Source organism: Bradyrhizobium sp. SEMIA (genome assembly GCF_014844175.1).
GTDB classification, from domain to species: Bacteria; Pseudomonadota; Alphaproteobacteria; order Rhizobiales; family Xanthobacteraceae; genus Bradyrhizobium; species Bradyrhizobium arachidis.
This window is the reverse complement of the sequence record NZ_CP046601.1, coordinates 9,324,374-9,382,044: the sequence shown is the minus strand read 5'-3', so window position 1 is coordinate 9,382,044 and position 57,671 is coordinate 9,324,374. Positions and strand designations below refer to the sequence as shown.

At 62.1% G+C, this 57,671-nt stretch carries 47 protein-coding genes and 2 pseudogenes (2 of these 49 running past the window's edge); 12 read left to right on the top strand and 37 right to left on the bottom strand.

Annotated features, from left to right (window positions below; translation table 11 throughout):
• On the top strand, positions 1-1,469 hold the 3' portion of the coding sequence (gene tnpC / locus FOM02_RS44985) for an IS66 family transposase (RefSeq protein WP_265441234.1). It extends 58 nt beyond the left edge of the window; the window shows 1,469 of its 1,527 coding nt (coding positions 59-1,527); the start codon falls outside the window, past its left edge; it ends in the stop codon at positions 1,467-1,469.
• Positions 1,470-1,872: 403 nt separating this feature from the next.
• On the opposite strand, the gene FOM02_RS44980 is transcribed toward tnpC, so the two are convergent.
• The 4 genes from FOM02_RS44980 to FOM02_RS44965 all read right to left on the bottom strand — a co-directional run bounded on the left by FOM02_RS44980 (position 1,873) and on the right by FOM02_RS44965 (position 5,078).
• Positions 1,873-2,937, bottom strand: coding sequence for an IS110 family transposase (locus FOM02_RS44980; RefSeq protein ID WP_265441233.1), 1,065 nt, complete (start codon positions 2,935-2,937; stop codon positions 1,873-1,875).
• A 334-nt stretch (positions 2,938-3,271) separates the two neighbouring features.
• The gene (locus tag FOM02_RS44975) at positions 3,272-3,952 is read right to left on the bottom strand and encodes a lytic transglycosylase domain-containing protein (RefSeq protein WP_265441232.1); all 681 of its coding nucleotides are present in this window, start codon (positions 3,950-3,952) and stop codon (positions 3,272-3,274) included.
• A gap of 152 nt (positions 3,953-4,104) precedes the next feature.
• On the bottom strand, positions 4,105-4,617 hold the full coding sequence (locus tag FOM02_RS44970; RefSeq protein ID WP_265441231.1) for a S26 family signal peptidase: 513 nt from the start codon (positions 4,615-4,617) through the stop codon (positions 4,105-4,107).
• Positions 4,614-5,078, bottom strand: a complete 465-nt coding sequence (locus FOM02_RS44965; protein WP_265441230.1) for a DUF2840 domain-containing protein — start codon at positions 5,076-5,078, stop codon at positions 4,614-4,616. The genes FOM02_RS44970 and FOM02_RS44965 overlap by 4 nt, the downstream gene beginning before the upstream one ends.
• 278 nt (positions 5,079-5,356) lie before the next feature.
• Between FOM02_RS44965 and FOM02_RS44960 the strand changes: the two genes are divergently transcribed.
• Positions 5,357-6,406, top strand: a complete 1,050-nt coding sequence (locus FOM02_RS44960) for an IS110 family transposase (RefSeq protein WP_265441229.1) — start codon at positions 5,357-5,359, stop codon at positions 6,404-6,406.
• Positions 6,407-6,993: 587 nt separating this feature from the next.
• Here the strand turns inward: FOM02_RS44960 and FOM02_RS44955 are convergent.
• The 5 genes and pseudogenes from FOM02_RS44955 to FOM02_RS44935 all read right to left on the bottom strand — a co-directional run bounded on the left by FOM02_RS44955 (position 6,994) and on the right by FOM02_RS44935 (position 9,516).
• A complete protein-coding gene (locus tag FOM02_RS44955; RefSeq protein WP_265441228.1) occupies positions 6,994-7,875 on the bottom strand; it encodes a replication initiator protein A in 882 nt (293 codons plus the stop codon).
• Positions 7,876-7,897: 22 nt separating this feature from the next.
• On the bottom strand, positions 7,898-8,179 hold the full coding sequence (locus tag FOM02_RS44950; RefSeq protein WP_008561544.1) for a helix-turn-helix transcriptional regulator: 282 nt from the start codon (positions 8,177-8,179) through the stop codon (positions 7,898-7,900).
• A gap of 131 nt (positions 8,180-8,310) precedes the next feature.
• On the bottom strand, positions 8,311-8,808 hold the full coding sequence (locus tag FOM02_RS44945) for a DUF2285 domain-containing protein (RefSeq protein ID WP_265441227.1): 498 nt from the start codon (positions 8,806-8,808) through the stop codon (positions 8,311-8,313).
• Between the two features lie 79 nt (positions 8,809-8,887).
• The gene (locus FOM02_RS44940) at positions 8,888-9,082 is read right to left on the bottom strand and encodes a transcriptional regulator domain-containing protein (protein ID WP_265441226.1); all 195 of its coding nucleotides are present in this window, start codon (positions 9,080-9,082) and stop codon (positions 8,888-8,890) included.
• A gap of 165 nt (positions 9,083-9,247) precedes the next feature.
• Positions 9,248-9,516: pseudogene (locus FOM02_RS44935) on the bottom strand (DUF2285 domain-containing protein).
• 208 nt (positions 9,517-9,724) lie between these two features.
• On the opposite strand from FOM02_RS44935, the gene FOM02_RS44930 reads away from it, so the two are divergent.
• Positions 9,725-9,952 (top strand): helix-turn-helix domain-containing protein, encoded by a 228-nt coding sequence (locus tag FOM02_RS44930; RefSeq protein WP_050385492.1) that lies wholly within the window; start codon positions 9,725-9,727, stop codon positions 9,950-9,952.
• Positions 9,953-10,016: 64 nt separating this feature from the next.
• Here the strand turns inward: FOM02_RS44930 and FOM02_RS44925 are convergent, their stop codons facing one another.
• The 9 genes from FOM02_RS44925 to FOM02_RS44885 form a co-directional block, all read right to left on the bottom strand.
• Positions 10,017-10,337, bottom strand: a complete 321-nt coding sequence (locus tag FOM02_RS44925) for a DUF736 domain-containing protein (RefSeq protein WP_018454792.1) — start codon at positions 10,335-10,337, stop codon at positions 10,017-10,019.
• 545 nt (positions 10,338-10,882) lie between these two features.
• A complete protein-coding gene (locus FOM02_RS44920; RefSeq protein ID WP_265441225.1) occupies positions 10,883-11,365 on the bottom strand; it encodes a hypothetical protein in 483 nt (160 codons plus the stop codon).
• A 139-nt stretch (positions 11,366-11,504) separates the two neighbouring features.
• Positions 11,505-12,428, bottom strand: coding sequence for a DUF2493 domain-containing protein (locus FOM02_RS44915; RefSeq protein ID WP_265441224.1), 924 nt, complete (start codon positions 12,426-12,428; stop codon positions 11,505-11,507).
• 369 nt (positions 12,429-12,797) lie between these two features.
• Positions 12,798-13,859 (bottom strand): toprim domain-containing protein, encoded by a 1,062-nt coding sequence (locus tag FOM02_RS44910; RefSeq protein WP_265441223.1) that lies wholly within the window; start codon positions 13,857-13,859, stop codon positions 12,798-12,800.
• Positions 13,859-18,184: a strawberry notch-like NTP hydrolase domain-containing protein gene (locus tag FOM02_RS44905; protein ID WP_265441222.1), complete on the bottom strand. Its 4,326-nt coding sequence runs from the start codon at positions 18,182-18,184 to the stop codon at positions 13,859-13,861. The genes FOM02_RS44910 and FOM02_RS44905 overlap by 1 nt, the downstream gene beginning before the upstream one ends.
• A gap of 183 nt (positions 18,185-18,367) precedes the next feature.
• The gene (locus FOM02_RS44900; protein ID WP_027564005.1) at positions 18,368-20,485 is read right to left on the bottom strand and encodes a ParB/RepB/Spo0J family partition protein; all 2,118 of its coding nucleotides are present in this window, start codon (positions 20,483-20,485) and stop codon (positions 18,368-18,370) included.
• 128 nt (positions 20,486-20,613) lie between these two features.
• On the bottom strand, positions 20,614-21,564 hold the full coding sequence (locus FOM02_RS44895; RefSeq protein WP_027564004.1) for an ArdC family protein: 951 nt from the start codon (positions 21,562-21,564) through the stop codon (positions 20,614-20,616).
• Between the two features lie 657 nt (positions 21,565-22,221).
• Positions 22,222-23,253: an IS110 family transposase gene (locus FOM02_RS44890; RefSeq protein WP_265441221.1), complete on the bottom strand. Its 1,032-nt coding sequence runs from the start codon at positions 23,251-23,253 to the stop codon at positions 22,222-22,224.
• A gap of 338 nt (positions 23,254-23,591) precedes the next feature.
• Positions 23,592-24,632, bottom strand: coding sequence for an IS110 family transposase (locus FOM02_RS44885; protein ID WP_265441220.1), 1,041 nt, complete (start codon positions 24,630-24,632; stop codon positions 23,592-23,594).
• Between the two features lie 323 nt (positions 24,633-24,955).
• On the opposite strand from FOM02_RS44885, the gene FOM02_RS44880 reads away from it, so the two are divergent.
• On the top strand, positions 24,956-25,186 hold the full coding sequence (locus FOM02_RS44880; RefSeq protein ID WP_035730814.1) for a hypothetical protein: 231 nt from the start codon (positions 24,956-24,958) through the stop codon (positions 25,184-25,186).
• A gap of 129 nt (positions 25,187-25,315) precedes the next feature.
• Here the strand turns inward: FOM02_RS44880 and FOM02_RS44875 are convergent, their stop codons facing one another.
• From FOM02_RS44875 to FOM02_RS44835, 9 genes are all read right to left on the bottom strand, one after another.
• Entirely contained in the window at positions 25,316-26,374 is a 1,059-nt protein-coding gene (locus FOM02_RS44875) for a hypothetical protein (RefSeq protein ID WP_265441219.1), read from the bottom strand.
• 295 nt (positions 26,375-26,669) lie between these two features.
• A complete protein-coding gene (locus tag FOM02_RS44870) occupies positions 26,670-28,886 on the bottom strand; it encodes a hypothetical protein (RefSeq protein WP_265441218.1) in 2,217 nt (738 codons plus the stop codon).
• Positions 28,887-28,906: 20 nt separating this feature from the next.
• Positions 28,907-29,410, bottom strand: coding sequence for an AAA family ATPase (locus FOM02_RS44865; RefSeq protein ID WP_265441217.1), 504 nt, complete (start codon positions 29,408-29,410; stop codon positions 28,907-28,909).
• Between the two features lie 179 nt (positions 29,411-29,589).
• Positions 29,590-31,218, bottom strand: coding sequence for a hypothetical protein (locus FOM02_RS44860; RefSeq protein WP_265441216.1), 1,629 nt, complete (start codon positions 31,216-31,218; stop codon positions 29,590-29,592).
• Positions 31,219-31,500: 282 nt separating this feature from the next.
• Complete coding sequence (locus FOM02_RS44855; protein WP_199820248.1) at positions 31,501-32,481, bottom strand: hypothetical protein; 981 nt, start codon at positions 32,479-32,481, stop codon at positions 31,501-31,503.
• A gap of 531 nt (positions 32,482-33,012) precedes the next feature.
• Entirely contained in the window at positions 33,013-36,555 is a 3,543-nt protein-coding gene (locus FOM02_RS44850) for an ATP-binding protein (RefSeq protein ID WP_265441215.1), read from the bottom strand.
• Positions 36,556-36,558: 3 nt separating this feature from the next.
• Positions 36,559-37,830 carry a metallophosphoesterase family protein gene (locus FOM02_RS44845; protein ID WP_265441214.1) on the bottom strand — a complete coding sequence of 424 codons (1,272 nt, stop codon included), beginning with the start codon at positions 37,828-37,830 and terminating at the stop codon, positions 36,559-36,561.
• A gap of 303 nt (positions 37,831-38,133) precedes the next feature.
• On the bottom strand, positions 38,134-39,441 hold the full coding sequence (locus FOM02_RS44840; protein WP_063617214.1) for a hypothetical protein: 1,308 nt from the start codon (positions 39,439-39,441) through the stop codon (positions 38,134-38,136).
• Between the two features lie 17 nt (positions 39,442-39,458).
• The gene (locus FOM02_RS44835; RefSeq protein ID WP_265441213.1) at positions 39,459-40,013 is read right to left on the bottom strand and encodes a hypothetical protein; all 555 of its coding nucleotides are present in this window, start codon (positions 40,011-40,013) and stop codon (positions 39,459-39,461) included.
• A gap of 369 nt (positions 40,014-40,382) precedes the next feature.
• Between FOM02_RS44835 and FOM02_RS44830 the strand changes: the two genes are divergently transcribed.
• Positions 40,383-40,643 (top strand): pyocin activator PrtN family protein, encoded by a 261-nt coding sequence (locus tag FOM02_RS44830; protein WP_027562690.1) that lies wholly within the window; start codon positions 40,383-40,385, stop codon positions 40,641-40,643.
• A gap of 552 nt (positions 40,644-41,195) precedes the next feature.
• On the opposite strand, the gene FOM02_RS44825 is transcribed toward FOM02_RS44830, so the two are convergent.
• Positions 41,196-42,398 (bottom strand): aspartate kinase, encoded by a 1,203-nt coding sequence (locus FOM02_RS44825; RefSeq protein WP_027562632.1) that lies wholly within the window; start codon positions 42,396-42,398, stop codon positions 41,196-41,198.
• Positions 42,399-43,577: an N-acetylglucosamine-6-phosphate deacetylase gene (gene nagA / locus FOM02_RS44820; RefSeq protein WP_027562631.1), complete on the bottom strand. Its 1,179-nt coding sequence runs from the start codon at positions 43,575-43,577 to the stop codon at positions 42,399-42,401.
• A gap of 117 nt (positions 43,578-43,694) precedes the next feature.
• Between nagA and FOM02_RS44815 the strand changes: the two genes are divergently transcribed.
• From FOM02_RS44815 to FOM02_RS44795, 5 genes and pseudogenes are all read left to right on the top strand, one after another.
• Positions 43,695-44,633 carry a BadF/BadG/BcrA/BcrD ATPase family protein gene (locus FOM02_RS44815; RefSeq protein WP_027562630.1) on the top strand — a complete coding sequence of 313 codons (939 nt, stop codon included), beginning with the start codon at positions 43,695-43,697 and terminating at the stop codon, positions 44,631-44,633.
• A 19-nt stretch (positions 44,634-44,652) separates the two neighbouring features.
• Complete coding sequence (locus tag FOM02_RS44810; RefSeq protein ID WP_027562629.1) at positions 44,653-45,609, top strand: N-acetylmuramic acid 6-phosphate etherase; 957 nt, start codon at positions 44,653-44,655, stop codon at positions 45,607-45,609.
• Positions 45,606-46,619, top strand: a complete 1,014-nt coding sequence (locus FOM02_RS44805) for an SIS domain-containing protein (protein ID WP_027562628.1) — start codon at positions 45,606-45,608, stop codon at positions 46,617-46,619. Before FOM02_RS44810 ends, FOM02_RS44805 begins: the two co-directional genes overlap by 4 nt.
• Before the next feature lie 166 nt (positions 46,620-46,785).
• Positions 46,786-48,255, top strand: a pseudogene (locus FOM02_RS44800) (ATP-dependent helicase C-terminal domain-containing protein); the annotation flags it as partial.
• A gap of 317 nt (positions 48,256-48,572) precedes the next feature.
• Positions 48,573-49,085, top strand: a complete 513-nt coding sequence (locus tag FOM02_RS44795; RefSeq protein WP_027561575.1) for a TIGR02281 family clan AA aspartic protease — start codon at positions 48,573-48,575, stop codon at positions 49,083-49,085.
• Between the two features lie 41 nt (positions 49,086-49,126).
• Here FOM02_RS44795 and FOM02_RS44790 read toward each other — a convergent pair whose 3' ends face one another.
• Positions 49,127-49,753 (bottom strand): transglutaminase-like cysteine peptidase, encoded by a 627-nt coding sequence (locus tag FOM02_RS44790; RefSeq protein ID WP_027561574.1) that lies wholly within the window; start codon positions 49,751-49,753, stop codon positions 49,127-49,129.
• A gap of 135 nt (positions 49,754-49,888) precedes the next feature.
• On the opposite strand from FOM02_RS44790, the gene FOM02_RS44785 reads away from it, so the two are divergent.
• Positions 49,889-50,044, top strand: a complete 156-nt coding sequence (locus tag FOM02_RS44785) for a hypothetical protein (protein ID WP_156950901.1) — start codon at positions 49,889-49,891, stop codon at positions 50,042-50,044.
• A 118-nt stretch (positions 50,045-50,162) separates the two neighbouring features.
• Positions 50,163-51,662, top strand: coding sequence for a phosphomannomutase/phosphoglucomutase (locus FOM02_RS44780; RefSeq protein WP_027561573.1), 1,500 nt, complete (start codon positions 50,163-50,165; stop codon positions 51,660-51,662).
• Between the two features lie 166 nt (positions 51,663-51,828).
• Here the strand turns inward: FOM02_RS44780 and FOM02_RS44775 are convergent, their stop codons facing one another.
• The 7 genes from FOM02_RS44775 to FOM02_RS44745 form a co-directional block, all read right to left on the bottom strand.
• Positions 51,829-52,338 (bottom strand): Lrp/AsnC family transcriptional regulator, encoded by a 510-nt coding sequence (locus FOM02_RS44775; protein ID WP_027547489.1) that lies wholly within the window; start codon positions 52,336-52,338, stop codon positions 51,829-51,831.
• A 97-nt stretch (positions 52,339-52,435) separates the two neighbouring features.
• Positions 52,436-53,359 (bottom strand): PfkB family carbohydrate kinase, encoded by a 924-nt coding sequence (locus FOM02_RS44770; protein ID WP_027561572.1) that lies wholly within the window; start codon positions 53,357-53,359, stop codon positions 52,436-52,438.
• Between the two features lie 6 nt (positions 53,360-53,365).
• Positions 53,366-54,304, bottom strand: a complete 939-nt coding sequence (gene nudC, locus FOM02_RS44765) for an NAD(+) diphosphatase (RefSeq protein ID WP_027561571.1) — start codon at positions 54,302-54,304, stop codon at positions 53,366-53,368.
• 10 nt (positions 54,305-54,314) lie between these two features.
• On the bottom strand, positions 54,315-54,734 hold the full coding sequence (locus FOM02_RS44760; RefSeq protein ID WP_027561570.1) for an HIT domain-containing protein: 420 nt from the start codon (positions 54,732-54,734) through the stop codon (positions 54,315-54,317).
• 284 nt (positions 54,735-55,018) lie between these two features.
• On the bottom strand, positions 55,019-56,146 hold the full coding sequence (locus tag FOM02_RS44755; RefSeq protein WP_027561569.1) for a muconate cycloisomerase family protein: 1,128 nt from the start codon (positions 56,144-56,146) through the stop codon (positions 55,019-55,021).
• Complete coding sequence (locus FOM02_RS44750; protein ID WP_027561568.1) at positions 56,143-56,898, bottom strand: SDR family NAD(P)-dependent oxidoreductase; 756 nt, start codon at positions 56,896-56,898, stop codon at positions 56,143-56,145. The genes FOM02_RS44755 and FOM02_RS44750 overlap by 4 nt, the downstream gene beginning before the upstream one ends.
• Positions 56,898-57,671, bottom strand: the 3' portion of a protein-coding gene (locus FOM02_RS44745; protein ID WP_027561567.1) for an amino acid ABC transporter ATP-binding protein. It continues 33 nt past the right edge of the window; the window shows 774 of its 807 coding nt (coding positions 34-807); its start codon lies off the right edge, out of view; the stop codon is at positions 56,898-56,900. The genes FOM02_RS44750 and FOM02_RS44745 overlap by 1 nt, the downstream gene beginning before the upstream one ends.

The following is a 57,671-nucleotide window of genomic DNA, read 5'->3' as shown; positions in this document are numbered from 1 at the left end:
GCGACATCGCTGCTGCGATCGACCATCGCGACACCGAGATCGAGCGTCTCAAGTCCATCATAAAACAGCTGCAGCGAATGCAGTTCGGCCGCAGCTCCGAGCGCATCGATCCCGACCAGCTTGCACTCGGTCTGGAGGATCTCGACAGCGACATTGGCCGCGTCGAAGAAGCGCAACCGAAGGTCACACCGGACGCCAAACCTCCGCCGCGACGTCGTGCGCTGCCCGATCATCTGCAACGCGAAGACGTTCTGCTTGACGTCCAGGACCGGGTCTGCAGCTGCTGTGGCGGTGCTCTTCATCTGATCGGCGAGAGCGTCAGTGAGATGCTGGATTGGATGCCCGCCCAGCTTCGCGTTGTGCGTACGACCCATCCTAAATACGCCTGCCGAGCCTGCAACACCGTGGTGCAAGCCGGCGCGCCGGAACGATCGATCGCCGGTGGCCTGGCGACGCCGGCGCTGCTCGCGCACGTATTGATCGGCAAATACTGCGATCACCTTCCGCTCTATCGGCAGTCGCAGATCTTCGACCGTCATGGCGTCAATCTCTGCCGCTCGACGCTCGCGGACTGGGTTGGAGGCGCATGCTGGTGGCTCGAGGCTTTGCACGAACGGCTGTGCAAGAACGTGTTCGCCTTCAACCATCTCTTTGCCGATGACACGCCGATCCCGGTACTCGATCCTGGCCGCGGACGAACCAAGACGGGACGGCTCTGGGTGTACGCCCGCGAGCAACGGCCCTGGAGCGGACCCGAACCTCCGGCCGCCATCTACCTGTTCGCGCCCGACTGCAAGGCCGAGCGACCGGTCGCACATCCTGCTGCCTTCAAGGGCATCCTTCATGTCGACGGATATGCTGGCTTCGAGCAGCTGGCCGACAAGGAGGGCATCACGCTCGCAGCTTGCTGGAGCCACTCGCGACGCAAGTTCTACGATGTGGCCGAAGCCACGGCGTCTCCTGTGGCGACAGAAGCCCTGCGCCGGATCGGCGAACTCTATGCCATCGAGGCGCGCATCCGCGGCCAATCGCCTGACTACCGTCTTGCCGAACGCAGGACGTTCTCCAAGCCAATCGTCGACGGGCTGAACGTCTGGCTCGATACACAGCTCCGCCTGGTCTCCGGCTGCAGCACGCTTGCCAAGGCGATCCGCTATGCGCTCTCGCGGTGGCATGGCTTGACACGATTCCTGAACGACGGCCGCGTCGAGCTCGACACCAATCCGGTCGAGCGCGCGATCCGTCCCGTCACGCTCGGCCGCAAGAACCACCTGTTCGCCGGCAGCGACGGTGGCGGACATCGCTGGGCAGTGGTCAGCTCGCTCATCACGACCTGCAAGCTGAACGACGTCGAGCCTTACGCCTATCTGCGGGACGTCCTGCAGCGGATGATCGAGGGACATCCCGTCAATCGCCTCGACGAATTGCTGCCGTGGAGCTGGACGCTGACTGATCATGTCAAGACCTGAGGCATGTGCAGCGGCCGGACGCTTACTCGGGCGGGCAAAGTCAACTCATTCCTACGCTTTTCTTCGACTCTTCGAACTTCAGCCATTACCGACTCCCTGCATCGACAACGCACACGCGTCACCGCAACGCTTGCGATCAGCATTCACCAGGCGGGGTCCATGCGTTCCTTCGCGTTCAGCACTTCGGCCGTCGCATGCTCTTCATCAGGTTCGTAAACAGGGCTGTCCAAGCAGTCCGGCGCTCTCGTTCCCGAAGGACGGCAGCAGGCAAGAGATAGCGGACATTCCCCGTTTCGCGGCCCCGCCAGGGGACGCTCACCGCGCGCGCGGATCTCTAAATTCGTTCCCTCCTCAGCATGCTGGGAGCGGTCCCAGCCTCTTCCTATGCTCGTCTACGTAGCTGCTACTGCGCTGGCTTTAGGCGCAGCCGTTGCGTGACCTTGGCGCCGAATCCGACGTGGAAGTCGGTCTCGCTGACCCACATCCGGTGGAGAATACCCGCGAGCTTTCGCGCGACCGCGGCAATCGCACACAGCATGCTCGACCGCTTGGCTATCCGCAGGCCCCACGCCCGCAAGGCCGACCATTTTCTGACCCGTAGCAGCAGACTTGCAGCCGCCTCACACAGCGCCTCCCGCACGGAGATATCGCCCTGTTTGCTGATCCGACCCTCAAAATCGATCGATGTACCGGATTGGTGGCGCTTCGGCGTCAGGCCAAAATGGGCGCCCACGGTGCGGGATCGGGCAAAGCGATGAGGGTCATGAACGCCAACCTTGAATGACAAAGCGACGACCGGACCGACGCCTGGAACCGTCATCAGACGCCGGCAAACAGGATCATGCTGGACCACCTGCAGGAGCACGCGATGCAGCCGATCGTAGCCCTCGAGGAGTGCGCGGCGCACGTCCAGCATGACCTGGATCGACATCACAAAAATCGGGTCGCTGTGCTCGATCAGCTCGCGGACACGGGCCTCAAAGGCACCTCGGGCAACCGCTCCGACGAGCAATCCATAGGCCCGCAGTGCACCCCGAACATGGTTCTCGAGGTCGATCAATTTGCGCTTGAGCAGCTTCCGGTTGGTCAACAACGTACGCATTTTCTGCATGTCGATATTCTTGACATGCACAGCGCGGTACCAACCCAGCCGCATCATCTGCGCGGTGCCGCGCGCATCGTTTCGGTCGGTTTTGTTGCGCATTGTCGACAGCGAAACGCGCATATGGCGCGCTTCCACGACAATGATTGGAAGCCCGACTGGCTGCAATTCGCGATACAGCCAGATGCCAAGCGATGACGCCTCGACCCCGACCCTATCGAGGCGATCCGCGGAGCCCTCTACAGCGGAGCGGATCGCCTCTGGCTCCGTGCTGACCTTAATTTCGCGGACCGTGAGACCCTCGCTATCGACGATGCAAACGCTGGTTTCTTCAAAGCCGACGTCCAATCCAACATAGAGTTTCATCGGAGCTCTCCCTTGTGGCAACGACCTTCCAAGTCGTTGCACCAGGCTCCGGATTCGGCCACGACCGTCTTATCCCCGTGCACCGGTATCTCGAAGCCCGATTTGAAGAGCCGTCCTGCCGTCGTGGTCTCCCGGTCGCCAGTTCCCGAAATCGCCGCCGCGACTTGGCAGCCAACTCGCGAAGCCCCCACTGCTTCCGAGCGCTTGCGATAGCGATCGTTACCCGAAGGGCCGAGACACCCGAAGGGTGGCTCGGTGAGGAGCGAAGCGACGAGTAGAGCGCGGGCCGAAGGCATCGCCCATACGCCATCAGCTTGCGAACCCGCACACTTGGTCATTGCGATACTCCCGAATCTGATCGAGAGACGAAGACGCCAACAGGCCGGGGGACCATGGGCGAAACATCGGGCGCCGAAATTGCGGTCGTGACACCGCTCGACGGCATGAACGACGGCAACCGATCGCGCATTTTCATGGGATCGGATCGCGTGACGAATAGCGTCGAAGTTGCTGATGGCTGTCCGCTCGACCCCCACCTCGGCGGCAGTTCGATGGCAAGCAGGTTTGCAAGCTTTGCGACGTATGCTCGCGTCTCGCCTGGCAGAGAGCCGCCTGCGAGATGCTCTTCATAGCGAGATGGTCCCGCGTTGTACGCGGCAAAAACGCCAGGCGAGCCATACCGATCGAGCAGTTCGCGCAAGTAAGCCGTGCCGGCCAGAATGTTGTCGTGCGGGTCGTAAGGGTCGTTCCCGAGATTGTAGCGCTCGCGAAGTTCCTTCCAAGTCGCCGGCATGATTTGCATCAGGCCCATTGCGCCTTTTGGCGATCTGGCGTGCACGTCACCAGCACTCTCGATGCTTTGGACTGAACGGATCCAGTCAGGCGCAATCGCGAAGCGTTGTGAGGCTTCATTGATGAAGCCGTTAAATAAGTGAGCGTCCTGACTGATGGCCGGCTGGGCGGCTGATCCGCTCTGGGTCAAAGCAGCACTGTCGAACGCGGTCAGAAAGAGCATCAGGGGCACAACAGCACAAACGCGCGTACCCAACCGACCCAAGCACGTGGTCGGGCTCGCGCCAGCCTTGCAGACATCGGCCGAGACAGAGGAATGATCCCGCAGTCGATCTAACAAGGGAATGGCGAGGAGAATACGTCGAATGCGCACGATCACTCCTCCCACGTCCACACCGGCATCGCACGGCCGATCACGCTAGATGCCGGAAGAAATCCAAAGTACCGGCCATCAAGAGAGTCGTCCGACTGCCAGTTCATCAGAAACAGCTCGCCGTCGCCGGCGACGCGGCAGCCCTGCCATTTCGGCAGCGGCCGCCCGCGTCCGTCGCGATCCCTCGCCTCGCCCACCGCGATATCGTCGACCGAAATCGTGAGGCCGGTTCTGCAAACGCGCTGCCCCGGAAGGGCGAGCACGCGCTTCAGCATGGGGACGCCAATGGGCAAATAGCCGTTAAGGTCGAGGAAGGTCGCGAGCGGCTCCGGCGGTTGCACGGCGACCAGCTCGGTAACGTGGAAGCGTTCAGCCGGTCGCAGGCGATAGAGACCGATCGGCACGCTTGCCGATGCATTCCAGATGTACAGCGGCAGCGGCTCCAGGACGAGTGTCACGACGAGCGCGGTAGCGGCTCCAAGTGTCACCGCCAGCGTCTTCAAGCGGCCCGTCATCGCGTTACCCTCTGCCGATGAAGCCAGGCCTGGTGGCGCGCTTTCGTGTAGGGACGCGGGTTTTCGTTGACGGACAGGCGGTTATGGACGTGATGCCAATGATCAGGCGCGACATCAGCGGGATCGATGCCGAGTGCCTCGACGCCCTCGATCATCTGCAGCACGCGCTCCACCTTCGGCCAGCCGGACAGACAGAGCAGGATCTCCCCGCCCGGCTTCACATAAGGAACAGTCGAGCAGCGCTGTCCCGGCGCGACCGCGCGCAGGATATCGATCCGCGAAATGACCGTGCCAAAGTCGTTGGAGGTCCAGCGAACGAAGGCAAAGATGCTGCCTGCCGCAAATGACAGGACACGTCGATGGCGATCAATCTTCCGTTCCTTGACGATGCGGCCGAACCGAATGCGGTTTTCGATCCGCTTCTCGAGCCACAGCACTTCGACTTCGGTGAGGTCATTCATGCTGCTGCTCCCGGAACGGCGAATGTGGAGCCGTAAGCATCGGGGCCGGTGAAGCACCTGTGCGGCTCATGCCGGAAAGGAGGATTGACAGCCCGCGGGCGCCGGTCGCGAGCGATGCGGTTTCCGGTCTGCTCCGTTAGAAGAAATCCGAAGGATTTCTGGTTAGCCGGGGTACTGACTCGTGTCCCCTCGCCGGCCGCGCTGCGGCGAGAATGCCTCACAACGATTCGCGAACGGGATGCGCGGTGCGTCCCGGCGATCGGCAGTGGAGGCGAACGATGGACTTCTATGCAGGGCTCGACGTGTCGCTGGAGGCGACGAACATTTGCATGGTGGATGGCGACGGCAACATCGTCCGGGAGGCCAAACTCGACACCGATACGGACGCGATCGAGCTGTTCCTGGCGGAATGGGGCATCCACCTCAAGCGCGTCGGGCTGGAAGCGTTCTCCTACTCGGCCTGGCTGTTCACGGCGCTCGCCGAAAAGGGCCTGCCCGTGATCTGCATCGAGACCCGGCATGCCAAGGCGGCGCTGAACGCGATGCTGAACAAGACCGACCGCAACGACGCCAAGGGCATTGCGCAGATGATGCGGACCGGCTGGTTCCGGGCGGTCCATGTCAAGTCGGAAGGCGCGCAAACGCTTCGGGCGCTGCTGATCGGGCGCAAGGCGCTGCTTGACAAGGTGCTCGACATGGAGAACATGATCCGCGGCCTGCTCAAGCCATTCGGCCTGAAGGTCGGCGAGATCTCGGTCGGCCGTTTTGCAACTCGGGTGCACGAGATCGTGGCCGGGAAGAAGGAATTGGAAGCCATCGTCACGCCGTTGCTGGACGCCCGCAATGCGATGCGGCTGCAGCTGGCAAAACTGCACCGCCTTGTCCTTGTGGCGGCGCGAAGCGACAGCGCGGTGCAGCGGATGATGACCGTGCCCGGAGTCGGCGCGCTGGTGGCGCTGACGTTCCGCGCCACCGTCGACGACCCGGCGCGATTCAGGAAGTCGACCAATGTCGGCGCGCATTTCGGCCTGACGCCACGGCGCTACCAATCCGGACAAACCGACCGCATCGGCGGCATCTCCAAATGCGGCGACGAGCTGACGCGGGCGATGCTGTACGAGGCTGCGATCGCGATCCTGACGCGCATTCCGAAGAATTTTAAGCTGCGGCTGTGGGGCCTGCGGCTGGCCAGGAAGAAGGGTCTGAAGCGCGCGGCGACGGCCGTTGCGCGTGCGCTCGCCGTGCTGCTGCACAAGATCTGGATCGATGGCACCACGTTCCGGTTTGGCGCCGGCGGCAAACGCGGCCGGGTCGCTGCGGCGATGTAAGAGCCTCCGCGACCCGGCCACTTCCACGCGCGCCTTTTCCTTCCGCCACGGCGGAGCAGCGTCTCCCGAGGAGACGGGGATTTGGGTGAGATCGCAACTTTTCTTGCCGGCGGCTTCATGATGAATTTTGAAGCCATCAAGCACGGCGCTGGTTAGCCTGCCCGCCCTTTCCTCAAATTCCGGCTTGTGGTGGCCATCGTGCCAACCACGGATGTTAGCGAGTTCTCCTCGACGAGCGAGTGGCTGCAAAAGGACGTGACGCGCACCAGGCGATGATGTCGACGTCAGCGATCGCGCAGATTTGCGCGTGATCGCGTTGACGCGCGTGCATTGGCGACAACAATCGTATTGCAGCGAAGCTTTGCGCGTGAGAGAGTGGATGCATGAGGCATCCTCGTTGCACGCGCGGCCGACTTGTTCACAACGTACTGATTCACAACAAGAAGTTAGTGTCAGTATGTTAGTAAAGTTAGAGCGGCCGGAAGGCGCGGAGAAACAAGCTCTTAAGCTCGATTCCGGTCCCCGATAGCACGAGGATCGGGTCCCCGATAGCACGAGGGTTGCGGTCCCCGATAGCACGAGCTGATTCACAGGTTGTCCTCCGAATTTGGAATGAGACCGCGGCAGCGCAAGCGTGCCGTTAAGGGATCAACAGGCTGAGGGGCGAAGTTCAGTCGCTCGCTGCCGTTCCGGTCTCGCGTGAGCACGAGCTGATAGCCGGGCAATGTCTGGCGCTGAACGATCTGACGGACGTCGTACGCAAAGTGCTTGAGCGGCGAGATGATGCCGGATTTGGCGTGGAGATGCACAAGGTCAAAGCTCCAGCCGCCTTCCTGGTGGCCGCCGTGCTTGCGCACGAGGCGGTAGAGCCACCGCTCAAGCCCGCCCGTGAGCTCGAAATAGGCACGATCGATCGTCAGCACGAGCGCGTCATCGATGACGCCCGCATAGAACCAGTCCGGCAGGATCAGCTCGAGCCCGAATGGACGGCCATTTGCATCCGCTGTCTCCTTCCACTCGTTGATCCAGGAGAAACGATGCCGTCGTCGTTCTGTCGCTTGGCGGATCGACGTCAGCACGGTCGTCGACTGTAGTCTGTCGAGACCCGCCTTCAGCCGGTCGTAGTCGCGCGCGCTGGTGCCGCGGCCGACAAACGTCAAAATCTCGTAAGGCGTTGCAGCCATCAGACGCGACGTCTTCAGACCTGCATCACGCGCTTCGACGATCTGGGAAGCAGCCCAGATCAGAACGTCGGCATCCCAAATGGTCGCCATGCCGTGTTCCGGCACGGCTTCGACACGAATTGCGATCGCGCCAGCACGGAAATCAATCGGCACGATCCGCTTGGTTTTTGCGAGCGAGAAGAACGGATAGGCCATCAGATCCTGCGCGTCGCGAGGCGCAAGATCGCCGGGTAGCGCCCGAAAGAGTTCAAGCTGGTCGCGCTCGGAATGTTGTTTGCGCCGCATGGTCATTGCTCTCACGCGGCAATCAGCGACGTTCCTGGCCTGCATAAGGTCGCAACGCCGGGTGCTTCTTAGCGGGCAGTACAGTCCCCTTGCCGGGGTCGGACGTCGACGTCTTGGCGCCCCGGTCGGCCCACGCTTTCAGGTCATCGACGGCGTAGACGACACGTCCGCCAATTTTCCGATATGTCGGTCCAGTACCGTATGTGCGGTGCTTCTCCAGCGTGCGACCGGACAGACCAAGATAACGCGCGGCCTCCGGTGTACGCAGGAATCGCGGGGGAAGACCGGCCATCGGATCGGGCATTTGAGAACTCCAGGAGGACAGCGCACTACGCTTGGCTAGGCCAGCGTGTGTGCGGTCATCATGGAGAAGCGCGGTATCCGAGGGGGATGCCGAACATCGAGAGGACGATTTTCGGCACCCCGGGGGCTGCGCTACCCGCCCCTGCGCCCGGGCCGCAGAAGTTTGCGGTAACCACCGCGCATCAAGGCGAGCCCGCTTTGCAGCAGGCGGATCGTTCGATTGCGCAGATCGTGGGTCTTCCACGCGCGATCGGGGACGCGTTTCTTGCCGAACAACGTTTCGGCAATAACGCGATAGCTAGCGCCCGCGCTGTGCGCGTCGAGCGCACGGATCGCAGCACTCAAGCGCTCGCGTCGCTGTTTGGATAATTGATGAAATGCAGGACCTGGCGCGCGTCCATTCATCGCGCGCCACAGCCGGCGGGCTGCATACGCACGTGCGTCGAAATCGCCGTCAAACGGCAATTCGGCCGCATATGTCGCGCCGAGCGCTGGCGCGTCTTTGGACCAAAGGCGGTGATCCGCTGAACCGATACGCAGCACGGCATGCCAGCCGTCGACAGCGCGGCGCACCTGGCCAGCTGTGAGGTCAAGCAGTGGCTGAGACTCCGAGACGAGTTCGGCCGTCAAGGCAATCGTGACCGGAACGACCGCCGCCAGAACCTCCGGCGCCCAAAAGTTCGTCTGCTCGTCGAACGATCTCTGCGGGTCATGGGCGAAAGCAGAGGCCCCATTTCCTCCTGAATTCTGGTGTCACTTCGCCATCAGGACTGTTGGCAATCATCACCTCGTACTCACGCCGATAGTCGGCGTTGCGACGGAGACATTCCCAGGCAATGTCGGTGACTTCCGCGTCTTGTAGGCTCTTGTAGGAATCCGGCGACCGCCAGTCGAATTCAGGCATTGCTTCCGCCCCATTGCACGCTGCTAACAACGATTGCGGCGCAATAGGTATGAACGAGGCGGTTGTAGGAAGACCCTAGTTTGGCACCACGTGGTGCACCGGAATGACCACCGACTAGCAAAAGCAAACAATTCTGCCTGCAAGAGACCAGCCGGTAGTTTTGTTCTATTTCGAGCCGGTGTCGCGTAACAGGCGCCCTTGCTCGGTCACCCATTTGGCACGCGCAAGGTGGCTCTGATATGCGCTCCACGCACGGTCCGGCTCTCGCTCGGGGTCCATATGCAAGACCACTCGAGCCACTTCGCGCCAGTCCGCACCCTCACCTTCGGCGTGCAGAACGCGCACGTGACAACATGCTGTTCGTCATAGGCCGTCAACGTCGGCTCGTTCGGCGCACTGTCAGCTACGTCTGGATCTAGGGATGGCTTCTGCATCATACCCGCTTTTAGAACGCCTATAAGCTACGCCATGGTTTGGTCGCAATCCAGACCTCCGTTGCCCCGCTGGAATCCTGGATATTCGTTCGGTATCAGCGACGGAGCGTGGCCGCGCACGTAGCGTCGCCACAGTCGATAGCATGTTGAACACGAATAGGAACGATCGTTCCTAGAACGATCGTTCCGGCTCAGTTCCCATATCGCCATGGATCTCAAAGAGATCATGGCTGTGAACCTGCGTCGGAAACGCCACGATCTACAAATGACGCAGGAGGAGCTGGCCGAGCGCGCGGGTTTAAGCGCCCGTTACGTCGGCGCCATCGAGCGCGGCGACGTATCAGCAAGCGTTACAGTGCTCGGGCAAATTGCTGAAGCATTAGGGGTCGAACCGGGGGACCTGCTCAAAAAAGCTGCGCGGCTTAGCAAATCGTAAGCCCGCTCAGGCCAGCCGCGAAGCGCCCCGCCCGGCGAACCGGACGGGGCTTGGTGGGGCGCTCTTACTCGCCGTTCTTGCGCGGCCGCGACCACAGAAGGGTGTAGCCCTCACCGCCTTCGTCATCGAACAGGTTCGCGTAGATCGGCGCGTTGAAGGAGGGGTCGTCGAGCTTGAGCGAGAGGTAGTCGCGGCCTTCCTCGGAACGCTTCGACCAGGCTGCGCCGATCTCCGCGCGACCTACATAGATGCGGTGGCTGGGAGCGTTGTCGTTGGAGCGGTTGGTCTCGGCGACGATGCGGACGCCCTTGGCTTGCAGGCTCAGGGTGACGATTTCGCCCTGGAAATCGTTGCCGACCTTCTTGAAAGAACCGATGTTAGCCATGTCATTTCTCCTGTTGTGTTTCGAGCCCGCGACCACCGCGGCCTCGATGGCGATCTGCAGGCCGAAGACGATCGGCGACGCACCCGCCCGCGGGCCGGAGCGCAGCGGAGGACGCCGTTGTGGCGACTTTCTTGCCTCGCGAGGAATGGGCGAAGCCCAGGGGAAGAAAGTCGCATCAACGGCGTTGCGGCTCAGACGATCGAGGCGAAGCCGGTCTTCGGCCAGATCAAGCCATCAATGAGGCCACGTGCGTCGCGTGCTGAACCGCAATCTCGGGAGAAGACGTGGCGTATCTCGGTTGTGCTGAACAAGAGATGGAAACGATTCGGCGCAGAAAGAGAAACAATCTGCTGCAAAGGGTGGTATCGTCTCCGAAGAAACGATCGAGACATCGCTGCTCCGCCGCAGGCTTAGTGGGGCCGGCCGAAATGGGGCGCTTGCTCAAGGCCCCGAGGGGGACTGCCCCTCCCCGCTCAGGTCCCGATCATCCCTCGTTCAATGCTTCGATCTATGCGAGCCTGCTCGACGACGAAGGCGGTGAACGGTCATCCCTCGCGCGTAGCGGTTGGAAGAACTGGGTGTGATGGATTCTCCACCAGCCCAGCCAGTTCGAGCGGGCGTGGCTCTGCAAAAGCAGTCAAGCGTGCCCACGTTGTGCCCCCAATACAGACCGCGCCCAGGCAAGCGAGGATCTCTCGCCAAGCCAGCGAGGGCATACCGATCTGGGACAGAGCGAACGCCACATGATAGCCGGCGACGGTGGCGGGAATAGCGAATGCTGTCGCGATTGCGATGCGCAAGGCCAAGGACCGAGCAACGGCAACCGCGATCCGGCCGAGGACGAGCGTCAACGCGCCGCCGGCCGTTCCGAGAAGCAGCGCGCCGATGAGACCGGCACCGCTCTGAAACGCCGTCATTCCGATACTCAGTGCGACAAAAAACGGAAGGGCATACACTGCGAGCGCGAAAATCGCCCAGCAGAATAGGCCGATGCCGAGTGTGTTGAGAACAAGCCCAATGGCGAGCATGGTGGTGGCTCCATGTGCATAGATTTGAGTGTCGCGCCTTCCACCACCACCACGGCGCGACCTGGACGTAAGATCGAAACGAGGCGGAGTTGCGGCGTGAGCAATTTCGCCTCGAAGTCTTCAATCGAGAAGACGGCGCTCACGCGCTGCCGAACCTCCAGACGGGAATGCCGAGCCGCTTCGCCTTGTCGGCGAGGTTGTCCTGAATGCCCGTGCCCGGGAAGTGCATAACGCCGATCGGCAGCAGTTCGAGCATGGCATCGTTGCGCTTGAAGGGTGCTGCCTTGGCATGTCTCGTCCAATCAGGCTTAAAGGCGATCTGAGGCACCTTGCGGATCGTCGCCCATTTGGATGCGATCAGTTCGGCCCCCTTCGGGGAGCTGCCATGGAGCAGGACCATGTCGGGATGCTTGGCATGAACCTTGTCGAGACGATCCCAGATAAGGTGGTGGTCGTTGAAGTCGAGCCCTCCGGTGAGCGCGATCTTCGGCCCAGCCGGCAGCATAACCTCGGTCTCGGCGCGGCGCTTGGCCGCGATGAAGTCGCGAGAGTCGATCATCGCTGCCGTCAGCGTACGATGGTTCACCAGCGATCCCGATCGGGGGCGCCAGAATGAGCCGGTGTGAGTCTCGAAGCGCTCTATGGCCTGATCACGGAAGAGCTCCAGGCAGTTGCGGCGCTCAATCAGCGTGATGCCTTCCGCCGTGATGCGTTCGAGTTCGACGGATCGAACTTCGGAACCGTCCTGCTCGCGCTGACTCTTCTGTTGCGCCTGTTCGTTGTCGTCGAGTTGGCGACCGATGCGGTCGACGGCACGATGGAACAGGTTGACAGTCGACCAGAGCAGATCGTCGAGGTCGGGCTCGAGCCGCGTGTCGCTCAACGTGGCGACCAGGGCATCGAAGATGTCAGCGACGGCACCGGTAATGATCCTGCCCTCGGGAAGCGGCCGTGGATCGGGCTGCTCGTCGAAGGGGCGGTAACCGAAGAGCTGCAATTCGGTAAGAACGTGTTCGGTCGCAGATGCGGCGTGCGGCGGTTCGATGTCATCGTGGTCGGTCATAGAGGCGATCCTTTGCCGGATCGGCCGCGACCATCGCGGCCTTCGTGGCGATCACTTAGACGGCAGGCGGAACGGGCCAGAACCCGGAGCAGCTTGTCCGCCGAAGCCCGCAGGGCGTAGGCGGAAGCGGAGGGCCGAAGCGCAGCGGAGGATGGCGGAGGCCGGCTATTTTGCTTCGCGATGCAAAGCGCGCTCGCCAAATGGCTAATGTATCTTCTCGTCGCCGGCGCGCGGCGGAAAATAGCCGGACGCAGCCATTGCCGGCCCGAGCCGCTTGCCGTCCGATCGCCCTCTAGAAGGCCGTGGTCGCGTGCTCTTCCGGCATTGGCATCGGCGCGATCGATCTCAACGCCGATTGAAGTGCGCCGGTTATTCCGCGGCTACCGCCGGAGAATGGAGGAAACGGACGACGTCCTCCGGTACGAGTTGAAGTAGCAACGCTGCTCGGAGGGCCTTGAGGCCGAAGATGTGCAGATCCTCGTTGAAGTCGCCCAGCCGGGGCGACAATGCGATCGCTTTAATGCCGGCGGCTTCGGCGCGCTGGGTGAGAATAGCCTGTACGGCATCCCCGGCGGCATCTGCGTCACGAGCGATATAGAGTCGGCGTAGGCCAGACGGCAGCAACATGGCTGAGAGGTGATTGGCCGAGAGAGCAGCGGTCATGGGCAAAGTCGGCAGTACATAACGCAACGACAGCATGGTCTCGATCCCCTCGCCCGCAGCGAGCACGTCGTCGACCACGCCGAAGCGAACGGCGTTACCAAGCAGGTCGCCCATGGCGCGTCGTGGTGTGTCGATCGGGGCCTTGCCGAGCCGCACGCGATCAAAGCCGTGTGGATCTAGCCAGGTGCGATGCACGCCGGTGATCCGTCCCTCGAGGTCCGTGACAGAGCCTATCATCGCCGGCCAGGTCTCATTCGGCAAATGCTCGTCCGGTCGGTAGTAGCAACGTGGGTGGAAGCGCAGGCTACTTCCATGGTGGATTTGGCTTATTCCACGACGTTGCAAATACGTCTCCACCAACGTCCCTTCGATCGGTCTGGATATCGCAAAAAGTCGACGGGCGGCTTCCCGCGATCCGGCCAGCACACCTTGACGAATAGGTTTCTGAACGGGTTGCTGTTCAGAACGGGGCAGCTTCAGAAAGCGCCTCGCCTCCTCAGCGACCTGGCGAAAGTCTCGCAACGCCATAGTTTCGCGGATGATATCGAGGAGATCGCCATGCTCCCCGGTCGCGCCATCGGTCCATTTGCCGGCGGGGCCCTTCGGGCAGTCCTGGAGCCGCACAAATAGTGAGCGGCCCGGGGTGTTGTGGACGTCGCCAACCACCCAGTACCGCCCCGCCCGCTTACCATTGGAGAGATAGTGTCGGCACACCGCCTCGGCCTCGCGCGCGAGGCGGCGTGCCAGTTCGGAGCCAGCGCCGGACATCACGCGGCCTCCCGCTCACTGGCGCCCGTAACCGGATAGGTGTCGAGCACCCTCGACAGAACCTCGATGCCGCTCGCGTCCGTGGGTACGAACATGCGCAGCTTCCAGGAGATAATCTCCCCAAAGAGGCCGTAAGCACGGAGGCGATCGCGCATCGTATCGTTGAATCCCGACAGCTCGATGCGATATGCGCCCATCACCCGGACGCGGCGAAGCTGGAGCCCGTCCGTTAGATCGAGGACGGTCCGTCCTTCCACCAGCGCGGCAAAGGCAGCGTCCGGCGTCAGCGCGGGCGCGTCCGCCGCAAGGACGCTTGCGACCCAGACAGCAGAGACCTTGCGTCCGATGATGCGTTCGCCCGTATCGGTCTGAAGGCGATAGACGCGGGTCGATTCGTTCGGCAGCCGCTTCCAGATCGGCAGCAGCAAGCCCGCCACGACGTGGATCGTGCTCTCCTTGAACTCGGGCACCTCCGCAAGCTCCGCCAGCCAGGCCGCGGCAAAACGTTCACGGTCCGCCTCGGCCCAGTGGCTTTCCGCCATCATGTTCAAGGCGACCGTGTGCTGCTCCATCGGCCGGATCAGGCGGACGCGCCGCTCGATCTCGCCGTCGTCGAGCATGATGCTTGACGCAGGGACCTGCACGGCAGCTCGCCCCGAGCGCTCATTGATCAGCAGGACAGCATGGCGATCGGAGAGACGAGCAAAGGCCTCATCCAGACGCACCGGATGATTGCGCTGACGCTGGGTGATCGTGAGCAGCCGGGTCTCGGCGACGGTGCCCGGATGGACATGGATCGTCCGCCGGTCAGTGACGACAAAGCTTTCAGCGCGGAGCGTTTCCAGCCCGACGTCGTAGGTACCCGACGCGACCGCGCCGTCGATCCGAGCGGTCAAGAGCTGCTCGAAGGCGGTGAACAGCACATTCTGTAGGTCGATGGTGAGCGCCAATAATCTGTTCAGAAAAGTCGTGATCGGCGGCAGGTCATCCCTGAGCCCATTGGCATCCATGAGCTTCAGACCGGTCGCATCCTCGAACCTCCCCAGCGAGCAGCCGTCGACCTTGCCTCGCGCGAGCAGCGTGTAGAGTTGACGCAACGCATCACGTCCGTACTGGCTTTCGAGATTGTCCTCGGGCCGGAACAGGCCCTGTCCTCCAGTCTGACGTTGGCCGCGCGTAATGGCTCCCAACGTATCGAGCCGGCGGGCAATGGTGCTGAGAAAGCGCTTTTCGGCCTTCGCGTCTGTCGCAATCGGACGAAACAACGGTGGCTGCGCTTGATTGGTCCGGTTTGTGCGGCCGAGACCCTGGATCGCGGCATCGGCCTTCCAGCCGGGCTCGAGCAGGTAGTGGACCCGCAAACGGCGATTCCGAGCTGACAGTTCGGCATGGTAGCTCCTCCCCGTGCCGCCCGCGTCGGAGAACACGAGGATGCGCTTGACGTCGTCCATGAAAGCCGAGGTCTCGGCGAGGTTGGCTGAACCGGCTCGATTTTCGACCACTAGCCGGTCGCCCTTGCGAACGATGCGGCGCGAGCGGCCCGTCACCTCGGCGACCAATTCGGTGCCGAAGCGCTGGATGACCTGATCCAGTGCCCCAGGTACCGGCGGTAGTGATGCAAGCTTCTCGATGAGGCGGTCGCGGCGTGCGACGGCTTCCCGGCTCTCGACCGGCTGGCCGTCGCGATATACAGGCCGGGAGCAGAGGTTGGCCTCCGAGTCGGTGAAGGGCTCGTAGAGCTGGACCGGAAAGGAGTGGGCGAGATAGTCGAGAACATACTCGCGCGGCGTGATGTCGACCTGGACGTCGCCCCACTCTTCGGTCGGGATCTCGGCGAGCCGGCGCTCCATCAGCGCTTCGCCCGTCGACACGATCTGGATAACAGCGGCGTGGCCAACGTCAAGGTCGCGCTCGATCGATCGCACCAGCGACGGGGTCTTCATCGAAGTCAGGAGGTGGCCGAAGAAGCGCTGCTTCGCGCTTTCGAAAGCGGAGCGTGCGGCGGACTTGGCTTGCCCGTTCAGCGTTCCCGTTGAGCCGGTGATGTTGGCGGCTCGCATCGCCGCATCAAGGTTATTATGGATGACGCTGAACGCATCGGCATAGGCATCGTAGATGCGAACCTGCTCCGGCGTCAGCTGGTGCTCAACGAGATCGTACTCGACGCCCTCGTACGAGAGCGAACGGGCTGCGTAGAGACCGAGCGCCTTGAGGTCGCGCGCCAGCACCTCCATGGCCGCGACCCCTCCTTCCTCGATTGCCTCGACGAACTCGGCACGCGTCGCGAACGGAAAGTCGGCGCCGCCCCAAAGGCCGAGGCGTTGGGCATAAGCCAGGTTGTGCACCGTGGTGGCGCCCGTCGCCGACACATAAACCACGCGAGCATTCGGCAAAGCGTGCTGTAGCCGCAGGCCCGCACGGCCCTGCTGAGATGCCGCCTGGTCGCCGCGCTCTTCCTTGCCCCCGACTGCATTCTGCATGGCGTGGCTCTCGTCGAAGACGATCACTCCGTCGAAGTCGGAGCCCAACCATTCGACGATCTGCCTGACGCGCGAAAGCTTTTCGCCACGCTCGTCGGTCCGTAGCGTGGCGTAGGTGGTAAAAAGGATGCCTTCCGAGAGCCGGACCGGGGTGCCCTGGCGAAACCGAGACAGAGGCGTAACAAGCAGCCGCTCCATGCCCAGCGCGGACCAGTCGCGCTGCGCATCCTCGATCAGCTTGTCGGACTTGCTGACCCAGATCGCCCGACGACGGCCCTTGAACCAGTTGTCGAGCAAAATCCCGGCGACCTGCCGCCCCTTGCCCGCCCCGGTGCCATCGCCCAAAAACCAGCCGCGGCGAAAGCGGACGGCATTTTCGGCGCCGTCGCGCGCGGCGGCCACAACATCAAAGGTCGTGTCGACCGTCCAGGAGCCGCCTGCCAGGAATTCGGAATGCGCCTCGCCGGCATAGATGACGCTCTCGAGCTGAGCATCCGACAGAACTCGGTCGGCCATGACACTGGCCGGCAGGTGCGGACGATAGGATGGCTTCGGTGGCGCAACGGACGCCATCGCGGCAGACTGCACGAGCTTGGTCGGATGTGCGCAAGATCCGGGAATGCAGATCGACTGTAGTCCGTATTCCTCATAAAGCGCATCGGTCAGCCGGGCGCATTCCGGCGGGGACCATTCGACCGTCTCGTAGATCAGTTCTGCGCCTACTGGCGCGGCGTCTCTCGAAGTGGACGATGGTCTTGGTGCAGCGGCGCCTAGCAATCGTGACATAGCCGGCGGCTCGATAGCGACGATCTCCGGTGGCACGACGACGGGCAGCCTTGGAGGCACATGCTGGTTCACCCAGTCAAGCAAGGTAGCGACGTCGACCGCCATGCCCCGCGAGGCGGGAAAAGCCGTCGAATCGGCAGCGGGCAGCTTGTCGATCACAAGCAGCCGTGTGTCGATTTGTGTTCCGTGCTTCGCGTAGACGGCGCCGCCGATCGCCGCAGAAAATACTACTTGCCCGCGTTCCTGGAGCCGCACAAAGGCTTCTCGCCATGCTGGGTTATCCGGTGCGAAGCTGGCGCCAGTGATGGCGACGAGCCGCCCACCGTCGCGAAGACGCGCGAGCGCTGAAGCGATGTGACGGAGAGCCGCATCCGCCATCCGTCGATCGACATTCGCCACCGCGGAGAACGGCGGGTTCATCAGAACGACGCTCGGCGCGACACTCACGTCGAGGTGGTCATCGATCTGAGCAGCATCGAACCGCGTGACGTTAACGCGCGCGAATAGATGGTCGAGCAACCCCGCCCGGGTATCGGCCAACTCGTTCAACACCAAGGCGCCGCCGGCGAGCTCGGCAAAGATGGCGAGCAATCCGGTCCCCGCGGAGGGCTCCAGAACGCGATCGGCCGGCGTAATGCCGGCTGCGGTACACGCAGCCAGCCCGAGCGGGATCGGCGTCGAGAACTGTTGGAGCGCCCGACTGTCCTCGGAACGCCGCGTGTGCGTCGGCAGACGGTTCGCGACTTTCGCCAGCATCGGCAGCATGGCAGCCGTCGAGCCAGCCCTGGCCCGTATGGCCGGTCCGAACTTGCGAAGAAACAGAACGGTTGCCGCCTCGCAAACGTCATAGGCGGTCTTCCAGTTCCAGGCCCCAGTCGTGTCCGAGGCGCCGAAGGCAGCCTCCATGGCGCTACGCAGAACAGCGGCATCGATGCGCCGGCCGCGTTCGAGCTCGGTCAGGAGCTGTCGCGCGGCCCTGACAGCGGCGGAGGTGAAAGTTGCAGCGGCGCGCAACGAGAGCGGCGCGGCGGCAGCGCCGCCGGCGAGAGATTCGGTCATGGCAGGATGTCTCAGGAGAGCAGGAAGGGGTCGAACCGCCAGGCGCTCTCCTCTGACCTCGACGGCTCAAACCCTTCCCGGCCCGGCTCTCCCTCTCAGACCTCGGGCATAAAAATAGGGACCGGCGCTGCACGCCGGTCCCCACACTACTGCGGGACGGCCGTGCCATCCCGCTCCTTAATGTCATTCAGCCGCGTCGAGCTGTTGCGGATCATCGTCGCTGGCGCTCTCCTGATCCTCATCGTCGGCGAGGAATTCGGGCAGCGGGCCAGCTTCGCCCTCCTGCCCCACTGGCGCCGCATCCGGATCGACGAGACGCAGCGGCTCCGGCAACCAGCCCGAGCCATCCAGAAGGCGCTCGGCCTCCTTGGCCATGTCGGCCTTCTTCAGATGGTCGATCAATTGCGCCGACGACTCGCCCTTGGCTTCCCGCACCGCCTCCAGAATTCGCGGCTTGGTGACCCGGCCGAGATAGTTGTCGACGGAGGGCTTCCACCCTGCCTGAACCATATCGAGCCCGACCGCGCGCGCCAGCACATCGGCTTGGTCGAGACGCGTGCGGACACCGTGAGCGGAGACACGGCCCTGATTGTAGCGATTAGCCGGTTCATAGACAGCGTTGACCGCAAATGATGCACAGTGGGCGAACAGCGACGCCTGTGCACCACCATCGAGAGCCGTCAGCGCATCCCAGAGATCGTTCTCGCTCTTCGGCAACCGTGCCTTCCAGGCCTCATGCCGCGCCTCGACGACCTTGGCGGAGACGCTTTCTCTCAGCCCCGGAGCTTGAGTTGGAAAGTTCGGCGTGCGAAGGCCGATCTCGAGACAGCTTCCGGATGACGCGAACCGGTAAAAAGCCGTCAGCACGAAATTATGCAGCACCGCCTGGAACGCGATCGCAGGATTTTCTGCCAGCGCATCGCGCAACGCCAGCGTGCGATGCGCCGTCAGCTCGGTGATCAGCCGATCCGGCAGAGGCTTGGCCGCGTCTTCATCATCATCCTCGGCATCGGGAGCACTACCAGCGACCGCGATGACCGTGCGCGGGACGGAAGGGCCCTCCTCTTGACCTTCGCTCGACGACACGTCGGCGTCCTGCCCGACATCAGGATCACTTGCCTGCACCTCGTCCTCCGGCCGGACGTAACCCCGATCCACGGCGAGGCGCCCTTCGGAATCGATGCTGATGAAAACGCCTGCTCGGGCGATCTCCGTCGGATCGTAAAGCATTGGCCGGTCTTCGAACGCCGCCAGCGCCGCCTCGATTTCGCCGAGACGCTGATCGATCTCGTCGGGCAGCTCGTCGGCATCCTGATATTCGGTTTCGAGCTTGGCTTGCTCGGCGCTCAGAGCATCGATGGTGGCCTGTTCCTCAGGCGAGAGATCGACAGGCTTGCCTTCGATTTCTCGCAGGCCTTGAGTGTGACCGTAGGAGAACTCTACGGCGACGGAGATCCACTTCCAGCCTTCGGTCGCAATCGTCTCAGCTTGGGCTTTGAGCTTTTCGGTTACGAGGCGGTCGAGCAATACGGCGTCCTGCAGCCAACCGCCGTCGTCGTGCTGAAACAGGTCGCGCAGCACGAGGCCACCGGCCTGCTCATACGCATCGAGCCCGACGTATTGGGCCCGTCGGTCGGAGGCGCGGACCGTCTGTTCCGTAAGCATCCGGCGGATCTGGTACGGCTCGTCGTTCTGGGAGCGGCTCACATTATCCCAAACCTGCTCCTGACGCGCATGATCGCCAGTGACTGCAAAGGCCATGAGCTGCTCCAGCGTCATGCCGTCGTCGGCATAGACGTTGTGCAGCTTTGGCGAAACCGACGCCAGGCGCAGGCGCTGCTTGACGATCGCCGGCGCCACGAAATGCCGCGCGGCGATCTCCTCTTCGCCCATACCGCCATCGCGGAGGATTCGGAACGCGCGGAATTGATCGAGTGGATGCAGGCCGATGCGCTCGTCGTTTTCCGCAAGCGAGTCGTCCTCGGCGACACCGCAATCCCTGACCACACAGGGGACCGCTTGGGTCTTCGCCATGCGCTTCTGCTTCACTAACAGTTCAAGGGCGCGGTACCGCCGCCCGCCCGCAGGAACCTCGAACATGCCGGTCTCCGTGCCGTCGGCATCGACGACGGCACGGACGCTGAGGCTTTGTAGCAAGGTACGCTGCGCAATGCTCTCGGCCAGTTGCTCGATCGAGACGCCAGCCTTGACCCGGCGAACATTGGACTGGCTCAAGACCAGCTTGTTGAAGGGAATGTCCCGGGATGGACTGAGTTTGATCTTCTGAATGGCGCTAGCCATGTCGGATTCTCCGCGACGGGCGGCCGAAAGACTCTCTCTCGACCTCCAACCCGTCACGAACTGCACCGCCCGTCCTCTCACTCTCTGAGGCCCGCCGCGAAGGCAAGCCGGAACATCCGGGGGACGCATTACGCGGCCTCCTCGTCGCTCTCGTCGACAGAGGCGATCGGCCGTTGCTGAAAGCCGAGCAGGAAATCGGCGGCCTTCGACGCCGCGCTCGCCGCCCGTACAACGGCGCGGTTGTCCTCACGCAGCACCTCCAGCCAGGAGCCGATATAGTCGGCGTGGCGCACGGTCGGCACGATGCCAAGTGAAGCGCAGACGAATGCACCCGCCATCTCCGCGACCAGTTCCTCGCGCGCGTAAGATTTGGAGCCGAACGACCCCGAAAGATCACGAGCAAGCCGGGAAACAGCTCCACTCCAATGCGACAGTTCGTGGAACGCGGTCCGATGCCAGTTGATCGGCTCGAAATACGCCGCCGGCGGCGGGACCTGCACAAAATCGCCGGTCGTATTGTAGTAAGCGCGCACCCCGCCAATCCGAAAGTCGGCGCCGGTTGCTGCGATCAGCGATTCCGCCAGCGGTTCGATCTGATCCGGTGGCGGCGGGACGACCGAGCCCGCGACGTCCTCGGGCAAGCCGTCACACTGCTCTATGTTGAAAACGGTAAAGCGCTTGAGAAACGGGATCGTGCCTGGCTCCTCCCCGGTCTCTGCGGTACGTCGACGCTCGTCCTCGGGAATGAAGCGATCCGCGTAGACGACGGTCGTACCTCGCTCTCCCTTCCTGACATGGCCGCCGAGCCCGAGCGCCTGACGAAAGGTCAGCCAGCTCTGGCTGGAGTAGCCACACTCGATAACGGCACCCCACAAAATCAGCACGTTAATTCCGGAATAACCGCGCAGCGTCGAAGCATTGCGCGGCATGGCAAGCGGCGCCTTGATCGCCGCCGTTCCCCATGGCTGCACCCAAGGGATACGGCCGGCCTCCAGTTCTGCGATGATCTTGTCGGTGATTTCGGTATAGATGTTCGCCCGGTCCTTGCCGGCGCGCGCGCAAGCGTTAGGGTTTGACATCGCGATTCTCCGCGACGGGCACCGCGAGCCTCTCTCGCAGCTTGTAACCCGTCACGGAAAAACCAGCCTGCACTCTTACTCTCAGCCTCTTCGCAATCTGCCTGAGGGCCGCAGGCCCGATTCAGGCGTGCGCCAGCGGCGCATCGCCTCAACGGAAAATGGCACCCGGAGAGCGTGAGCATAGCGACCCGAAGGGGCACGCGGGGCCGAGTGCAGCGACGAGACCGGTTCAATAGCGGCACCCGGGAACGGGGCAGTGATAGCGATCGCCGCAGGCGAGCCCCTTTCCCGAGTGCCCCCGGCGAAGAGCACCAAAGCTCTAGCGCGAGGGATCGATGCCGCGAGGCCGAGACGCTGCGCGGCTCGGTTCATATGTGGACGTATATGGCCCCCGCCCGATTGCAACGGCCGGCTTGATCAGGATCGACGGTCACAACTGCAGACGTATATCCGGCTTCTTGATGCGGCTGGACAACGTCTCCGCCGCGAGCCTCGATGGTTTTCGCCCGCTTCCACCTCAACGGCCCCGAGACATCGGCGTAAGCCGTGCCGGTCCACACATCAGGTTCGGGAAGCGACGGGGTGACCGTTTCGCCATCTCCTGCCATTTGTTGCAATTGCCGGGTGAGACCTCCTTTCCTTGATTGCCGCTTCGCTTCAGGCCGCCTTCACCGACAGCGCCGGCTCATAAGCTGCGTCGCCTGTGAGCATAGCCCACACGATCCGCGCATTCTTGTTGGCAAGAGCCACGGCCGCGACATTGGGATGGCGCCGTTGCCGGATTTTGCCGAGCCAGAGGCTTCGCGGATCCTGCTTGCCAGCGGCCCGGCTTAAAGCGGCGCGAGCTCCGTGAATCATCAGCGTCCGCAGGTATCGATCGCCGCGTTTGCTGATGCCGAACAAGCGGGCCCGCCCTCCACTGGATCGCTGCTTCGGCACCAGGCCAAGCCAAGCCGCGAACTGGCGGCCGTTCTTGAAACAGCTTCTATCGCCCACGGCGGCGATCAAGGCTGTTGCTGTCACAGGTCCGACGCCTTCGATTTTGCCGAGCCGCTGGCACTGCTCATTCGTACGGTAGATTTCCCTTATCCGTCGGTCATAGGCTGCAATGCGGGTATCAAGCGCGGACAACTCCTCTTGCAATTCCCTCATGAGCGCTCGGAGCATCTCGCTGAGGCCGTCATTGATGTTCCCTACGATGACAGCGAGGCCGCGCCGCAGCTGCGCGATGTCACGGGCAATGACAATGCCATGCTCGGACAGAAGACCGCGAATCTGGTTGACGAGCCTGACCCGGTCGGCGACCAGGCGTCTGCGAATGCGGTGGACAGCCTGTACCGCCAGCTGATCGGTTGATTTCGGTGGCACAAAGCGCATGGACGGACGGCCGACCGCTTCGCAGATGGCTTCCGCATCGTTCTGGTCGTTCTTGTTTGACTTGACGTATGGCGTCACGAACTGAGGACTGATCAGTCGGACCTGATGGCCAAGCGCCGTGAGCACGCGAGCCCAATAGTGGGCCCCGTTGGAAGCTTCCATGCCGACCAGGCAGGCCGGTAAATTGGCGAAAAAGCCGGCCACCGCATCGCGACGCAACCTCTTTCGCACAACGACTTTCCCGTGGTTGTCGACGCCGTGAACTTCGAAGACATACTTCGCCAGATCTAGACCTATCCGAACGACCTGCATGATATCCTCCTTCACTGCAGTTGACGCTCGAGATTCCACCGCGGCGAGGGCGGGGTCCATACCATTGGCCCCCGACTTGCAAGGATTGGCTCTGGCAGCACGCTCGGATCGCTTGCGCTCATATGTCCGGCCTGTTTTCGGGTCTTACGACCACCGGCCAAGATGGGCTTCGCGGACAGTGAGATCCAAACACGAGAGCGGCATTTTCTGCCGGTAAACCGAGCGGAGCATTTCACTGACCGGCTTGCGCCGAACGTACCACCTCTTCCTGTCCTGCAAGTTCCGCCCCCAGCGTCAAACCTGCCGGTCTGGCGCCAAGCTCTGCATTTCGTTCAAGGCTATGTCGGCATCGGCACGACGCTGCTTGCAGGTCGGTACCGCTCGCCGCTGACCATCAGTTTCCAGGCGATCCGCGCCAGCTTATTTGCCAACGCTATGGCCACCAGCCTCGGCGGCTTGCGTGCGATGATATCTTTGAGCCAGGGCCAGGAGCGACCTTCCCGTCGGCGCATATCTGCGATCACAGCTGTCGCGCCTGCCACCAAGACGGTTCGCAACATTCCGTCGCCGGCGCGCGTAATCACGCCGAGGCGGTTCTTTCCAGCCGTCGAGTGATTCTTTGGTGTCAGGCCAAGCCAGGCAGCGAAGTTTCTTGCCGACTTGAACCCGCGTGCATCCACGACCTTGATTGACAGCAGCGTCGCGCCGATCGGACCAACACCCGGAATAGCCGCCAGTCGCCGGCTCATCTCGTTACTACGGTGGAGTTGCATGAGCTTTTTGTCGAGCTTGGCGATCTGGTCGTGGACGCGCGCCAGCTCTATTGCCAAAGCTTCCACCAGCTCCTTCGCCAAGTTGGGGACTGTCGCGTCATCCCGAGTGTCGATCAGCAATTGCTGAAGCCGGGAAAGCCCCTTGGGCGCAGTAAAGCCGAATTCCGCGGCGTAGCCTCGGATCGAATTGGCGAGCTGGGTCCGCCTGCCGATGAACTGGTTGCGCACACGCGCGAGCATCTGCGCGCCCTGCTGCTCGGGGCTTTTGATAGGCACAAAGTTCTTGCGCAATTTTGGCCGGCTTGCCGCTTCGCAAATCGCCTCGGCGTCTGCAGCGTCCGATTTTCCGCGCTGAACATACGGTTTGACATATTGCGGCGGAATCATCACCACCTGGTGCCCAAGCGATTGAAGCTCCCGCGCCCAATAGTGCGATGCCCCGCAAGCCTCCAGCGCGACAAGCGCAGGCGGCAAACGACGGAAGAATTCCAAAACCTGCCCGCGCCTCAACTTACGCCGTAAAACCGGCTGCTCGGTGCCATCAACGCCATGCAACTGAAAAACACTCTTTGACGTATCCAAACCGATGCGAACAATCGTTTCCACGGGCGGCTCCTTCGTTGAGGTCAGCGACGACCTCATCTTGCCACGCAGTTTGGCGGAAGGGGGCCGTCCACCCCAACACGAGAGCCCGGTGCGGCGACAGCCGCACGCGCAAAACGGACAGGGATCACCCACCTGAGCTCGGACGTCTGAAGTATCGGAAAACGGTTTCTTCAGTTCATTCCTGCCACCCTAGCACTTGGCCGCGCGGAATATTCGGCCGTCGAAAAACCAGGAGATCCCACGATCCCGAATCCCAGTCCTGTGTTAGCGATGGGGAACGTCTGGGGACTAAACGATTCGTCTCAGCGTGGGAGAACCTTTCAATGCTGATGACCAAGCAGAGACGGCCGGCGATCCGCACCCTGCGCGGTTGGGCGATCAACGTGCTGAATGAAGCCGGCGCCATCCGCGAGTGTGAGGAGCACGGTTGGATGCAGGACCGCGCCGATCCGCATGCGCGAGAGCGGGCCTTCGACATCGCCCGTCGAGATCCGCCAGCAGGCGCATCCCGTCAAGCAGCGTCTGCAAATATTCTCTATATTTCAGTACGTTAGGTCCAGCTATTGTGGAAGTGCGTATTTGTAGGTTGCGCCATACACCTCGTTCGCACCAATGATGCTTAACGCGAATGATCGACAGCACCCCGCAGCAGGCGATCGTGGCGATTCGCTCCGCTGAACAGATCAGCGCCCCATTCTCATCAGCATGTCGTCGACCTTCTCGAACATTACATTCTCAGGCGGATCTCCGGCATCAGCTCCTTCCAACATGGCGCAAAGTTCGGCCATGCTGATCACAAGGATCAGCTTTTGATCTTCGCGCAATGCTTGCTCGGCGGCGATCCTCGCCTGAGCCGAGGCCCCTTCGCGGGCGAGGATGATCGCTACCGTTCGAAGCCCGCCTCTGAAGAGATATTTCTTTGTCAGCTCGATCTCGTTCTGACCGACCGGTGCCTCATAGTTCTTGGCGTCGAAGACGACGTAGCGTGTCGAAAAATCGGAAGCGATCATTGACCAAAAGGAGTTCCCCTCCGACCTAATGCGGCAGATCAGATCCATACGATGCAGGCCTTCTCCACTGCGCTTCTGGGACGTGGACCGATGCAATTCCCGACCGAATAGGAACTTTACCGCATCTGCGCATGTGCGTTCGAACGCCTGCCACCCATGCGTACCAGCAAGCGTCGCCCGCAAAATGCCGGCGATCGCCGTACCCTTCGCGAGAACTTGAGTTTCGGCCCGCGGTGCAATCGAACGCGTGTCCATTGCTGTGTCGCCGGCAAGTTCGTCGAGCTGCTCGGCAAGCGTTTTATCCTCGCCGGCGAGCTCGCGAAGGTGCTGCAGAGTCCAGATGTCGATGGCTCCCGCTACCCGCGATCGCGTCGCAGCAAGGGTTTGGTCATCGACGTCGAACGAGAGGATGATTATCCCTCGCTGATAACGTCCTTGCGCCAGTATCTCCTGCATGTGGGCTACGGCTTCCCGCAGCCGCCGTTGCCATTCGCTCTGCCAGCGGTACATCTTGAACTCGACGGCGAGCGGCTCGCTCTCACCCGCCGGTGTAAAGGCTAGGTCTGGTACAAGCCGGAGCTCGTTCCATCTTTCCTCATCGTCGGGCGCCTCGTCCGGTCGCATGACGTAGGCCGCACCGACTTTACCTTGACTCAGAATTCGCCTGATCAGCTCGTGCCAATCCTGCGTCAGCCCCATGATCTCGATCTGGAGGTCCTTCATCGAACCCATGCGTCGTCACTTTCCACGCCAATGCCCGCTTTGGGCGGCAGTTGTAGCCGCGTAAACCAATGACAGGCTTTAAGCCTTGCGAAAAGATGGTCTCAACGGCCGATTTCAAGGATAGCCGCCGTCGCATTTAAGTTGAATGAGCGGCCAAACACAGCGTTAGCCCAAAACTGGACGTGCAGGTTTCCGCCGGGACTCCCCGCCTCAGAAAGCCCTTCAATACCCCACCCGGCTGAGAAGAGCGATTTCCAAGGAAATTACGCTTGATCACAATATTCATCTGCCATCCTCCGCCACTTTAGCTTCGCTGGTGCAATGATTTGTAGAACTGCCGCGGCGCACCAGGACTCGGCTCATATCTGAAGCACTCACAGTACTGATCGATCGACTGCATCACGCCCAGAAGCGATGGACCCGAAAAACTGAGCGTTTGCCCCGTCCCCCAGTGACTGAGGAAATTACCAACGATGGTTGCCATGTTGGCATTCAGCCCGGCGATTTGAGTAGCATCGAGCACGAGAGAATTGGCAGCTTGATGCAGTTTGACGGCCGCCTCGATAGCCTGCAGAAATTCATGCGCAAGCTGTTTGTTGTCGTTGAACGCAACGTCGACAGGCACCGGGATGCGCAGGCGGCTGATGAGATCGCTAAGGCGGTATTCCAGATATTGCCGCACGCCCTCTTTGGCAAAATCCACCTGCCCTGCCTGCAGCATCGAGATCGTCTGATCGCGCACCTTGTTGACGGCGCCGGCCTGCGGCAGAACCGCGATTTGCGGAACGCCTTCGAGCCGCTGATGCCACCAGGTCCCTGTATTGCTGTGCTTGTTGAACAGCTTCTCCAGCATGGTGTCGTGGCTTAGCAGGATGACCTGCAGGCCGGAGGGGTTCGCCGGACGGGCGAAAGACGTCCTGAGCAGCTCAACGAGGAAATTCTGATGACCCGCATCAAAGCTTGAGGTCACGTCGTCAAGCACGATGAACTTCGGAAGCCCGCCATAAAGAGAGGCGGCCGCGAGATAGAGAGAAATCGCGAACGCGTTGCGGAAGCTCTCCGAAAGCAACGCCTGCGGCGAAAGATTCTGCAGCCCGTGGAAGTCCGCGAGCGCGATTTGAAGGTCCTCGCTGTTGGCGCGTTTAGCCACCGTCGGAACGACACCGAAGAACGAGAGCTTGTCGAAGTACGCCCTGAAAACCGGCTCGACGGCGGCCAACCGCGCCTTGCTGAGAGCGCCTTCCGCGACGCCGAAGCAATCGGAAGCAGAATCAAGAAAGCGCTTCACCTGCGTGACCAACGCCTCCCGCCCTTGCTCCAGCCCCGCGGCTTTTTCAGCCTCGGCAAGCTTGTTCCAATTGGCCTGGAGGCGGCGAGCCGCCTCGACTTTGCGCGTGACCTCGACGGAGGACGGCGGCAGTTCCTTCTCAAGATCGGCTTGTTCGGCAGCCAGGCTCTGCTCTTTCTGGTCGGCCCGTGAGCGCAACGTTTTCAGCCACTCCGTGAGGCTCTCCGCGTCGTTAGAGGTGATATCGCCTTTTTCCGCGCGCGCCTTCAGCTTCGCAATCAGCCGATTATCGGCGCGCTCCTCCAACTTAGATTCAAGATCGCCAAGATCGGACCAGCCGGCTTCGCCCCATTCTTTTGCAATCTCCGTTCCTGCCTGCTCCAATGCATCGAATTGGGAAAGCTTGGAAGCGATATGCGCCTTCAGATCGTGCGAGCCCTTCTGATCGCAAAGCGGGCACAGCGTGGGATCACTCCATTCCGGCAAGCCAAGCGCCTTTTGCCCGGCCTGAAACAGGGTCAGCATGACGTCGCCTGCGGTTTCAGCGAGCGCCTGATCGCGTGCCATTGCCAGGGCCACAAGCACTGCCGCACGCTCGGGTTTCGGAGCTTCGACATTGAGCTTCTTTAGATCCGCCCGCTCGCGAATGCATTCGCTCAGGCGGTCCCGCTTAGGCCCTCCCTCGGCCGCCTTCACCGCCTCAATGCAGGCGTTAATGTCAATGTCGTGAAAAGCTTTGTTCTCGCAGAGCGGCTTCAGAGGACCGATCTGCTCCAGAGCATGGTGACACTTCGCCTGTGCGGCCGCTCCATTGAGGGCTGCCAAAGGCTGCCCTACCAACACTGCATAGTCGGCCGCAATGGCGGCGCGCGCATCGGCCGCTGCCTTCTCCTCGCGGCCGCGAAGCTGCGCATGTTCTGCTACCGCGAAATGGTTGTTAAAGGCCCGCGTGTTCGCGACAGCCGCAAGTGACTGGCGCATTACACTGTATTGGGCGAGACCAAGCAGACCCGAGAACGTCCGGCCCCGATCCAGGGGTTTTGCTGAAATGAAGCTTTGAAACGTGTGCCCGTCCAGAAGAACAAATTCGCGATTGAGCGATCGCAGAATGCCTTCGGCATCTGCCGCCGGCGCCGACGAGACGGTGCGATTACCTTGCGCGTCCCGCTTCACCGTGATGGCTACTTGCTGGCCGCCCGGCTCGGCGATCAGCTTGAGCGTGATCGTCGCCAACCCGGATGAGTTGAATTTGTTCAGATAGTAGTCGGGCCCCGTTCGCTTGCGGGCAAGTCTTCAAGCCACGCTACCGCACCGCATATCGCATATCGGACCGCATCGTAGACAGAGCTCTTGCCCACCCCGTTTACCGCCGAGATGCTATTGACCTTGTCGGTATGAAACTTCAGCTCGAGCGGCTTGCCTTGATTGTTAATGCCGCGAAAGCCTTCGATCGAAAGTCCTTCAAGCAACCAGCCGGTTGCGGACGGCAAAGCAGCGGCCGGTGCCGCCCCTTGGCCGCTAGCGGCGCCTGAAACCGGGTTCGCGGTTTGCGGCTGCGATGGCTTTCCGGCAGCGGCGAACAAGCCGTTCAGAATGTCCTGCTGGCTGTATGTGCCCTGCGACAACGCTTTGAAGTGGGACTGCAGTTCTCCGGCAAGCGCGGCGTCCTCCTGAGCCATGTGCCCGAAGAACGCCGCGATGTTCGCTTCAAATACCCCGTGCTCGGTAAACTCGAATTTTTTTCCGCTTGGGGCCATGCCCTTCTCCCAAAATTTCTTGTCAATATTGGCTGCCGCTTTGCGGCTCAGTCTTCATCTCTGACCGCAATCTGCGGGCGTCGTTGACACAACTGTCGACGACTGTTTTTTCAACTGGAAGGAGGTCCGCCCACGTTCTACTGGAATGACTACCCCGGTAAAAAATACCGCATCTGCTGTCAGCCCCGCAAGCGGTCGGCGAAACGCTTGAGATCCACGCGGTCCTCGTCCATCAGGAAGAAGCCCCGGGCCGGGTAATCGTTGGTCCCTCCCCCCAACACGCGCCGCTCGTTGATCTGGGAGATCATATAGGCAAAGGCCGGATTGAAGCGGCGCAGCGGCCAGCCGGTTGCTGCGTGCAATTCTTCGACGCCGACCGTGTCGCTTTTCGTTAGCGCGAGATCAACGATTACGACCACATCCGATGCCGGGTCGGTCTTCACGGCATGCGGATCGAAAGTGATGAACAGCTCGGCCGTAGTGCGCATGCGTGGAATCCGCTTTGAAATCACCGCGCTCGTCCGCAGATAACCGTCCTTGGCAAGCTCCGCCACCGCGAACGCCAAATCGTCGATGGTCGAGTCCGGAAAAGCCTTCCTCAGATCTTCTTCGGCGATGAAATCATCGAAACCTTTCTTGGAGCGTTCCGACACCCACAATCCGATGCTGACCGCGAGCTTGCCCAGCTGGCGGACCGTCAATGCGGCCGGCTCCTTTGCTTGCGGCGCTACGATCGGCCTGGCAGGCAGCGACCCATGGCCCGGCGGCGACACGCCGTTCGCGAGCCACGCATCGATATGGTCGATCATCGTCTTGCAGATATCCGCGAACTGGAGAATGTCCTCGCCAACCAAGGGCACCGTCTCGCCGAGGCGCGCATCCGTCGCGTGCTCCGCGAAAGCCGCATCGGCGACACCCAGATTATGCCCGATCACATGGCGCTTTTGAATATTGAGCGTCAGCACCGCGAGCGCGTCGGCGCTCAATGCCCCGAACGGATCGAAATCGAATTCGGAAAAGCGCTTTCGGCCCCTCTCGATATTCTGAAAGGCATTTCCCGGTGGCTTTACCTCGGGCGCGTCGGCGGGCCGCGTGGTGAGCTTGTAAAGGTAGACCGTCTTGAGCGTCGCCTCGAAAGCCGTGAGCACATCTTCATGCGCATTGCCGAGCAGCCGGTAGGCAAGCTCGTCCGCGCCTGCGTCCAGCTTGCCGGCAAGTTCCACCTGCTCCCGCACGAGCGTCGCCTCGCGCGCGAAGTGCAGATGAATGTTGGGCGCGCCGCAATCCGGACAGAACAGCGAGATTGCGAAGACGCCGTAGTCGCGCCCGCATTCGTCGCAGATCAAATCGCGCAGCAAATCGCGTCGAGCAAAACGGGGCCGGGGCTTGGGATGCGGTTTCGGACCCGGTTTGATCTTGACAAACTTACTGCCCGCGAACTTGCGTCCTAAATCGGCGAACATGCCGTGAAAGACTTCAGCGACGTCGGCCGCGGCGGCATGCGCAACGACTTCCTTCGCGGCCGCAATATCGTCAGGGTGCGTGAAGGCACCGTCTTCGGCCTTTACGCCGCTGTAAGGGCAGATAGTCCCCGGCGTGCCCGGAGCATGGGTCATGCGCGGCGTGGGCGCCTCCGGCAGGGTAACGCCTTCCACGCGGCCGCCGAGCAGGAAATGCCGCGGATGCGCGTTTTCGTTGGGCGAATAGCGATAGACCCGACCATCCGGCGTTCTAGGTAAGGGTATAGCGAGTTGCATGTCGCTGCCGGCCCCGCTGCTCCTGTAGCTTTCAAGATTCCTGAAACGCATCGCCGTCACATCCGCACAGGCCTGGGTTGAGTCGATCCACAACCGCCAGTATATCACGCGGCTTCCGGTCCATCGATATTCGTGTATTCTTTTCCCTTCTCAATTTGCGCGCGCCGGTATTGCCGACCGGGCTCTACTCGCCTGCGCTCTCCAGGCTACCCGTTGCGTCTCGGGGCTGCCCTCGATTCCCCTGTCGGCGGCGCTATGCCGACACTCTTGCGAGTGCCATTTCATCGGGACCGCTCATTGCGGGCGCTGCAAAGGAGCATGGTACCTCAGCGCTCAAGGAGTTCGCGAGGGTTGGGTTGGAAAGTCCACGCCGGAAACCATAAGGCGGACGTCATCGCCGTCCACGAAAATGAAATCCGCCGCGTTGGAAATAAACCCGTGAGGATCACGCGCGCCCCGCACCCTGCCGTGCGCCGTGTTGAAGGTCACGTCTTCGTTGACGAGATACCCGTAGCGCAGGAAGCCAGCTCCGTAGAGCCCATCGGAGCCTTTTGGGTATCGAGCGAACCGGACCTTGTTGTAATCAGGTTTAAGCATGCTCACGAATGCTTTTTCGGCGTCCGCTACAACCTGCTTTCGGTCAAGATTATCCTCGAAGTCGCTATCCTGAAAATCGTGTTCTGGCTCGAAGGTTTGCATAACGAGCGACTCGGTCCGGAACAAAAACAAATACGTCTCGTCAGAGACACGCGCGCCGGGAAATCGTTGAGGCTCATTGGCCAAAATCGCTGTTCGCGCATGATGACCCTTGTCGATCAGTCGATCGAAACTATCCCCTGTTTTGGCAATACCAACGTAGAGAAGATCGTACACCGCAAGCTCAGCGTGCCGGTCAAGCCCCTCGATTCCAGGCCACTCATGCGCGCGGCTCCAAAGCAACTTCTCGGTGGTGAACCATTCCAGCACTTCCGAGCCGTTCTGCTTTACGGGGCCATCCCAGAAACGGACGAATTTAGGGCCAAGCTCGATATATAACGTATCGGGGTCGGCCTCCTCGATACCGGGCAGGTCTTTGATGCGCAGCAACACGTGATCGGAAGGGCCACCCTCGACCGAGACGTCAAAACTCAAGGTGGCCTCTTCGTCGTCTTTCTGGAAATCGCTGAGCTTGATCTCCGGTCGGCCGCCAATGATATAGAAGTCACTCTGCCGCAGTATTTCCTCAACTTCCGGGACGTCCCTGAACCACACAGCTTCCTGGTTGGAGACCGGCGGAAATACCAGCTCAAGCTTCGAGATTTTTGCGCGTGTCACTGTGGGTTCTGACATAGAGGGAAATTAGCACTTCGGCATCAAGGATTGAACAAGCGAATTCAGATGCTTTCATTACTTTGGCATTCAGCTCGGGGATGCTAAGAAGCGAAGGCGCCGAGGTCCGGTTGACGATCCCTCTCGCAAGGGAATATCGAGCCGCTCGCGGAGGCCGGTTTCGCGGCTGCAGTCGGTCCCGCGCCCCCGCTCCGGGCGGCGCTATGCTGACGCTCCTACGGGTGCCATTTCACCGGCCCAGCGCTTACGCCTTCCGGCGCGTAATCCGCAGGCCTTTTCATGACCGCCTGTCGCGGTCGCTGCCCCCGTCGGCGCGCCGCCAAGAACAATCTGCTCTCCGTGGCTCGGCTTCGCCTGCGCCCGCGCCAAACTCCGCAGATTCTTCTTGCGGCTTGCACACCTCGCTCTCGGCGAGGGCCAAGGCTGCAACACCCGATGCGACCCTGACCAACAAGGAGGAGACGGTAGCGACATCGAATCCTATTGCCGGTCTTTGCGCGACTGATCGCAGGAACGCTATGCCACGTTTTTCAGGGGATCATCGTGATGCTCAAGCACGGCTGTCGACACATTCCCGCCGAACGCAGTGCGGGCCACGTCAATCAGGTGTTGATGGTGGGTAAAGAACAGCACCTGCGTTTTTTCCGAGAGCTCGCGCAGTACTTTGAACCCGGCAGCAGCGCGCTCATCGTCATAATTGATAAACAGATCATCAGCGATGAACGGCGCTGACCCGGCATGGGCGAGATACTCTTCGACGGCGGCGACGCGAAGGGCCAAGAACAACTGATCGGCCGTGCCCTCACTGAGGCCGGAAACCCCCACTACGCTCCCGTCGCGCCGAACACCTGCGAGATGAGGAACGTCTTTCTCATCGTACTCGAGCGCGAGCCTCTCAAAGGATCCGCCGGTCAGGATAGAAAACAGCTCCCCCGCACGCTTAAGCAGCGGCGCCTGCTTTTCTCGGCGGAAGCGTTCGATCGCCCATTGCAGGATGAGCGATGCCGAGCGCACACGGGCATATTGGCTGGCGGCGTCTCTCATATCCGCGAGCGCTGCCTGACGGTCGGACGCGGCCTTTGCAGCGGCAGCGTCGCCGCCAAGTGCTTCGAAAACGCGCGCCGCGTCGTTGCGTTGCTGGATGGCCTCAAGCTGGCGCTGTCTTTGATCCTTCAGGGATTGCGTTAGCGTCTGTTCGCGAGCCGCCGCCTGATCCAGGTCGCTGTTGCGGCACTCCTCTGCAAGAGCGTCAATGCCAAGACCATCACCGTCCGCTTCGAGCGTCATATGAAGGCTTGCTTGTTCATCCTTAAGCCCGCGCAGCAAATCGGATCGCCTTATGGCTGCGCGCAACGCATCGAGCGTCACGCAAGCCGCCTGTTGCAGCTTCAGGATAATTTCCTGCGCCGCTTCTCTCGACTTGTCGCGTTCCTCTAATTTCTTTTGAAGGCGGTGGATGGCCGCTTTCTTCTCACCGAGCGTTGCCTGGCTTTGCTTCGCGTCATCCAGCCGCGCCTGCATTTTGATGACAACGTCGTCAGCATCTGCGCCTGCCAAATCCGTTGCTACGGACCCGGCGAGTCTCGCTACCTCGCTTTCAAATGCTGTAACATCCCGCTCGATCTTGCCGATACGCTCATGCTGCAGGTCGGCAATTTTTGCAGCGACGTCGCGCATCTGTTCCAGAGCTTCGATCTGGCCTTGTATGGTCTCGACCGCCGCCTCGCCCGACAAGTTCAGCGCGACCAAGGCCTCCTTCCATTCTTTTTCCCACTCGCGCTGCTCTTTCTCGGCGCTTTCGAGGGCCTTGCTCTTGCGCTCCGCGTCAGCCTTGATCTTGCGTTGCTCAAGCTCGAGCTCGGCGCGCTTTTGCGCAATCGCTTCCTGCGTCCGGATGCGCAGCTCCGCCGTCGTCAGAATGCCATTGAGCGGCAGGCTTTCTGCGGCGGCGGCAACCGCAGGATCCTGCAGTATGCCAACAAGCTGCTTCCTGGCGTCCGCAATCTCCTGCTGCAGCGATGCCGACGACCGGAGGGCAGCGTCGCGCTTGGCGATCCGGCCAAGCAACACTGTCCTTGCATCGAGCCATTCGAGCATTTCATCCGGGGTCGATGGCGCGTCCGTAACACCGGTCCACATGCCCACCCATGCAGCGGCCAGTCCAGACTGCTCCCGGGTTAGCGCTTCCAGCTCTTCTTTTTGCGCGTGCAGTCCGTCTTCCTGTTCAGTAATCTGCCGGGCCAACACCATCGCCTCGGCCGTCGATTGCGCATTCTCAAACCGCTGATCGGCAGCTCCGTCGGCATGGCCGATGCTCGCCTCAAATACGCTCAGCAGGGAACCGCCCTTCGTGAAGGCCTGTTCGTCGGTATCCGGCACGGCGACGTTCTCAATGTGCTTCCGCTTTATGATGGACCAGCCGGCATCACGAAGCTCCCGCAATTTCGTCAGCTCGCCTGCGGACACGATCCCTTCATCCGAGACAAGCCGGAGGTAAGCTTTGCGATTGTTCTCGACCATCCGGGCGGATTCACGGATTGCCGCCTCGCGGCTATGGATGCGGCGTTCCAATTCGCGGGCGGCATCACGGTGCGCTTTGACTGTTGCGTTGACCGGCGGCCGCATGGCGCGCAAACGCGCCTCATCTGCAACCGCGGGAATCATCGTCGCCATTTGCTCCTGACAGAGATCATTGGCGTCCCGCCGCTCTCTTTCGGCCGCCTGCAGACGCGCATCCAGGTCACCGAGGGCGCGGATGGATTTCACGACGCCCGCGAGCGCCGAAACATCCTGCGCGGCGCCCACCGATTCGATACGGACACGAATATCTTCTACCTTCTCAAGCGCGTCCTCGACCGCTTTCCGTGCGTTTCCCACCGCCGTGAAACGGCTGCCGCGCGCGGTCAACAACCCACGGACAACCGAGACCTTGGCGCGCACGGGAATCCGGGCGATCAAATCTTCGACTGTTGGAGCCATCCATTCCAGTTCGGTGGCCAGGCGTTTCAGCGCCTCTTCTGAAGCCGCAAGATCCGCGCGCCGCTTTGGCAGGTCCGCCCTGCCCGACGCGATCTGGATGCGGCGTTCGTAAAGCCGCTCTATTTCCGGTCCGTGCTGAAGGAGATTGTCATCGATAACCAGACCATCGCACTCCACGCCGATGGCCGCGATCTGTTCGCCAAACGCGCTGATGCGCACTTCTGCGGCGGCGTTATCGGAGGCCGCTTTCTCGAATTCGCTCGCCGCGCCGGCGGGAAGAACCGCAACACCGCCAAGCCCGGCGATGTCACGCTCGATTTCCGCCAAACGCCGCACGGCGCGATAAACGCGCCGGATGCGCGCGATTTTGGCGAGTGCAGTAACCTGACCTTCAATCTCCTTTTCAATACTGGCGCAGCGCTCGCGCGCATCATCGAAGGCCGATTTCAGTTCCTGCCATTTGCCTGCCGTCACGGTGTGCTGCCGCAAGGCGGTTTCCGCATCCTTGAGGCGGTCTTCGGCCTGGTAATATTTTCGATGCCCCGCTTTGCGGCTGGCCCACAGCCCTTCGGCCTCTTCCTGCATCGCTGCAAGGCGGCCGCGAAGTCCCGACACGCCTGCCCCGGCCGCGAACAAGGTGGCGCCGACATCGTCCTTGGCCTGGATAATGTCACGCCCGCCGACGCGCAGGCGCTCATGATCGAGACAGAACATCCTGCAATAAAAGGCGCGATCAATCCCTCCGAGCAGCGGCCCAAGCGTCCCGTCGCCTGTGCTCAAGGGCAGATCGTCCCATCCCAGGATGGTATCTTTATTGCCCTTGCGACGCCGGATGGCGAGCGTATTCGCATCGTGCTCCAACGTCGCACCGATCCGAAGTGCAGCGTTTTCATGAAGAAAGTTGCGAGGAGACTGACCGGGGATTCCGAACAGCAAATCTTCAATCGCCGACATTGTCGTCGATTTCCCAGCCTCGTTCTCACCGTACACGATATGAAAATCCGGCCCGCCTAACGGAAAAGCGAGCGTCCGGTCGGTGAAATTGCCGTAGCGAATGAGATCAAGAGAACGCAAACGCATTGTTCAGCGCCTCCCTGCACTCAGGCGTGCGTTTAGATACGCGCCGGCCTGATCGATCACCACGGCAAAATCCTTGTTGATGGCGGCCAGCAGAAGCGTATCGTCCACATCGAGCGCAGCGTCATGCGGAAGCTTGCGGATGAGTTCGCCCAGTTCATTCGCTATCTGAGCCTGCAATTCAGAATCGCCGGCTGCCTGCGACAGCAAGACGTTCAGATCATTGAGAGCTTCCTGATCCATCGCTCCCGACATTGTCGATGCTGGCTGCGTCACATTCGTCACGCTCGCGATCCACGCAATCTCTTCGCCGAGCGCCAGGGAAGCGGCCCGCGCCTCGGCCAGCAGCTGGGTCTCTGACGCCAGCAACTCGCCATGGAGAGCGCTCGCACCCGTCAACTGGATGCGGCATGCCAGCAGCCGCCCCTCTGCGTTTCTCGTGGCTGCATCAATCTTGTATTTGATTTCATCGACGACGTCGCCAAACTGCGCGCACGCGCCGACCGGCACATCGATCTGCGCCCAGCGCACGACGTCGGTGTGAAGCGGTTCAATGCTTTGCAGAACACCGTCCTGAACGGTGTTCAGGTAAGCTGACTTTGGACCTGTTTCGCGAATATGCCGGCCCTGCAGGTTGCCGCAGAAAACGACATGAGGATTCTCGTGCAGAACGCTGGCCTGATGCACATGCGCCAACGCCCAATAATCATAGCCCTTGTTCAAGAGCTCATCGAGGCTGCACGGCGCGTAATTCTGGTGAGGTCCATTCACGCCTCCAAGCGCAGTATGCAACACGCCGATGTTGAAGCAGCCTTTGAGCGGCGGAGGATAAGCCGCCGCGAGATTGTCTGTTGTCGCCGGCACTCTGAAACTTTGGCCATGCAGCGCGACGCGGCATCCTTCCAGCTCAAACGTTTGCGGCTTCCGATAGCCGAAGACCTGCACGTTGTCCGGCAAGGTGAGCCGCCGGGTGATCTGGCTTTCGGCATCGTGATTGCCGTGGAGCACGAATACGGGGATGTTCGCTGCGCGAAGACGCCCCATCTGCCGGACGAAAAAGAGACCTGTCTGAAAATCGCGCCAGTCGCCGTCATAAAGATCACCGGCGATGATCATGAAGGCGACCTGCTCTTCAATCGCCCCGGAAACGAGATCTTCGAAGGCGGTTCTGGTTGCCGTCCGGATGCGCTCGGCGGCAGCCCCCTCCTGGCCGCTCACCCCTTTCAGAGGGCTGTCGAGGTGGATATCCCCGGTATGAATAAATTGGAAGGAACTCATCCTCGCCCCGTTCGAATCGCTAACGTGAACAAAACATGAAAATCAAGTTCTCGCAATGGGTGTGGATAACTGCGTCCTTTTCCCCAGAGTTGAGGCCCATGACCGAAAAGGCGTGAGTTTCCGGTCACTTAGCTTGGGGGTCATGACCGTGGACGCACCGGCGCCCGACCGGACTCTCGTAAACGGAGCCACGCGGGTTTGAGAGGCGTGTTACCCCTGCCGTCAAGGCTAGGTCCTTTGGGTCTGTATTAGCCGGGATCGTCGAGCTTCAAGAAGCACATGACGCCGAGAAAGCGCTAATGGCTATTCCACGCTTTCATTCTCCAAGCCGTCCTTATGATCGGCATCGGTGAAACCGCACCGCTCCATGAACTGCCAAGCGTTGAACCAGCTGTACAGCTCGTTGACCTTGAGCACCGAGATATCCTCGTCGCACAAGCCTGCATTTTCATCGGCATAAAGCATGTTCAGATAGTTTGAGTACGCTTCCCGAAGAATGCCCGTGGGACGAAAGGCGAAGTTATGCGTAAGGACGACTTCGAGCGTCGAAACGACCATCGCGCTCCATACCGCGCTTTCCAACTCACATCTATAATCGTGCGTCAGGCCGTCCTTGATCGTGCGCTTTGCGAGGGCGAATAGGCGGCTGTCGAATCCCATCTCCGGTACTTCGAAGAATGCAAAGTGATGTTTTTCGTCGAGTTGCTCCAGAATGTCATTCGACTGCTCGCGGCCAGCGACCCGGAACGGGTTGATCGCGCAAATGATCAGGCTGTTGCCGTAGCCCATCGCAATCTCTTTATAACGCTTACGGACGAAACAGAAACCATGAAGCCGTTCGGCTTCCATGAGTTGCGCAGCGTAGGTGCTTAGCTGGCTTAGATGCTCGACCGTGTGGCCGTTGAGGCTGCCGCCTTCTTCGTTGCTGTCGAACCATCCCTCCATGTCATCGAAGGAAACGACAACGCAGTCCATCGACTCGTGCGACAGCAGCCGATTGGTGAGATGCTGAAAATCCTCGTCGCTGGGAATATGCAGGTGAAGCGTGAGATCGTCCAAAGAAGCAGTCGGAAACTCCGGCCGGTAGACGATCACGTTACGGTCGGCGATCAGCAAATCGTACAGGTAGGCTTGCGTCGTGATCTTGTTATCCAGCTTCGCGACCAGAACGTTCGTGATGTCCTTGCTGCCGGACAGGGCGAACATCTCGGCAATGTAATTGCTGTAAGCGAACATCTCCGAGAACGCGTTGCGTTCCGCCGTTTTATCGACCTTAAGCTCCAGAACAAACAGGCCCGGTTCATGCTGCCCCAAAAGGTCCAGCTGCATCGGTTTGGTATCGTCGGTTCGAAGATTGATTTTGCTGCCGATGAAATCGCCGTAGCGGATGGTCCGATGCAGGTGCCCGATCTTTTGCAGCGCGCGGGATTTCACGAACTTCCAAAGTTCGAAATCGGGACCGGGATACTCCGCGGGATCGATCTTTGGCGGCGTGTAATCCGCTTCATCGAGCGCCGTCTCAATCTCAGGACTGTCCTGAACGAACGTTTCAAGTCCGCCCTTGGCATACAATGCGTCGTGAACCTGCTTCTCACTAAATGTCGATGACACGTCTTGCCCGCTATCGTCTAACTTTTCGGGATGGAAACGTCGTGCGCAAACACGCCCAGCGTTTCAGGCCGCGGAAATTTCTCGCTCAAATGCTTCAAGGTTTTGATGCACAGCTCAAGCGACCACGCGACATTTTTAGTGGTAAAGGCGTCGTGGTCGTTTCGGCCTACTCCCTTGGGTTTATCGTCGAATTGAATATGCACGCGGTTGCGAAACTCGCGCAGCAAATGCAGGTCATCGTAAATCGTCGCGCCCAGACCATCGAGAAGCTTGTGGGTCTTCATGGCCTGAATGATGTTGTTAAATCGCTCGATCTCGGTCTCGCGGATTTTCTTGAGGGCTTCAGCCGGAATATTGGGGACGCCTTCCGTGGTGTAATTTTGTGCCCGATAGATGATCTGGTCGAGCGCGGCTTCAACGATCGAGCCCGCTTGAACCACCATGAGCTTGTTGAACGTATTGCCTTCGTTAGTCGAACTCAAACGACACAAAGCCTTCCCATTGACCAGAATGTTGTCGCCGACCTTGAAGTCACCGATGAAGTTGCACTTGATCGTTTCGATTTCTGCCATTGTTAGATATCCGTTCAATGGAATTGCAGCATGTTCTAGCACGGGCGCCTGCTAGCAGGTTGCATTGGGTAAGAAAATTTTGAGCAATTGTGAAAACGATTAGGAGAGCTGAGGAAGCCGTGATTGGGGGCGTCGGCTCTCGCCGACCAGGCTCTTCGCGCTGCGCTCGCCGAGCCTCGCTGTCGACACGAAGATACGGAATGCCCAAGATAACTACGCCAGATACGGGACCTGCATTGACGATGGGCAGCACGCCAAGCGACCTTTTACTACGCTAGGCAAGCCAAATTCCGCCGACGACAGAAATAGATCGACAGGCCGAAAGCGTCTCAAGCTAGATAGAATAGCGATCAGTTGAGACCTGGCCCAATGAACACTTCATTCCTTTTGATGGCGCAGTACGGAGGTAAGGCCATCATCCCCATTGAAGATGTATGTCGGGATTACTTCTCACACCTGAATCCGACCAAGCTGGTGCAGAAGATCAGCGCAGGCGAAATAGCCATCCCTCTGGTACGAATGGAAGCAAGCCAGAAATGCGCCAAAGGCATCCACCTTCTGGATTTAGCCAAATACCTTGATGCCAGAGTCGAGGTAGCCAGAAAAGAAATGGCAGCTTTGACGACCTAGGCGGCGAACCGCATCTGTCTTTTTTGGTGCCCTCAGGCGAGTTGCTTAAAACTCGCGCGCGCCTTCGCCCACGACGCACGCAAAAGGTCCGAGCTGAATGGATCGTGCAGACCGTTGCACGCGCCGACGCAGACGCATATCGCCTACTGCGGCGCGCAGGTGCGTCGCGCTACGCTATAGCCGCAGGGCAGACGCCGGCGCGCGACGACACCTTCTCGTCGAGCTCCGAGCGGTGGCAGTATTACATTTGGTACGACATGCTCGATCAAGCTGCGGCTTAAGTGCTGATGATGCTTTGCTTTTTGCGATGTCCCGGTCCAATCCATCATGGGACAGAACTGTGGCCCTAACGTGCCGAGTGTGAAGTGCCTACCTAAATCTCACTGACCGCACCAGTTTCGCACCAGAAACGACGTGAACAGACCACAACGAACGCAATCAAAATCAAACGAAAACGCAGCAAAATCAAAGAACCTGATCGATAGTCCGCCGCTCATAACGGTCTGGTTGCAGGTTCGAGTCCTGCCGGGCCCACCAATGAAATCAAACGGCCTATGTCTGCTGAACAAGCGAATGCAACGCCTTCACTGCGGCTTCCCGGCTCTCCGCGGGGATGAACAGACTGACCGAATGCGGCGACAAAACGTAGGTGTCGGGGACAATCCCGTGACCCCTGAGAACCTGCAACGCCCTGAACGGCAATTCCGACGAAACGCCGCCGAAGCAGGTGAGACTCACCGAGCTCGAAGCCTCGCGCCGCCTGCGAAGGTCGTTGGCGTGCTCCAGCGTGCGCAGCAGGGCATCCAGCCACTCCGTTTCGCAGGCCAGGGTCATGCTGGTTTTTCCTGCGGCGAAGTGTGATGCAAGGAGCTGCGGCCAGGACAGGCTGTTTTGCTTGAGATGCTGCGCGAGTTTCTCGAAACCGTGATTGAGATCGCTGGAATCGATTTCAACATGCTCGATGCGCGCTATCGAGTTGACGGCCAGAACCTTCCCGTTTTCCATGCCCAAAACCTCTTTCATCACTTGCGTGCTGTGCTCGACGCCACCCCACTGCTTGAGGACCAGAGGCACGTCCTGACTTTGCGCCAGCTCGACGCTGCGAAAATGCAGGATCTTTGCACCCCAGAAACACATCTCCGACAGCGATGCGAAATCGACCTGCCGGAGTGGCTTTGCGTCCTTCACGATGCGCGGATCCGCCGAACAAATGCCGTCGACCTCCTTGATGATTTCACAGCGTTCGGCTTTCAGCGCCGCAGCCATCGCAACCGCCGTGGTGTCGCTGCCGCCCCGGCCGAGGGTGGTGATTTCCCTGGTCGCCGGGTTCACACCTTGAAATCCTGCCAGCACGACAACGCGGCCGCGATCGAGCTCCTCACGCACGCGAACGGGCCGAACATCCAGAATGCGTGCGGCGGAATGGGAGTCGTCTGTCATCACGCCAGCCTGGCTGCCGGTGAAGCTGATTGCAGCCACGCCGAGATCGGAAAGCGCCATGCTCATCAGGGACATGCTGATGCGCTCACCCGTCGTCAGCAGCATATCGAGCTCGCGGCGGTTGGGAGTCGGGCTGACCTGATGAGCCATCTGGATCAACTGGTCGGTGGTCGTGCCCATGGCGGAGACGATCGCGACGACACGATGACCGCGGCCGTGCAGGTCGGCGAGACTGCGCGCAACCGCGCGAATCTTCGCCGGTGTTTCAAGGCAGACACCACCATATTTCTGCACGATGATGGGATGGTTGCGCATCTAGCCTCGCTCGGAAGCCGTGGCTGCCTCGCCCATCGAACCGACGCCGCCGATCCATGTGCCGACGACCTCAAAGTTCGGATTAAAGGCGACAAGATCCGCGCGGTATCCGGGCGCGATCCGTCCAAGGGCGGACCCAAGACCCAGAAATGCCGCGGGCGTCCGGGACGACATGATGAGGGCATCGACGAGGGAGATTCCAACGAGCGCAACAGCGTTGCGGACCGCCTCGATCATGGTGAGGTGAGCGCCCGCGAGTGTGCCATCACTGCCGGTCAGGCGATTGTCGTGCAACGTGATCTGCCGTCCTTGCAGCAGGAATTGCCGGTCGTCCGTGCCTACCGACGGCATGGCATCGCTGACCAGCATCAATCGATCGCGTCCCTTGCAGCGGAAGGCAACGCGCAAAGCGGCGCGGTCAACGTGAATGCCGTCGCAGATGATTCCGGCAAACAGCCGGTCATCCTCCAGCGCGGCGCCCACCAGGCCCGGCTCCCGGGCGCTCAACTGCGACATGGCGTTGAACAAATGGGTCACCCCCGAGATACCGTGATCGACCGCCTGCCGGATCTCGGCTGCGCTGGCATCGCTGTGGCCAGCTGCGATACGCAATCCGGCGCCGACCAATTCATCGATCATGGAGGCGGGCACGCATTCCGGGGCCAAGGTCACCATCGAGCGGCCGCGATCCCCGAAGCTTTTGATGGCGGCGAGGTCGCGCCGATCGGGCACGCGTATCTCGGCTTCCGGATGAATGCCCTTGCGAGACCTGTTGAGCGCCGGACCTTCCAGATGAAAGCCGAGCACGCCGGGAATATCGAGGCACCCCTCGGCTGCTACGGCCAATCGTTCGACGACCTCGGGTCGATCGGTGATGAGAGTAGGCAAGCAGCCCGTGGTTCCGGCCTTGCGGTGCGCCTCGACGATGCGTCGAACGCCGGCCTCCGTCGGCTGGTCGTTGAGAAGAACGCCCCCGCCTCCGTTCACCTGGATGTCGATGAATGCGGGTGCAAGGATCGCATCGTGGGGAAGGCGGATTGACGCCGGCGCGGCCTCCTCGAAGCTGATGCTTTCAATCCGTCCCTGCGAGATCGTGACCGACCCCGGCCCGCGCATGTCGGTCCCATCAAAGATGTGCTGTGCGGCAATCGTGAGAGAGGCAGAACCAGCGTGGCCCATCAGTATCGATCCGGGAATGGCCGTCACGGACTCGTGAGGCGTCTCTGCCAAAAGAGTTCATATGTACGCCAGGGGACCTTGTGCGGACCCGAAGCGAAACCTTCGCGTTAACGTTCCATGGGAACAAAAGGTACCACGTATCTCGGCATTGATGGGGGCGGAACCCGCTGTCGCGCCCGGATCGAAGACGAAAACGGCACGGCGCTCGGAGAAGCGAACTCGGGACCGGCCACGACGCGGATCGGCGTTGACAAGGCCTGGCCGTCCATCATGGAGGCCACGGAAGCTGCGGCCACACAGGCCGGACTGAGCCGCGAGGATTTCGCGCAAATGCACGCCGGTATTGGCCTTGCCGGTATTGGCCGCCGGGGCGCGAAAGCGGCGCTCAGCAAAATCGCGCATCCCTTTGCGTCCGTTAACTTCATCGGCGACGGCCTCGCGGCCTGTCTTGGCGCCCATAGCGGCGCGGACGGGGCAATCGTCGTGGCCGGCACGGGCTCGGTCGGTGTCGGCCTGGTCGACGGCCGCGAGATCCGTCTCGCCGGTTACGGTTTTCCCGTGTCGGACGAAGGCAGCGGCGCCGACATCGGCCTACAGGTTGTCCGACTGGCGCTGCGGGCTGCGGATCGCCGCCGCGAGTTGACGCCATTGCTTGAAGAGGTGCTGGGCGCATTCGACCATGATCCCTATCAGGCGGTGGCCTGGTCCGAACAAGCCAGAGCCACGGACTACGCCGCATTCGCACCGATCGTGATGCGGCACGCCAATCAGGGCGATCCGGTCGGCCGCCGCATTGTCGAACGCGCCGCCGATGCCATTGGCGATCTGCTCGATCTATTCCTGGCGAGAGGAACCTATCGGCTCTCGCTGGTGGGTGGGCTCGCGGATGCCATTACGCCGTGGCTGACGCCCGACCTGCGTACCCGCCTGAAGCGTCCTGACGCCGACGCAACAGCCGGAGCGTTACTGGTCGCGCGAGGGCGGCTGGACCTACCCACGCTGGCCCTGCCCGGGAGAGAAACCGACCATGAACAGGCTCCGAAGTTCCGCGTTTGATGGCGCTTGGATCAACAGTATGGCCACCGAAGACGTCGATCTAAGATTTGCCGACCTTGATGCATGGCCGCTGACGTCAGCGATGGAAGCGATGTGGGAGGGTCAGCTTGCGGCGGTCGCTGCGATCGGTCATGCCCTCCCCTCGATCACCGCGGCGACCGAAGCGGCCCAAGCGGCGCTGGGCGATCACGGTCGCCTTGTCTACGTCGGCGCCGGCACCTCGGGACGCGTGGCGGTCCAGGACGGCGCCGAGCTGACGCCGACCTTCGCCTGGCCCAAAGAGCGCGTCCGCTTCATCGTCGCCGGCGGAGACAGTGCCTTCGTCGCCAGCATCGAGGGTGCGGAGGATGACATCGATGATGCGGTCGCACAGATCAATGCCGCGCGGCTCACGCCGCATGATGTAGTGATTGCGGTAGCCGCCAGCGGGACGACGCCGTTCACGGTCGCGGCGCTGCAGCAGGCAGGCTCCTGCGGTGCAGTGACGGTCGGTGTCGCCAACAACCCTGGCACCGCACTGCTGGCATCGGCCAGGTTTCCGATCCTGATCGAGACCGGCCGCGAGCTGATCGCCGGCTCCACGCGGATGAAGGCGGGCACCGCGCAGAAGGTCGTGCTCAACCTGATCTCCTCGGGAATCATGCTGCGTCTTGGCCGGGTGTATCGCGGCATGATGGTGAACATGCAGCCGACCAATGCCAAGCTGAAGCGGCGCGCCGAGGCCATGGTGGCGCAAATCGCCGACTGCGATCCGTCGCACGCGGCACGCTCGCTGGAGCAGGCCGAAGGAGACGTCAAGACGGCGGTCCTTCTGGCGCTGGGCGTCGACAGGACTGATGCGGAGACCATTCTGAAAGACGGCGACGGCAATCTCCGGCGCGTGTTTGCCGAGCTCGCCGGGAATCCGGACTCGCATCGTGACCAGCCTCCCAAGGCGCCGGCGGCACGCAAGCAAGGCGGAGCGGTTGAGTCATGACAACATCCGCGATGGCGAGTGAAATCGGGGAAAGCGCCGATACCGTCGCGAAAATCATTCGTAGCCGTCCCGCCACGCGCGACATCGCGCAGCGAATTGAGCTTGGCTCCGTCCCCTTGTGCGTCGTGTGTGGTCGGGGAAGCTCCGGACATGCCGGGGTTTTCCTGAGATACCTTGTCGAGACGCGGCTTCGCCTTCCCGTTTCAGCAAGCGCTCCCTCGGTGATCACGGCATTTCGCACGCCCTTGATGCTGCGCGATGCGCTTTTCATCGTGATCTCGCAATCCGGGCGCAGCCCGGATCTCGTCGCAGCGACAAGGTGGGCGCGCGCTTCGGGCGCCCACACCGTTGCCATCGTCAATACGACGTCGTCGCCGGTGGCTGACGAAGCGGAGTTCGTCGTTCCGATCGAAGCCGGCCAAGAGCACTCCGTAGCGGCGACAAAGACCGTCATCGGCTCGATGGCCGCCAGTGCCGGACTGGTTGCCGAGCTGGCACAAGATCGTGCGCTGCGGTCAGCCCTCGACAGGCTGCCCGAGCGCCTGCACCGCGCGCTGGCGCTCGACTGGTCCGAGATCGCTGATGATCTCGCCAAGGCGTCAGCTGTGTTTGTGGCGGCTCGGGGCCTGGCCCTGGGCTCGGCGAAGGAGATCGCGCTCAAGCTTTCGGAAATCCTGCGCCTGCCCTCCATCGGCCTGAGCGCCGCCGAGCTGCAGCATGGGCCACGAGCGGCGCTGTCGTCGCGCACGCCCGTCGTCATGATGCGCCTCATGGATGAAACGGCGGCCACGGTTGACGCACTTGCGGAGGAATTGCGTGAGCAAAAGATCGCGCTGCATCTCTGCGGCGGACCGCATGGCTCGCTGCCCTGGTTGGCCGAGGGTGACCCTGTCACCGACGCGATCACCATGCTCGTTCCGGCCTATCGGATGATCGAGCAGGCGGCATGCGCCCGCGGATTTGACCCGGATCGCCCCCCTCGCCTGAGCAAGATTACCGAGACGTTTTGACAACTGCCTGATCGCTGGCTGGCGACCACGCACCAGTTTCGCACCAGAAACGGCGTAGACGAAACGCGACGAACGCGATCAAACCAGAATGAAAACGTAAGAAAATCAACGAACACGCCCTTTATCCCGTCACTCATAACGGTCTGGTTGCAGGTTCGAGTCCTGCCCCGGCGTCTGCTACCGGCTCTGGGACGAGCCGCAGACGGCTTCGCTTGCGCCCTACACCCAGCCGGAGATCCTCAGCGCCGACCTGTCCTCGCTGGTGCTCGACCTCGCGCAATGGGGCGTCGCGGATCCTGCCGCGCTGTCATTCCTCGACCCGCCGCCGCAGCCGGCCTGGAAGGAAGCAAAAAGCCTGCTCAGCGAGCTCAACGCGCTCGATGGCGATGGCCGCATCACCGCGGAGGGCAAGAGCCTGCGCGCGCTGGCGCTGCCGCCGCGACTGGCGCGCATGATCGTGGATTCGCATCGCGCTGGCGAAGGCGAAGCCGCCGCCGAGATCGCGGCCATCATCACCGAACGTGGCCTCGGCGGCGACAGCGTCGATCTCGAGCACCGGCGCGACCAGTTTCGCCGCGACCGCTCGCCGCGTGCCGCCAGCGCGCGTGATCTGGCGCGGCGCTGGGCCTCGCAGGTGGCGGTCACAGAGAAAGCGGGTGAGCCGGACGATCTCTCCACCGGCCTGATGCTCGCCTATGCCTTCCCGGACCGTGTCGCACGCAACCGCGGCAATGGCAGTTTCGTGCTCGCCAATGGCCGCGGCGCTGCCGTGGAGCAGACGTCTTCGCTCGCCCGCGCGCCCTACATCGCGGTCGGCGAGATGACGGGCACGGCCGCCAGCGGACGCATCCTGCTCGCCGCGCAGATCACGCAGGACGAGATCGAGCGGCATTTCGCCGAGCATATCGAGAGCGTCGACGAGATTACGTTCGACCGCGGCGCGATGGCGCTGCGCGCGCGGCGCAAGCGCGCGCTGCATGCGATCACGCTCTCCGAGGCGACACTCGCCGTGTCGCCCTCGGAGGACACCGCGCACATTTTTGCCGACGGGCTGATCGCGGTGGGCCTCGACCGGCTGCCCTGGTCGAAGGCCGCCAAACAATGGCGCGACCGCGTGATGTTCCTGCGCAAGGCCGAAGGCGAAAGCTGGCCCGATCTGTCGGGCGACGGGCTGATCGCGCGGCGCGACGATTGGCTGGTGCCGGCGCTCTACGACAAGATCGCGCTCAAGGACATCTCGCCGGGCGATCTCTCCGACGCATTGATGGCGCTATTGCCATGGGAGATGCGCGCGCGGCTCGACCGCGAAGCGCCGACGCATTTTGAGGCGCCGACCGGCAGCGTGCTCGCGATCGACTATGAGGCGGGGCAGGGGCCGACCATCGCGGTGCGGCTGCAGGAATTGTTCGGTCTCAACGTCCATCCCTCGATTGCCGCCGGCAAGGTGCCGCTGGTGCTGGAACTGCTGTCGCCGGCGCAGCGCCCGGTCCAGGTGACGCGCGATCTGCCCGGCTTCTGGCGCGGCAGCTATGCCGCGGTCCGCTCCGACTTGCGCGGCCGCTACCCGCGCCATCCCTGGCCGGACGATCCCGCCAGCGCCGTGCCGACAAGACGCGCGAAGCCGCGCGGGACGTGAGATGCGGTCTCCCTCGCCCGCAGGCGGCAGGGCGATCGCGTTTGAACATTCTCGTCATGCCCGGGCTTGTCCCGGGCATCCACGTTCTTTGTGCTGCATGGCAAGACGTGGATGGCCGGGACAAGCCCGGCCATGACGTTGTGGAGACTGTCGGCGCCCCGAGCGCACGATGCGTAGCCTGCGGGAAGAGGTTCAAGCTTCCGCATTAACCGTTCGCTCATCCTTTTCGTCAAAATGGCACCGCTCTGCCCGCGGCGTCGCTCGCGGGCGGGCGTGTGGCGTGGTGAAATCGGGCTTTCCGGCTCGGAAGTGGTGTGATGCGTAACATTATGATCATCGCGGCCGTCATGATCGGCCTTGGCACCTTCATGGCGCAGATGGCGGACAAGATGAGCTCGGCGTCCGCGACCTCCGCGCCGCGCACGACGGTCGCTCTTGCGGCCACGGCGCCGGCCGGCGGCCGCACGCTCAACATCCCGCGCGATGGCCGCGGTCATTTCCAGACCGAGGGCCGGATCGAGGGCCAGCGCATCGGCTTCATGGTCGACACCGGCGCTTCCGTCGTCGCGCTGAACGAGACCTCTGCGGCCCGCTTCGGCCTGCGCCCGTCGCGCAGCGAGTACAACGCCACCGTCTCCACCGCCAACGGGACCATCAAGGCCGCGCGCACCCGCATCGCCATGCTTGATGTCGGCGGCCTCGTCGTGCGCGACGTCGATGCCATGGTGCTTCCCGACGAGGCGCTGTCGGAGAACCTGCTCGGCCTCTCCTTCCTGTCCCGCCTCAAGCGCTTCGAATACGCCAACGGCCAGATGGTGCTGGAGCAGTAGGCACGCGCCTCCATCCACCGGCCTGACGGCGAAGCGAAGCCCTACACGCTGCGGGGTGCGACGAAGTTCCAATATCGCGGGTCGCTCGGCGATTGAATGCGAATCCAGCGGTAGGGTGCGCGCGGCCAAGGTCTGATCTGCGCCGTCAGATTATCCAGCACCAGATCGCCGCTCTGGGTTCGAACGACCAACACCAGGTGACGCTTGCCCCAGACGGTCACGACCTCGCCGAGCAGAAGCGCCCGCTGGGGCCAGCCTCGACTCAGGAGCCGGTGGCGCTTGCTGACGGCGTAGTCGTTGCAGTCGCCGCGCGCGGGATCGATCAGCCAGGTTTCTGCGGCGAGACCCAGTTCGTTCGGCTCCGGGACGATGCTGCTGTTTACGGTCTCGTTGACCTCTTTCAGATCCTTCCATCGTGCCTCGGTCAAGTGAACCGGACCGCCACGAAACAGCAGGCGAGGGCGACACTCGTCCCGGTAGTTCAGGCAGAACTTCGTATATGCCATCGGCGGAAGCGTCAGATCGCCGAACCTGAGGTGGAGGGGCGCCGGCGAGGCACTGGTCGGCGGCCCAGACAACCTCTCGTTGGCCGAATGAGCGGTCATCGTTTGGCAGATCGACAAGGTCACGCCGGCTGCCATCGCAGCCAGGATCGGTGCCATGCGCATGCTTTGTCTCCTACGCGTTACGTCGAGGAGAGAGCTCGAGAGGAGGCTTGACTTAATTCTCTAATGATCAGCTGGCCGCGTCCCCCCACCATGGCGATTGTGGATCGCTTACCGGGCGAGACGGAGTAATCCTGATTGGATAAAGGCGCCGAGGCGGATTGGTTGCAACACGAATTCTCGATCAGAGATTGTGAAGCACAATATGCGCATCCGCCTGAAACGGATCAAATCCTGGCCGAGATTTCTGCCGCGCTTCGTCCGCACGATGCGCGCATCGCGAAGCAACAGTAAGGTTTTCCCGTTACCAAACTGCCGCAATTATCAGCCATAAGCTGCCATTCCCTCCTTCCGCTGCAGCCCGGCATTCGCTAAGGCTGCGGCAATCCCAGCCATTCGCGAGATTGTCTCAATGTTTCCCAAGCCGAAATCCGTACTTTTGCCCAATACCTACGGCTTCGAATCCGAGCCGATGGTGAAGCCGACCGGCTTTCGCGAATACGACGCGCGCTGGCTGTTCCAGAAGGAAATCAACCTGATGGGAATCCAGGCGCTTGGCATGGGGCTGGGCGCGTTGATCGCCGAGCTCGGCGTCAAGCAGGAGATCGTCACCGGCCATGATTTCCGCGGCTATTCGGCCTCGATCAAATATGCGCTGATCTCCGGCCTGATGGCGGCGGGCTGCAAGGTGCACGACATCGGCCTCGCCGTGACCCCGATGGCCTATTTCGCGCAGTTCGATCTCGACGTGCCCTGCGTTGCCATGGTCACGGCCTCGCACAACGACAATGGCTGGACCGGCGTGAAGATGGGTGCCAACCGTCCGCTGACCTTCGGTCCCGACGAGATGACGCGGCTGAAGGAGATCGTCCTCAACGCCGAATTCAAGAACACGGCCGGCGGCTCCTACCAGTTCCACGAAAACTATCCGGCGCGCTACATCGCCGATCTCACTGGCCGCCCGAAGCTGACGCGCAAGCTCAAGGTCGTCGCGGCTTGCGGCAATGGCACCGCCGGCGCGTTCGCGCCGCAGGTGCTGGAAGCGATCGGTTGCGAGGTGATCCCGCTCGACACCGAGCTCGACCACACCTTCCCGAAATACAATCCGAACCCCGAAGACATGGAGATGCTGCACGCGATCCGCGACGCCGTGCTGCATCACAAGGCCGATGTCGGCCTCGGCTTCGACGGCGACGGCGACCGCTGCGGCGTCGTCGACAACACCGGCGAGGAGATTTTCGCCGACAAGGTCGGGGTGATGCTGGCGCGCGACATGTCGGCAATCCACAAGGACGCGCACTTCATCGTCGACGTGAAGTCGACCGGCCTGTTCGTCACCGATCCGGTGCTGCAGAAGCAGGGCGCGAAGACCGCCTATTGGAAGACCGGCCATTCCTACATGAAGCGCCGCACCAACGAGACCGGCGCGCTCGCCGGCTTCGAGAAGTCTGGCCATTTCTTCTTCAACAAGCCCTATGGCCGCGGCTACGACGACGGCCTGGTCTCGGCGATCGCGATCTGCGACATGCTCGACCGCGCCCCCGGTAAGTCGATGGCGGACCTGAAGGATGCGCTGCCGAAAACCTGGTCGTCGCCGACGATGTCGCCGCATTGCGCCGACGAGGTCAAATACGGTGTGATCGACAAGGTGGTGAAGCACTTCGAGGACCTGCAGGCCAAGGGCGCGAAGATCGGCGGTCAGTCGATCCGCGATCTCGTCACCGTCAACGGCGTGCGCGTCACCGTCGAGGACGGCAGCTGGGGTTTGGTGCGCGCCTCCTCCAACAAGCCCGAGCTCGTCGTCGTGGTCGAAAGCCCGGTCTCCGAGCAGCGCATGCACGACATGTTCGAGATGGTGAACAGCGTGCTGCGCACCCATCCCGAGGTCGGCGCGTACAATCAGACGATTTGAGGTGCGACGTCAGCTGGACGGCCACCTTCATCCTCCGCCGTCATGCCCCGGCTTGACCGGGGCATCCAGTACGCCGCGGCTTCTCCGTATCCACGCACTGTCTCTGGAATACTGGATCGCCCGCTTTCGCGGGCGATGACAGCTTTCGCGTGGTGAACTCTGAAGCCTACGCCGCCACCACCGCCGGGATCGGCAGCGCGGTCACCGACTTGATCTTCTCCATCGCGAAGCGCGAGGTGACGTTCTTCAGCGGCACGGCGCTGATCAGCTTCTTGTAGAACACGTCATAGGCCTGCATGTCCGCGACCACGACGCGCAGCATGTAATCGACGTCGCCGGCCATGCGGTAGAATTCCATCACCTCGGGCATCGCGCTGACGGCTTCGGCGAACTTCTTCAGCCAGGCGTCGGAATGATCGGCGCTCTCGACCGAGACGAACACGGAGATGCCGAGCCCGATCTTGTTCTGGTCGACGAGAGCGACCCGCTTCAGGATCACGCCGTCGGCCTCGAGGCGCTGGATGCGCTTCCAACAGGGGGTCGAGGACAGGCCGACACGGTCGCCGATCTCGGCTACGGAGAGGGAGGCATCCTCCTGGAGTACCATCAGGATCTTGCGGTCGATGGCGTCGAGGCGGCGGCTGGTCTCGGGGATCTGGACAGCGAGGTCAGTCATTTGAAGAACTTTGTTCCATTTCAGGGGCTGATTTCCCTGATATAGAGAAAATCCTTCCACAGCAAGCCCATAATCTCGGCGCATCCATGGAATTGCTCTAGGGCAGGCGGCGCAAAAACTCTTCAACTTCAATACGTTGCGGGGCGGCCAGGCCGCCGCCATGGCGGCTGCATTTCAGCGCTGCGGCGGCCGCGGCGAATCGCAGCGCCTCCCGCACGTCGCCCCGCTCGGCGAGGCGAAGGGTGAAGGCGCCGTGGAACACGTCGCCGGCGCCCAGCGTATCGACCGCCTCGACCGGGAAGGCCGCCGTCTCCTCCAGCGCGCCCGCCTCGTTCAGCCAGATCGTGCCGCGGGGGCCGCGGGTGGCGGCGAGGAAGGCCAGTGTCAGGGCGGCGAGGCGTTTCAAGGCGTCGCCGTCCTCAGCGATGCCGGCGGTCTCCTGCATTTGCTCGCTCGAAAACAGCAGGTGCGAGGCGGCGGTGAGCAGGCCGTCCTGCAACGACATGGCGCGATCGACGCCGACGATGACGGGAATGCCGCGTCGGCGTGCTTCAGTGCAGAGATCGATGCAAAAGGCGCCGCAGCGGCTCTCGACCAGCAGCGCCTGGCAATCGGCGAGCAGTTCGCCGGCGTCGGGCAATGTCACGTGCCACAGGCCGGGATCGCGATAGATGGTCAGCGTCCGTTCGCCGCTCGCATCGATCATGATCGCGGAGACGGGCGTCATGAGACCCGGCATGCGCACGATGTGCGTGGTCTCGATGCCCTCGGCGGCCATCCGCGCGAGGATGAAGCCGCTCGATGTTTCGTCGGCGTCGCCCATCGGTCCGGCGAAAGAGACGCGGCCGCCAAGTCGCGCAATCGCGATCGCGGCATTGAGCGCATTGCCGCCGCAGATCTCCGCGAGATGGCTGGCATTGGCCTTGCTGCCGCGCGCAGGCACGGAATCGACGCGAAACGTCAGGTCGCGCACGGGAATGCCGATGCAGAGGATGCGCGGCGCGGTCGCAGGTAGCGCCATCGGCGGTCAGCTCTTGTCGTGCACCCAGCGGCCGAGCAGGTGATGGGCGATGGCGAAGGGATGCGGACCGGCGAGCCCGTCGGGATGCGTCCGCATCAGCATCTTCGCCGCCTCCTCACGCGTGAACCAGCGCGCGTCCTCGAGCTCCGAGTGATCGACGACGATGTCCTCGTTCAGCGCCCGCGCGCTGCAGCCGATCATCAGGGACGACGGATAGGGCCACGGCTGCGTCATGTAATATTGCACGTCGGTGCAGCGGATGCCGGATTCTTCGAATATCTCGCGGCGCACCGCGTCCTCGATCGTCTCGGCGGCCTCGACGAAGCCGGCGAGGCACGAAAACATGCCCGGCGGAAATTGCTTCTGGCGGCCGAGCAGGCATTTCTCGCCTGATGCCACGTGCATGATCACGACCGGATCGGTGCGCGGAAAGTGCTCGGCCTTGCAAGCGGGACATTCGCGCTTCCAGCCGCCTTCCTTCATCGCGCTGCGCGCGCCGCAATTGGCGCAATAGCCATGGCGCTGATGCCAGCTGACCATCGACTTCGCCATCGCGATCGCCGAGAGCTCGTCGGGCGGAACCACGCCCTGCATTGCCATGCCGCGCAGCTCGGTGACGGTGTAGTCCTCGCGGCCGATCAGCTTTTCGGCGGCGGCCTGCGACAGGCCCATGCCGAACATCGCGGCACCGTCGCGCAGGCCCAGAAAGATCGTGCCGGGATTGGCGCCGCATTTCAGCGCCTCGTCGATTCCGAGCAGCGCGCGCGCCTTGTCGCCGTCGCGCTTCACCAGCAGCGAGTCGCGGTAGACCACATAGGCGCGCGATGAGGACTTCTGCTCCAGCGCGAACAGTTTTTCGTCGTCGCGGCGCAGATGCGCGGCGCGATCGAGGACATTGGTGACGAAGGCCGGCTGCCCCAGCGGAAATGCGTCGAATGCTGACATTGTTATTCTTTCAACCCAACCAGATTTTTCGGCGAAGCGCGCTGATGAAATTCTGAACCTCTGCGGCATCGTGTGCCAGCGGCGGCATCACGCCCCAGACCGGCCGCGGCCAGGCGGCGTCACTGGTGCGGCGTGCGATGATGTGAACGTGAAGCTGCGGCACGAGGTTGCCGAGCGCTGCGACATTGAGCTTGTCGCATTTGGTGATCTCCTTCAGCGCGCGCGAGACGCGAGAGATCTCGGTCATCAGTTGCGCCTGCTGCACCTCGTCGAGATCGATGATCTCGACCGCATCGACCCGTCGCGGCACCAGCAAGAGCCAGGGATAATGCGCGTCCTTGATGACCAGCACCTTCGACAGCGGCAGATCGCCGATGTCGATGGTGTCCTCTTTCAGGCGGGAATGCAGCGACCAGGCGGGATCAGACATATGCGTTTCCGGATGGCCCGTGGGGCGGGCTGGTTGGGTCGGACCATACGATACGGGGTTAGCGAGGGGAAGGTTAAGGCTCCGCTGCCATTGCATAGACGGTCGTCGTCCCGGACAAGCGCAGCGAAGCGGAGCGCCGATCCGGGACCCATAACCACAGGAAGAAATTTGGCGAAGACTCGTGGTTGCCAGCTCGCGCCGCAACTTTTCCCGTGGTTATGGGTCCCGGGTCTGCGCTGACGCTTGCCCGGGACGACGACCGAGTTTGTGGCCGCGCCGGTGGCTTACGCCTCCGCCAGCACCCGCGCATTGGCGCGGACCGAGGCTTCGCTGACACGGATGCCGAGGCCGGGACCATCGGGCACCACGACGTGACCGGCGCGGTTCGCCACGCGCTCTTCCAGCACATCCTCGGTCAGCACGTGATGCGGCATGTAGAATTCACAGCCGAGCGAGATGCCGGGTGTGGCCGCGATCAGCTGCGTGCCGGCGGCAAGGCCAATGCCGCCCTCCCACAGCGTGCCGCCATAGCCGGGCAGGCCGGCGATGTCGGCGATCGCCATGATCGCCTGCGCCTCGAACAGGCCGCCGGCCTTCATCAGCTTGATCGAGACGGCATCGGCCGCCTCGCGGCGCACCACCTCCATCATGTCGCGGCGGTCGAAGCAGCTTTCGTCCGCAAGCACGGGCGTTTCCAGCGCCGCGGTGAGCTGCGCCATCACGTCGGGAAATTTGCGTGGCACCGGCTGCTCGATGAAGGTCGGCGCGAACTCTTCGATATCGCGCAGGATCTTGATCGCGCCGAACGGCGCCAGCGCCTGGTTGTAGTCGACGCGCAGATCGACCTTGTCGCCGAACTCTTTCCGGATCGCTGCGAGATGATCGAGATCCTCGTGATGCGGTTTTACGCCGGTCTTGACCTTGTAGATGACGTTGCCTTCAGGAACCATCTTTCGCATGCGCTCGAGGTCAGCGGCGAAATCGGGATCAGCGATGGAGAATGACAGGGGAATGGTGTCGCGTACGCGGCCCCCGAGCAGGTCGGCAACCGACAGGCCCGACGACTTGCCGACGATGTCGAGCAGCGCCATCTCGATGGCGACCTTCGCCTCGGCATGTCCGACCAGCGCGCGGTCGAGCTCCGTCATCAGCGCGCGGATGCGGCGCACGGGTTTGCCGAGCAGGATCGGCCTTAAGTAAATGTCGAGCGCGGAGAACGCGGCCTCCGGCGTTCCCGTGAACACTTCCCACGGTGCGGCTTCGCCCCAGCCGACGACGCCGTCGCTGGAAGTGAGCTCGAGCAGCACACGTTTCACCGAGCCCTTGACGTTGCCGACGCCCTGCAGGCGCGCCATCTTGATCGGGCTTTCGATCAGGAACAGCCTGATGCGTTCGATGGTTGCTTCGCTCATGTCAGGCCTCCATTGACGTGCCAGACCTGGCCGGTGACGTAGGACGCCTTCGGTGACGCCAGGAAGGCGATGATCTCGGCGACTTCCTCAGGCCGCCCGCGGCGGCGCATCGGGATCAGCGCTTCGGTCGCGGCGATCTGCTCGGGCGACAGCCGGCTTTCGCTCGGCTTGTCCTTGACGATGAGGCCCGGTGAAACAGCATTGACGGCGATGCCGTCTTTCGCAAGCTCGACCGCGGTGAGCCGCACCAGCGCCTCCAGCGCGGAGCGGCTTGCCGCGGTGGCCGCAAACGGCGCGAATTCGGGCCGCATCGCGTGCGCCACGAAGGACGATACCGCGACGATCCGCGCGTCCCGTCCTGCCCGCAGCAGCGGCAGCGCGGCCTCGACCATGCGGGTGAAGGCCAGTGCGGATTCATCCATCGCCTGGCGGAATTGATCCGCCGGCGTGCCGATCGCGCTGCCGCGGCGGGCGTGGCCGCCGACGAGGATCAATCCGTCGAGCCGGCCGAAGGCGGTTTGCGCGGCGGCGATGGCGTTGGCGGCAGCAGCCTCTTCGGCGAGATCGCCGAGGCACTTTGCGACGATAGCGCCCTTCGCTTCAGCCTCTGCCGCAGTGGCGTCGAGACCTTCCGCGTTCGAGCGCGTGTGCAGCAGCAGCGCGGTGCGGGGCGCCGCCAGCAATTTTGCGGTGGCGCGGCCGATGCCGCTGGCGGCACCGGTGACGAGATAGGCGCGATCGATATCAGGCATCACGATGTCGCGTTGGCCGGCGGCAACGCGCCGGTGCGGTGGAAATGGCTGAGGAAGGCGCGCGTCGCGGCCTGCTGCGGATTGTCGATCACCTGCCGCGCCGGGCCTTCCTCCACGACGACGCCGTCGCGCATGAAGATCAGGCGGTCGGCGACCTCGCGGGCGAAGGCAATCTCGTGGGTCACGATCACCATGGTCATGCCTTCGGACGCCAGGCGCTGCATCACATTGAGCACCTCGCCGACGAGCTCAGGGTCGAGCGCCGAGGTGGCCTCGTCGAACAGCATGACATCAGGCTCCATCGCCAGCGCCCGCGCGATCGCGACGCGCTGCTTCTGTCCGCCGGAGAGCGTTGCCGGATATTGGTCGGCCTTCTCGGCAAGGCCGACTTTTGCAAGCTGGGCCCGCGCGAGCTTCTCGGCGTCCGCCTTGGCCATGCGGCGCACGGTGACCGGCCCTTCCATCACATTCTGCAGCGTCGTCATGTGCGGAAACAGGTTGAAGTGCTGGAACACCATGCCGGTGGTGGCGCGGAACTTTGCGAGAGTCTTCACATCGGGCAGCTTGGTGCCTTCACCGAACGCAAAGCGCGTGTCGCCGACGCGGACGCTGCCGCCGTCGGGCACGACCAAGAGATTGATGCAGCGGAGCAGCGTCGATTTGCCGGAGCCGGACGGGCCGATCAGCGCGACGACGCCGCCCTTGGCGACGTCGAGGTTGATGTTCTTCAAAACCTCGTTGCTGCCAAAGCTCTTGCGCAGGCTGCGGATCTC

Bases quoted from the DNA above. Each gene is read 5' to 3' on its own strand.
- FOM02_RS44980 (WP_265441233.1), bottom strand. From the start codon at position 2,937: ATGAAACTCTATGTTGGATTGGACGTCGGCTTTGAAGAAACCAGCGTT.
- FOM02_RS44975 (WP_265441232.1), bottom strand. From the start codon at position 3,952: ATGCTCTTTCTGACCGCGTTCGACAGTGCTGCTTTGACCCAGAGCGGA.
- FOM02_RS44970 (WP_265441231.1), bottom strand. From the start codon at position 4,617: ATGACGGGCCGCTTGAAGACGCTGGCGGTGACACTTGGAGCCGCTACC.
- FOM02_RS44965 (WP_265441230.1), bottom strand. From the start codon at position 5,078: ATGAATGACCTCACCGAAGTCGAAGTGCTGTGGCTCGAGAAGCGGATC.
- FOM02_RS44960 (WP_265441229.1), top strand. From the start codon at position 5,357: ATGGACTTCTATGCAGGGCTCGACGTGTCGCTGGAGGCGACGAACATT.
- FOM02_RS44955 (WP_265441228.1), bottom strand. From the start codon at position 7,875: ATGCGGCGCAAACAACATTCCGAGCGCGACCAGCTTGAACTCTTTCGG.
- FOM02_RS44950 (WP_008561544.1), bottom strand. From the start codon at position 8,179: ATGCCCGATCCGATGGCCGGTCTTCCCCCGCGATTCCTGCGTACACCG.
- FOM02_RS44940 (WP_265441226.1), bottom strand. From the start codon at position 9,082: ATGCCTGAATTCGACTGGCGGTCGCCGGATTCCTACAAGAGCCTACAA.
- FOM02_RS44930 (WP_050385492.1), top strand. From the start codon at position 9,725: ATGGATCTCAAAGAGATCATGGCTGTGAACCTGCGTCGGAAACGCCAC.
- FOM02_RS44925 (WP_018454792.1), bottom strand. From the start codon at position 10,337: ATGGCTAACATCGGTTCTTTCAAGAAGGTCGGCAACGATTTCCAGGGC.
- FOM02_RS44920 (WP_265441225.1), bottom strand. From the start codon at position 11,365: ATGCTCGCCATTGGGCTTGTTCTCAACACACTCGGCATCGGCCTATTC.
- FOM02_RS44915 (WP_265441224.1), bottom strand. From the start codon at position 12,428: ATGACCGACCACGATGACATCGAACCGCCGCACGCCGCATCTGCGACC.
- FOM02_RS44910 (WP_265441223.1), bottom strand. From the start codon at position 13,859: ATGTCCGGCGCTGGCTCCGAACTGGCACGCCGCCTCGCGCGCGAGGCC.
- FOM02_RS44905 (WP_265441222.1), bottom strand. From the start codon at position 18,184: ATGACCGAATCTCTCGCCGGCGGCGCTGCCGCCGCGCCGCTCTCGTTG.
- FOM02_RS44900 (WP_027564005.1), bottom strand. From the start codon at position 20,485: ATGGCTAGCGCCATTCAGAAGATCAAACTCAGTCCATCCCGGGACATT.
- FOM02_RS44895 (WP_027564004.1), bottom strand. From the start codon at position 21,564: ATGTCAAACCCTAACGCTTGCGCGCGCGCCGGCAAGGACCGGGCGAAC.
- FOM02_RS44890 (WP_265441221.1), bottom strand. From the start codon at position 23,253: ATGCAGGTCGTTCGGATAGGTCTAGATCTGGCGAAGTATGTCTTCGAA.
- FOM02_RS44880 (WP_035730814.1), top strand. From the start codon at position 24,956: ATGCTGATGACCAAGCAGAGACGGCCGGCGATCCGCACCCTGCGCGGT.
- FOM02_RS44875 (WP_265441219.1), bottom strand. From the start codon at position 26,374: ATGGGTTCGATGAAGGACCTCCAGATCGAGATCATGGGGCTGACGCAG.
- FOM02_RS44865 (WP_265441217.1), bottom strand. From the start codon at position 29,410: ATGGCCCCAAGCGGAAAAAAATTCGAGTTTACCGAGCACGGGGTATTT.
- FOM02_RS44860 (WP_265441216.1), bottom strand. From the start codon at position 31,218: ATGCGTTTCAGGAATCTTGAAAGCTACAGGAGCAGCGGGGCCGGCAGC.
- FOM02_RS44850 (WP_265441215.1), bottom strand. From the start codon at position 36,555: ATGCGTTTGCGTTCTCTTGATCTCATTCGCTACGGCAATTTCACCGAC.
- FOM02_RS44845 (WP_265441214.1), bottom strand. From the start codon at position 37,830: ATGAGTTCCTTCCAATTTATTCATACCGGGGATATCCACCTCGACAGC.
- FOM02_RS44835 (WP_265441213.1), bottom strand. From the start codon at position 40,013: ATGGCAGAAATCGAAACGATCAAGTGCAACTTCATCGGTGACTTCAAG.
- FOM02_RS44830 (WP_027562690.1), top strand. From the start codon at position 40,383: ATGAACACTTCATTCCTTTTGATGGCGCAGTACGGAGGTAAGGCCATC.
- FOM02_RS44825 (WP_027562632.1), bottom strand. From the start codon at position 42,398: ATGCGCAACCATCCCATCATCGTGCAGAAATATGGTGGTGTCTGCCTT.
- nagA (WP_027562631.1), bottom strand. From the start codon at position 43,577: ATGGGCCACGCTGGTTCTGCCTCTCTCACGATTGCCGCACAGCACATC.
- FOM02_RS44815 (WP_027562630.1), top strand. From the start codon at position 43,695: ATGGGAACAAAAGGTACCACGTATCTCGGCATTGATGGGGGCGGAACC.
- FOM02_RS44810 (WP_027562629.1), top strand. From the start codon at position 44,653: ATGGCCACCGAAGACGTCGATCTAAGATTTGCCGACCTTGATGCATGG.
- FOM02_RS44805 (WP_027562628.1), top strand. From the start codon at position 45,606: ATGACAACATCCGCGATGGCGAGTGAAATCGGGGAAAGCGCCGATACC.
- FOM02_RS44795 (WP_027561575.1), top strand. From the start codon at position 48,573: ATGCGTAACATTATGATCATCGCGGCCGTCATGATCGGCCTTGGCACC.
- FOM02_RS44790 (WP_027561574.1), bottom strand. From the start codon at position 49,753: ATGCGCATGGCACCGATCCTGGCTGCGATGGCAGCCGGCGTGACCTTG.
- FOM02_RS44780 (WP_027561573.1), top strand. From the start codon at position 50,163: ATGTTTCCCAAGCCGAAATCCGTACTTTTGCCCAATACCTACGGCTTC.
- FOM02_RS44775 (WP_027547489.1), bottom strand. From the start codon at position 52,338: ATGACTGACCTCGCTGTCCAGATCCCCGAGACCAGCCGCCGCCTCGAC.
- FOM02_RS44770 (WP_027561572.1), bottom strand. From the start codon at position 53,359: ATGGCGCTACCTGCGACCGCGCCGCGCATCCTCTGCATCGGCATTCCC.
- nudC (WP_027561571.1), bottom strand. From the start codon at position 54,304: ATGTCAGCATTCGACGCATTTCCGCTGGGGCAGCCGGCCTTCGTCACC.
- FOM02_RS44760 (WP_027561570.1), bottom strand. From the start codon at position 54,734: ATGTCTGATCCCGCCTGGTCGCTGCATTCCCGCCTGAAAGAGGACACC.
- FOM02_RS44755 (WP_027561569.1), bottom strand. From the start codon at position 56,146: ATGAGCGAAGCAACCATCGAACGCATCAGGCTGTTCCTGATCGAAAGC.
- FOM02_RS44750 (WP_027561568.1), bottom strand. From the start codon at position 56,898: ATGCCTGATATCGATCGCGCCTATCTCGTCACCGGTGCCGCCAGCGGC.